Origin of the sequence: Sphingopyxis sp. UBA6723 (assembly GCF_002454115.1) — a bacterium.
In the GTDB taxonomy this organism is placed as follows: Bacteria; Pseudomonadota; Alphaproteobacteria; order Sphingomonadales; family Sphingomonadaceae; genus Sphingopyxis.
The window spans coordinates 440,491-496,824 of record NZ_DKIH01000009.1 but is presented as its reverse complement, the minus strand read 5'-3'; the positions used below and the strand labels follow the sequence as shown (position 1 = coordinate 496,824).

Here is a 56,334-nt window from a genome sequence, read left to right as displayed (position 1 = left end):
AGCGCGCACGGTGTTTTCGCGAAATGGTTTCGAGATCAGGAAGGTCGGCTCGACACGTCCCCCGGTCAGCAGTCGTTCGGGAAAGGCGGTGATGAAGATCGCCGGCACCGGCGCGATCGCCAAAATGTCCTGCACCGCATCGATCCCCGACGATCCGTCGGCGAGCTGAATGTCGGCGAGCACCAGCCCCGCGTCGGTCGCCTCGAACGCGGCGACGGCATCTTCGTGCGTGGTCGCTACCCCGGCTACGGTGTGGCCGAGATCGCGGACGATCTGTTCGAGTTCCATGGCGATCAGCGGCTCGTCCTCGATAATCAGCACCGACGTGCGCGATTCGCGGTCGAGTTCGCCGACCGCTTCGGCGAGCAGTGTCTCCACCGTGGCTTGATCGGTGCCGGTGATGACCCCGGCTTCGGCAACCGAAAATCCTTCCAGCGCGGTCAGCAGCAGAATCTGGCGGCCCAACGGCGTGATCTGCGCCAGCCGCCGGTTGGCGGCACGGACGAAGGGGTCTTCGCCATCGTCATCGCCTTCGCCGTCGTCGATATAGGCGCTTTCCCAGATGCGGTGAAAATTGCGGTAGAGGTCGATGCGGGTGCCGTTACCGGCGCTGAATTCATCGGGCGCGGCGACGATGACTTCGAGCGTCGTGTGGACGAAATTGTCGCCATGCTGCTGGCTGCCGGTCAGCGCGCGCGCGTAACGGCGCAGATATGGCAAATGTCCGCGAAGCTCTTCACCCAATGGCATTCTATACCTCCCGCTTTGACCCGTCATACGCGTCCCGATTGGTGACGGTTCCGCAAAATAGACTCAAAAATGCACGACGAACCGCTGCAACTTGTGATCGTGCGGTGCGTAGAGTCAGCCGGGACGCCTTCGGTCCACCGGTAAGTCAGTGGAATTGCGCCGCTTTCTGGTTCCGGTGGGAAACAGACTTTTTTAGGGACCATATTCATGGCAGAGCGGCCCACAGGACCAGGAGGACGTGAGGGGCATCAGTTGGCGGACGGAGGTTATGCGAGTCCGGAGCAGGCAGAGCGCCTGCGCCTTGATACGCTTCGCGAATATCGGATCATGGATACCGGCCCGGAAGAAGCGTTCGACCGGGTGACCAAGATGGTTGCCGACCTGTATGATGCGCCGATCGCGCTGGTGTCGCTGGTCGACGACTGCCGCCAGTGGTTCAAATCCTCCTACGGCCTCGACGCCCCTGAAACGCCGCGCGACATCAGTTTCTGCCAATATGTGATTGCCGAGGATAAACCGGTGGTCATCGTCGATGTGCTGGGCGACGAACGGTTCCGCAACAACCCGCTGGTCACCGGCGATCCGTTCATCCGTTTTTACGCGGGCGTGCCGCTGCGGGCGTATAACGGGACCATATTGGGAACGTTGTGCCTGATCGATCGCAAAGAGCGGCCCTTGCTGGATGACCGCGAATTGGCGCGCCTGGAGGATTTTGCCGCGATCATCATGGCCGAAGCTGACCTGCGGCGCATCGTTGCCGAACGCGACGACGCGCGCCAGACGCTCGAGCGTGCGCTCGATTTTTCGGGCATCGCCACATGGCGCTACGACGCGCGAACCGGATCGATCAACTGGGGTGGCGCCGCCGCCGAACTGTGGGGCGCCGACGTCGATACCGCGCTGGCCGATATCGATGGATTTTACGAGCGGCTGCTTCCCGACGACCGCGAGATGGTACGCGGCGTGCTCGGCGGATCGGTTGAGAACGGCACCCATTATGCGACCGAATATCGCATCCAGCATCCCGAGCGCGGCGTGCGCTGGATCGCGGTGCGCGCCGATTGGGATGTCAACACGACCGACGCGATCCTGACCGGGATCAGTATCGACATCACCGAGCAGAAAAGTCGGCAGGAAAACGCCAATCTGTTGATGCGCGAACTGCACCACCGGATGCGCAACCTGTTCGCGACGGTCAGCGCGATCATCTCGCTCACCCGCCACGCGGCAACCGATGTCGACGATTATGTCGAGCGGATAACGGGACGGCTCGATGCGTTGAACCGGGCGCAGAATGTGCTGCTTGGCGCCAATTTTATGACTGGGTCGATGCATGCGCTGCTGCGCGAGGTCGAGGCCGCTTTTCCGCGCATCCGCTGGTCGGGGCCGGATCTTCTACTTCCGGAGAACGCCTTGGTCGCGATGGCATTGGTGTTCAACGAACTGGCGACCAATGCGGTGAAGCATGGCGCGCTGTCGGGTGCGAGCGGCGACGTGGATATTAAATGGACCCAGGATCCCGAAGGTCAGGATTCGCGGATGTTCCGGCTGACCTGGACGGAAACGGGCAATCATGGCCCGATCGGACCGCCCGAAAAGACCAGCTTTGGCACATTATTGATGGAGCGCAGCGTCCGCAACAATCTGGGCGGGACGATCGAGCGGCGCTGGGAGCCGACCGGGCTGGTGCTCGATATCACGCTCCCGGCACGGTGGCGCGACGCCTGACCGCGGCGACGTGATTTGTTCGTGCTATGTTCCTGTGCTATGCAGGAGAAATGGCCGAAAAACAGATTCTTGAAAAGCTCAGCATATTGGCCGATGCGGCCAAATATGACGCCTCCTGTGCCTCTTCGGGGACGATCAAACGCGATTCGACGGGCACCAAAGGCATTGGCTCGACCGAGGGCATGGGCATCTGCCACAGCTATGCGCCCGACGGGCGCTGCATTTCGCTGCTCAAGATCCTGCTGACCAATTTCTGCATCTATGATTGTCGATTCTGCATCAACCGGGCGTCGAGCAATGTGCCGCGGGCGCGGTTCAATCCGCAGGAGGTTGTCCGGCTGACGCTCGATTTTTACAAGCGCAATTATATCGAGGGGCTGTTCCTGTCGTCGGGGATCATCCGCTCCGAAGATTATACAATGGAGCAGCTGGTCGAGGTCGCGCGCATCCTGCGCGAGGAGCATCGGTTCGGGGGTTATATCCACCTCAAGACCATTGCTGGGGCAGCGCCCGAGCTGATCGCGCGCGCTGGGCTCTACGCCGACCGATTGTCGACCAATGTCGAACTGCCGACCGAGGCGGGTTTGCAGAGCTTTGCGCCGGAGAAGAAGCCCGAAACGATCCGCAAAACAATGGCGTCGGTGCGCGTCGGCGCCGACGATGCGATCGAGGCGGCCAAAGGACGGCTGCTTAAAAGGGCCAAGCCGCCGCGCTTTGCGCCCGCGGGACAATCGACCCAGATGATCGTCGGCGCCGATGCGTCGCGCGACGATGATATTCTTGCCACCGCTACCAATTTATATTCGGGTTACCGCCTGCGCCGCGTCTATTATTCGGCGTATAGCCCCATCCCCGACGCGAGCAGCGATCTCCCACCGGTGCGTCCGCCGTTGATGCGGGAGCATCGCTTGTATCAGGCCGACTGGCTGCTGCGCTTTTACGGATTTGAGCGCGCCGAAATCATGGAGGGGGCGAAGGCGGGGATGCTCGATCTGAGCATCGATCCCAAGCTGGCCTGGGCGCTGATGCGGCGCGATATCTTCCCGGTCGACATCAACCGCGCCCCGCGCGAGCTGCTGCTGCGCGTGCCGGGGCTGGGAACACGCGCGGTTGACCGGATTGTGGCGGTGCGGCGAACTGGCAAGCTGCGAATTGGTGATCTGGCAAAGCTGACCGCATCGGTGAAGAAAGTCCTGCCGTTCATCGTCACCCCCGACTGGCGACCGGGGTCGCTGACCGACAGCGCCACCCTGCGCGCGCGCTTTGCGCCGCCCGCGGAGCAATTGTCGTTGGCGCTATGAGGGAGGTTGTGCTCGCCCGTCCCGGCGACTTTGCCGAATGGCGCGACGCGGCCCGCGCCTTGCTGGCCGATGGCGTGCGGCCCGAGGATGTGAGCTGGCGCGGCGCCGACGAGGGTGCGTCGCTGTTCAGTGACGATGCGCCGCTCGCATCGGGAGCTGCGATATCGCTGCCGCGCGAATTGCTTGCGATGGCCGACCGGGCGATCTGTCACCGCGATGCCAGTGTACCCGCACGGCTGTACCGCATCGTTTGGCGCGCGTTGCGCGACCGGCAGCTGCTGGCGCGGCGCACCGACCCGGATATCGACTGGCTCAGCAAGACCGACAAGGCGATCCGCCGCGACATTCACAAGATGCACGCCTTTGTGCGCTTCCGCCGATTGGGGGAGGAAGCGGGGCGCGAGCGGTTTGCGGCCTGGTTCGAACCCGACCACCATATTCTTCGGCTGACCGCGCCCTTCTTTCAGCGCCGTTTTTACGGCATGGACTGGGCGATCGTCACCCCCGACGCGCGGGCGATCTGGCACGACGAGAAGCTGACTTATCGAGCGGGTGGGACAAAAGACGAGGTACCCGACAGCGATGTCGTCGAGGAACAGTGGCGCACCTACTATGGCGCGATCTTCAACCCCGCCCGCGTCAAGATCGACGCGATGCGCGCCGAAATGCCCAAGAAATATTGGAAGAACCTGCCCGAGGCGCAGGATATTGCGCCGCTGCTCGCGGGCGCCGCGGCACGGGTGGAACGGATGCGCGAGACCGCCGTTTCGCTTGCGAACCCGCAAACCGACAAATGGCGAACCCGCGTGCCTGAAGCTCTGGCCCTGACCGACGACATCGACACGCTGGATGAGCTCGCCCGCGCGGTGCATGGCTGTACGCGCTGCCCGCTGCACTGCCACGCGACGCAGGCGGTGGTCGGCGAAGGCCCGGCGGCGGCGCGCATCATGCTGGTCGGCGAGCAGCCCGGCGACCGGGAAGATCTGGAAGGACGGCCCTTTGTCGGCCCCGCGGGACAGGTGCTCAACGAGGCGCTGGAGGAAGCCGGTCTCGATCGACAGCGATTGTTCCTGACCAACGCGGTCAAGCATTTCAAATTCGAGCCGCGCGGCAAGCGGCGGCTGCATCAGAACCCGACGGCGGGCGAAATCGACATCTGCCGCTGGTGGCTCGACAAGGAACGCGCGCTGGTCCAGCCCAACCTGATTGTGACCCTTGGCGGCAGCGCGCTGCGCGGGGTGACGGGCAAAAGCATGAGCATCGCGTCGATCCGCGGCGCGGTGCATGAACTTGGCAGAGGTACGAAGCTGATCGCGACGATTCATCCCTCGTTCTTGTTGCGCCTGCCCGACCGGGCGCGCGCCGCCGAGGAGCGCGCGGCGTTCGTTGCCGATCTGGCGCGCGTTCGCGAACTGGCCGCCTGATGGCCAAGCCAAAGCCTTGGCTCGAACCGCACCCGCACGGGCTCTATGTGAAGCCCGCCGACCTGTGGATCGATCCGTCGCGCCCCGTCGAACGCGCTGCGGTCACCCATGGCCACGCCGACCATGCGCGCAGCGGCCATGGCGCGGTGTTCGCAACCCCCGAAACGCTGGCGATCATGGCGCTGCGTTATGGCGTCGATGTCGAGGCGAGCCGTAATCAGGCGTTTCCCTATGGCGACGGGTTCGAGCGCGGCGGGGTGCGCTTCAGCTTTCATCCCGCGGGGCATGTGCTGGGCAGTGCGCAGATTTTGATGGAATATGCGGGCGAACGGATCGTCATCACCGGCGATTACAAGCGCCGGCCCGACCCGACCTGCGCGCCCTTCGAAGTCGTGCCGTGCGACATCTTCATCACCGAGGCGACCTTTGGCCTGCCGGTGTTCCGCCACCCTCCAACCTCCGACGAGATCGGCAAGCTGATCGGCGCGGTGCGCGCCGAGCCCGATCGCTGCGTGCTCGTCGGTGCCTATGCGCTGGGCAAGGCGCAGCGGGTGATGGCGGAGCTGCGCGCCGCCGGATGGGATGCGCCGATCTACATCCACGGTGCGATGGAAAAAATGTGCGCGCTCTATGCGGCGCATGGCGTCGATCTGGGCGAGCTGCGCTTGGTGAGCGAGACCGACAAGGCCGCAATGGCGGGGCAGATCATCGTCGCGCCGCCCTCGGCGCTCAACGATCGCTGGTCGCGGCGATTGCCCGATCCGGTGACGGCGATGGCGTCGGGGTGGATGCGCGTGCGCCAGCGCGCGCGGCAGCGGATGGTTGAACTGCCGCTGGTGATTTCGGACCATGCCGATTGGGACGAGCTGACGACGACGATTTCGCAGGTGAACCCCAAGGAGACGTGGATCACGCATGGCAGCGAGGATGGCCTGCTGCGCTGGTGCGAATTGCATCAGCGGACAGCGCGCGCACTGCATCTGGTCGGCCGCGATCTGGAGGAAGAGGTGTGAAGGCCTTCGCCGCGCTGATCGACCGGCTGATCTATACGCGTTCGCGCAACAGCAAACTGGCGCTCATCGCCGATTACCTCAAGCACACCCCCGACCCCGATCGTGGCTGGGCGATCGCGGCGCTGACCGAGAGCCTCGATTTTTCGGCGGTGAAATCGGCGATGGTGCGGACCTTGCTGGCGACGCGGGTCGATGAGGAATTGTTCCGGCTGTCGCGGCACTTCGTTGGCGATACGGCCGAGACCGCGGCGCTGCTGTGGCCCGACGCACCGGGCGCACAAGCAGACCTGACGGTGGCGGCCGCGGTCGACACCCTGTCCACCGCCACCCGCGCCACCGCCCCCGCGATCCTCGCGTCGCTCCTCGACCGCCTTGACGCCGATGGCCGCTATGCCCTGCTTAAGCTCGCGCTCGGCGGCATGCGCGTCGGCGTGTCGGCGCGGCTCGCGAAACAGGCGTTCGCGCAGGCGTTCGACGTGCCCGTCGACGATGTCGAGGAGCTGTGGCACGCGATCGCGCCGCCCTATGCGCCGCTGTTCGCATGGGGCGAGGGCAGGGCGGAGCGGCCCGACCTCAAGGACGTCGCCTTCTTCCGCCCCTTCATGCTCGCGCATCCGCTGGAAGAGGCGACCGTCGATCTCGCCGATTTTGCCGCCGAGTGGAAATGGGACGGCATCCGCGTCCAGATCGTCCATGTGGGCGGACAGACGCGCATCTACAGCCGCGGCGGCGAGGAGATCAGTGCTGCGTTTCCCGAACTGGTCGCGGCGTTCGATCAGGATGCGGTGATCGACGGCGAATTGCTGGTGCGCGGCGATGCGCAGGGCGGCGAGGCGGCGAGCTTCAACGCGCTGCAACAACGGCTCGGGCGCAAGACAGTGTCGAAGAAAATGCTCGCCGAATCCCCGGCGTTCGTGCGCGTTTACGATCTGCTCGCGGTCGACGGCAACGACCTGCGCCCGCTGCCGTGGACCGAGCGGCGGCGGCAGTTGGAAGCCTTCGTACCGCGCCTTGCCGACAGCCATTTCGACCTGTCGCAGGTGATCGACGCGGACGATTTCGACGATCTCGCCACGCGCCGCGCGGGTGCGCGCGATGCCGCGATCGAGGGCGTGATGTTGAAACGCCGCGATGCGCCTTATGTGGCCGGGCGCCGCGCCGGCCTCTGGTATAAATGGAAACGCGACCCGCTCACCGCCGATTGCGTGATGATGTACGCCCAGCGCGGCAACGGGCGCCGCGCGAGTTTCTATTCGGATTATACCTTCGGTTGCTGGAGCGAGGATGGGGAGCTGCTGCCGGTCGGCAAAGCCTATTCGGGGTTCACCGACGAGGAGCTGAAATGGCTCGACAAGTTCGTCCGCGACAACACCCTTAATCGCTTTGGCCCGGTGCGTGAGGTGGAAAAGTCGCTGGTGCTAGAGGTCGCCTTCGATTCGATCCACAGCAGCAAGCGCCACAAGTCAGGCCTCGCCATGCGCTTCCCGCGCATCTCGCGAATCCGCCGCGACAAGCCCGCCGACGAGGCGGATCGGATAGCGACGTTGCTGGCGATGGTGACGTGAAATGAGCCCCTCCCCTTCAGGGGAGGGGTTGGGGTGGGGTCTGTCGGCGTGGCGCAAAGCCGATGGACCCCACCCGCTGCGACTACGCCAGCAAGCTGGCAAGTCTCGCTGCCCTCCCCTGAAGGGGAGGGCTTGAATGAAGAAAAATTCCCCGCCCAAACCTTGCAACCCCACCCGCCGATACCGAGTTTAAGCCCTAATCCCCTCTGATAAACATAATGGAGACTGCCATGACCATCGCCCATCCGCCCCTGCCATACGCTCAGGACGCGCTGGAACCGCATATTTCGGCCGACACGCTGGCGACGCACCATGGCAAGCATCACAAGGCCTATGTCGACAAGGTCAATGCGGCGATCACCGGCACCGAACTCGCCGACAAGCCGCTCGAAGAAATCGTCCACCATGCCGAGGGCGCGGGCAATAAAGGGCTATTCAACAACGCCGCCCAGTCGTGGAACCACGCCTTTTACTGGGAAAGTCTGAGCCCGGACAAGACCGCGCCCGAGGGCGACTTGCTCGCCGCGATCGAGCGCGATTTCGGGTCTCTCGATGATCTGAAAAAGAAGCTCAAGGAAACCGCGGTCAATCATTTCGCATCGGGCTGGGCCTGGCTCGTCTCGCGCGACGGCACGCTGTCGGTCACCGACACGCATGATGCCGGGACCGAGCTTACCCTCGGGATCAAGCCGCTGGTCGTCATCGATGTGTGGGAACATGCCTATTATATCGACCGCAAGAATCTGCGTCCCGCCTATGTCGACGCAGTGGTCGATGAGCTGCTCAACTGGGACTTTGCGGCCGAGAATTTCGCGCGCGATACGACCTGGACCTATCCCGCGTAAGGCTATGTTCCTCCCTGTGGCGAAGCCATGGGGAGGGGGACCGCTTGCGAAGCAAGTGGTGGAGGGGCCGCGACGTTGCGCCAAAGCCCTCCGTCAGCGCTTCGCGCTGCCACCTCCCCATCGCTGCGCGACAGGGAGGATTTCCCAGAGCCGTAGCGAAATTTGAACGGGTATCTATCGTCACGACGGCGCCGCCCCTATAGCGCCGCCATGACCATCAGCCTCTTCGAACTCTTCAAAATCGGTGTCGGCCCCTCTAGCTCGCACACCGTTGGCCCGATGGTCGCGGCCCGCCGTTTCACCGTCTGGCTTGACGAGCAAAATCTCTTCGATCGGACGGTACATGTCGAAGCCGATCTCTACGGCTCGCTCGCGCTGACCGGCAAGGGGCACGCCGCCGACACTGCAATCATTGCAGGTCTGGCGGGCGAGATTCCCGCGAGCACCAGCCTCGCCGCGATCAAGGCGCATTGGGACCGCGCGACCAGCGAAGGCTTCCTCTACCTGCTGGGCCGCCAGCGCGTTCGCTTCCAGCCCGCCCGTGACCTGCATTTCCAGATGCGCCAGCGCCAGCCGTTCCACAGCAATGCAGTCAGCTTTAATGCGCGCGACGCCGACGGCGAAATCCTTGCCAAGCGGATGTATTTTTCGATCGGCGGCGGCTTCGTCGTCGACGAGGACGAGGCGGGACGCAACAGCCGCGGAGCGGAGGACGAGGTCGAACTGCCCTTCGCTTTCACCTCGGGCGCCGACCTGCTCAGCATGGGCGCCGCGTCGGGCAAGAGCTTTGCCGAGATGATGCTCGAAAACGAACTCGTCCACCGCCCGCTGGCCGAGGTCGAGGCGGGGCTCGACGCAATCGCAAGCGCGATGGACGCCTCGATCGATGCGGGCTGCTCAAGCACCGGGATCCTGCCCGGCGGGCTGAAGGTCAAGCGCCGCGCACCGCAGATCGCCGCCGACATCCGCAACCGCCACGAACAGAATCTGACCGACCCGCTCGCGATGATGGATTGGATCAACCTGTGGGCGATGGCGGTGAACGAGGAGAACGCCGCGGGCGGCAAGGTCGTCACTGCGCCGACCAACGGTGCTGCGGGGATCATCCCCGCGGTTATCCGCTTCTACCGCCGCGGCTATCGCGGCGACGACGCGGGGGTCCGCACCTTCCTGCTCGCCGCGGGCGCGGTCGGCGCGCTCTACAAACGCAACGCCAGCATCTCGGGCGCCGAGGTCGGGTGCCAGGGCGAGGTCGGCGTCGCCTGTTCGATGGCGGCGGCGGGGCTGACCGCCGCGCTCGGCGGGACGAACGCACAGGTCGAAAATGCCGCCGAGATCGGCATGGAGCATAACCTCGGGCTCACCTGCGACCCGATCGGCGGGCTGGTGCAAATCCCGTGCATCGAGCGCAACGCGATGGGATCGATCAAGGCAATCGACGCGAGCCGCATCGCGATGATCGGCGACGGCACGCATGTGGTGAGCCTCGACACGGTAATCGCGACGATGCTGCAGACGGGGCGCGATATGCGCGACAAGTATAAGGAAACATCGAAGGGCGGGCTGGCGGTTAGCGTGGTGGAGTGTTGATAGCCCCGTTTCCTCCATCGTCACCCCGGACTTGATCCGGGGTCCATTGCGGCGACGAAATCATGGACCCCGGATCAAGTCCGGGGTGACGAAAGTGGGGGGCTGCAAATAGCGCTTTCCTACATTATTTCGCTGTGCCAGCCTATGGTCCGGCTCTTTGACCTCGTCGATGTTCACGCCTTTGCTTAAAGCGACAAAGGAGACAGTTTTGCGCTGTGCGTCCGTATCTTTTGTCTCCTTAAGGACCGACGCCCGAGCTGCTAAAGCCACAAAGGGCACAAATTCGATGCGCGCATGCGGGGCTTTTGTGGCTTTAGGGCGAAGCACCGAGCCAATCCTCCCTGTGGCGAAGCCGTGGGGGAGTCGCAGACGGCGAACAGCGCCAGCGGGACCGCTCATCGCAGATGAGTGGTGGAGGGGCGGCGACGGCAGCGCCAAAGCCCCTCCGTCAGCGCTTCGCGCTGCCACCTCCCCACGGCTTCGCCGCAGGGAGGATCGGGAGGCATCTTGCATTGCCGCCCCATTTGCCTGATTGGGAGCGCCGAGAAGGAGACCCGCCATGAAAACCCGTGCCGCCGTTGCGTTCGAAGCGAAGAAGCCGCTCGAAATCGTCGAACTCGACCTCGAAGGCCCGAAGGCGGGCGAGGTGCTGGTCGAGATCATGGCGACGGGCATCTGCCACACCGACGCCTACACGCTCGACGGTTTCGACAGCGAGGGCATCTTCCCGAGCGTGCTTGGCCATGAGGGCGCGGGCATTGTGCGCGAGGTTGGCGCGGGCGTCACCAGCGTCGTTCCCGGCGACCATGTGATCCCGCTCTACACCCCCGAATGCCGCCAGTGCAAAAGCTGCCTCAGCGGCAAGACCAACCTCTGCACCGCGATCCGCGCGACGCAGGGCAAGGGGCTGATGCCCGACGGCACGACGCGGTTCAGCTACAAGGGTCAGCCGATCTTCCATTATATGGGCTGCTCGACTTTCTCGAACTTCACCGTGCTGCCCGAGATTGCGGTCGCAAAGATCCGCGAAGACGCGCCGTTCCAGTCGAGCTGCTACATTGGCTGCGGCGTGACCACCGGGGTCGGCGCAGTGATCAACACCGCGAAGGTCCAGGTCGGCGACAATGTCGTGGTGTTCGGGCTGGGCGGTATCGGGCTCAACGTGATCCAGGGCGCACGCCTCGCGGGGGCGAAGCAGATCATCGGCGTCGACATCAACGCAACCCGAGAGGAATGGGGCCGCAAGTTCGGCATGACCGACTTCCTCAACACCCGGGGCATGAGCCGCGAAGACACGGTCGCCGCGATCGTCCAGCTGACCGACGGCGGCGCCGATTATACCTTCGATGCCACGGGCAATACCGAAGTGATGCGCACCGCATTGGAAGCCTGCCACCGCGGCTGGGGCACCTCGATCATCATCGGCGTCGCCGAGGCGGGCAAGGAAATCGCGACGCGCCCGTTCCAGCTCGTCACCGGGCGCAACTGGCGCGGCACCGCGTTCGGCGGCGCCAAGGGGCGCACCGATGTGCCGAAGATCGTCGACATGTATATGACCGGCAAGATCGAGATCGATCCGATGATCACCCACGTCATGGGGCTCGAGGAGATCAACAAGGGGTTCGATTTGATGCATGCGGGCGAGAGCATTCGCAGCGTGGTGGTTTACTGAGGACGTTGCTCCCTTCTCCCATTGGGAGAAGGTTATGGAGCCTTACCGGCTGTGCCGGTTAGGCGGAGTTGGATGAGGGGTTGAGGTCCATCGACCGGGCCGAACCCCTCACCACTGCGACTAGGCAGCAAGCTGCCAAGTCTCGTTGCCTCTCCCGATGGGAGAGGCCGTCAGAGAGCCCTGTTGGGGTGGGAGGAAACATTTGACCGGACCTTATGTCCTGACCTTCAGCTGCGTCGATGCGGTCGGCATCGTCGCCGCGGTGACCGGGCTGCTCGCGGAGCGCGACGGCTTCATCCTCGACAGCCAGCAATATGCCGACCTTGGTTCGGGGCGTTTCTTCATGCGTGTCGCCTTTCGCGGCGCCGGGCCGCGCTTCCCCGAGGGGCTGGCGGGCGTACAGGCGGCGTTCGTGCCGATCGTCGAGCGTTTCGCGATGGACGCGCGGATCAGCGACAGCGCCGCCAAACCGCGCTTTGTCATCGCGGTGTCGCAGGGCAGCCATTGCCTCAATGACCTGCTCCACCGCTGGTCGACCGGCAATCTCGCGATCGATATCGTCGCGGTGGTTTCGAACCACGAGCATCAGCGGCGGCTGAGCGAATGGCATGGGGTGCCGTTCCACCATTTCCCGGTCAGCGACGCCAATCGCGCCGAACAGGAAGCGCGCATCCTTGATCTGATGGCGCGCAGCGGCGCCGACTATCTGGTGCTGGCGCGCTATATGCAGGTGTTGTCGCAGGATATGTCGGGGAAACTCGCGGGGCGCTGCATCAATATCCACCACAGCTTCCTGCCCGGGTTCAAGGGCGCCAAACCCTATCACCGCGCGCAGGAGCGCGGGGTCAAGCTGATCGGCGCGACGGCGCATTTCGTGACCAGCGACCTCGACGAAGGCCCGATCATCGAACAGGCGGTCGAGCGTGTCGATCACCGCGACAGCGTCGAGGATCTGATCCGCATCGGCCGCGACGTCGAGGCGCAGGTGCTGGCGAAAGCGGTGCGCTGGGTCGCCGAACAACGCGTGCTGATCGACGGCCGCAAGACGGTGGTTTTCCGCTGACAAGGCTGGCACAAGATCGGTATCGATTCGCAACGAAAAAAGGAGAGAGCGATGTACAGTCACAATATGGTCGGCACGAACGACGTGGCCAAAGCCAAGACATTCTATGATGCGACCTTCCAGGCGATTGGCGGCAAGCCGGGGATTCAGGACGACAAGGGCCGCCTGATCTATATGCACAATGGCGGCCTGTTCCTGGTGACGCCGCCCATCAACGGGGAACCGGCGACGGCCGGCAATGGCTGCACGATCGGCTTTGCGATGGAGGACGAGGCGCAGGCGAAGGCATGGCACGACGCCGGCGTTGCCGCGGGCGGCACCAGCATCGAAGACCCGCCGGGCATCCGCGAAGGCGGCTTTGGCCAGCTGTACCTCGCCTATCTGCGCGACCCCGACGGCAACAAGCTGTGTGCGCTGAAACGCCTGTAATCGGCCGATAGATTGATGCGCGGCGAAGCGGGATTGCGGGCGGACTTAGGTGCGCTTGGAATCCCCTTCACCGAACATGAGCATGACGCAGTGTTCACCGTGGCCGAGAGCAATGCGGTACATGCCGCGATGCCGGGCGCGCACACCAAGAACCTGTTCCTGAAGGACAAGGGCGGGGCCTTTTGGCTGGTCACCGTGCCGTCCGATGCGCGAGTCGATCTGAAGCGCCTGCCCGGCGCGATCGGGTGCAAGCCTATCAGCTTTGCCAAGGCCGCCGACATGGAGCGCCTGCTCGGCATCACGCCGGGGTCGGTCACCCCGCTTGCCGCGATCAATGCCGCGCCGGGGAGCATCACCGTGGTGCTCGACGCGGCGCTGGCCGACGCCGACCCCGTGGGCGTCCACCCGCTGCGCAACACCGCAACGCTGGCGCTGGCGGGCGCCGCGATACTGGACCTGCTGCGCCATTGGGGGCATGACCCCTTGGTCGCCCCCATTCCCGTTCAGGAACCCGCATGACCCTTGAGACTCTCTCCACCGTTCGCAGCCATGGCGGCACGCAAGGCGTGTACAAGCATGCGAGCACGACCACTGGCACCGACATGACCTTTGCCGTCTTCGTGCCCGACCATGATCCCGGCGCGAAGCTGCCGGTGCTGTGGTATCTGTCGGGGCTGACCTGCACCCACGCCAATGTGATGGAAAAGGGCGAATATCGCGCTGCCTGCGCCGAGCATGGCGTGATCTTCATCGCGCCCGATACCTCGCCGCGCGGTGAGGGGGTTCCCGACGATCCCGACGGCGCGTGGGATTTCGGGCTGGGTGCCGGTTTCTACGTCGACGCGACCGAGGAGCCGTGGGCGAAAAACTACCGGATGCGTTCCTATATCGAGGACGAGCTGCCCTCGCTGGTCCTGCGCAATTTCCCCAGCGCCGACCTGACGCGGCAGGGCATCACCGGCCATTCGATGGGCGGGCATGGCGCGCTGACGATCGGCCTGCGCAATCAGGATCGTTTCCGCTCCGTGTCGGCCTTTTCGCCGATCGTCGCGCCGACGCAATGTCCGTGGGGCGAAAAGGCGTTTGGCAACTATCTCGGCGCCGACCGCGAGGAGTGGCAGGCGTACGACGCCTGTGCGCTGCTCGATCAGGGGCTGCGCGTCCCAGACCTGCTCGTCGATCAGGGCGACGCCGACAATTTCCTGACCGAGCAATTGAAGACCGAGCTGCTGGTCGCGGCGAGCGAACGCAACGGGCAGAAGGCCGAGATCCGGATGCAGCCGGGATATGACCACAGCTATTATTTCATCTCGACCTTTCTGGCCGAGCATGTCGCTTGGCATGCGGAGCGGTTGAGAACCTGACCCGCCATTTATTTCCGTTCGTGTCGAGCGAAGTCGAGACACCCCTAGGTCGTGCTCTGACAATGGGCATCTCGACTTCGCTCGATGCGAACGGAAGTTTAGCTGTGTTCCGGGATTAACAGGCTGGAGCCCGTCGTCCGTCCGGCCTGCAAATCCGCATGCGCCCGCGCCGCATCCTGCAACGCATAGCGCTGGCCAACCATAATCTTCACCGCGCCGCTCTCGATCATCTCGAACACGCGTTCGGCACCCACGGCACGCTCGCCAGCGTGGAGATAATAGTCGAACAGCGTCGGGCGGGTCACGAACTGCGAGCCATGCTGAGCGAGCACGCCCAGATTGACGCCGGTCACCGGGCCACCGGCATTGCCATAGCTGACGATCAGCCCGCGCCGCGCGGTCGCTTTCAGCGAGACGTCCCATGTCGCCATGCCGATGCCATCAAAGGTCACGGGAACGCCCTGCCCATCGGTGATTTCGCGGACATGCGCGGCGACATCGTCGCTCTTGTACATCAGCACATGGTCGGCACCCGCTTCGCGCGCGGCATGGGCCTTGGCTTCGGTACTGACGGTGCCGATAACGGTCGCCCCGATCGCCTTCAGCCACTGGACGAGGATCAGTCCGACCCCGCCCGCGGCGGCGTGGACGAGCACGGGCCAGCCTGCTTCGACTTTTGCACAGCGCTCGACGAGCATTTCGACCGTGCACGCTTTCAGCAGCGCGGCGGCGGCGGTTTCGTCGTCGATGGTAGCGGGCAGTTTGAAAAGCGACGCTGCGCTAACCAGCCGCGCGCTGGCATAGGCGGTGCGTTCGGGGCCGAAGGTCGCGGCGCGGTCGCCGGGCTGGAAGCCGTGGACACCTTCGCCGACGGCGATGACCTCACCGGCGGATTCGACGCCAAGGCCGCTGGGGAGCGGAATTGGATAGGTGCCGTCGCGGTGATAGGTGTCGAGATAGTTCAGCCCGACCGCGGTTTGCCGCAGCAGCACCTGCCCGGGGCCGGGTTCGCCCAGCGTGACGTCGCGCCAGTCGATGACCTCGGGTCCGCCCTGGCTTTCGATAAAGGCTTGGGTTGCTTGCATGCGCGCGCTCCTGCTGTCCGGTCCATCTGGTGGGCTGGTCAGGGGAGTGCAAGGGCAAGTCGTTCACCAACACCGTCATTGCGAGGAGCCGGAGGCGACGCGGCAATCCAGAGTAGGCGTAAACCGCTCTGGATTGCTTCCCCCGGCTTTCGCCGGGGTCGCAATGATGGCGTTTTAGGTGATCGTCCGTCGGTTACTTCGACGGACGGCGCGGGCTGCGCTGGCCGAAGGGCTTGGGCTTGTAACGATCGGTGGGCTTGCCGCCGGGGCCGCCGGGGCCACGCGGACGATCGCCAAAGCTGCGGTCGCCGCCGGGCGCGCGGCCGAGCGTGCTGCGCGGGGCGCCGTCGCGCGGGCCGCTATGGCCGCCCGAATGCCCGCCCTTATCGCGGCGCGGCGGATAGGTCGGGCCGTCGGGTGCCGGGGTGATCGCCACACCGCTGTCGTCCTCGCCATCTTCATTGGCGCTGCGGATCACCGCCTCGGCAAAGCGATCGGCGATGGCGCGCGGGATGTTGAACATCGTTTCCTTGGGACCGATGCGGATCGCGCCGATCTCGTTCTTGCTGACATGGCCGCGGCGGCAGAGCAAAGGCAGGATCCAGCGCGGATCGGCGTTTTGATGACGGCCGATGTTGAGGCGGAACCAGACGCTGTCCTCAAACCCTTCGCGCTGGTCGCCACCGGCGCCGCGTTCCGGGCGCTCGAAGCGTTCGCCGCGCTCGGGGCGACCGGCGGTGTCGCGGCCGCGCGGGCCGTTGTCGATCAGATCCTCGGGCGGTGGCATCAGCGCGCGGTGCGCCTGGACGAGCGAAGCGGCGATGTCCTCGGGGGTGCGCTCGGCCATCAGGCGTTGCGCGAGTTCGATATCCTCAGGCTCATGCTCGACCGGGGTGAGCAACTTTTCCATCAGCCGTTCCTGATCGCGCTTACGCACGTCGGCGGCGGTCGGGGCGTCCATCCATTCGGCCTCGATCCGCGCGCCGCGCAACATGCCGTCGACACGGCGGCGGCGCGGGTAGGGGACGATGATGACCGCGGTCCCCTTTTTGCCCGCGCGGCCGGTGCGGCCCGAACGGTGCTGGAGGGCTTCGGCGTCGCGGGGAATTTCGACGTGGACGACCAGGCTGAGCGTCGGCAGATCGATACCGCGCGCGGCGACGTCGGTTGCGACGCACACCTTGGCGCGGCGATCGCGCAGCGCTTGCAGCGCGGCGTTGCGTTCATTCTGGCTATGCTCGCCCGACAGCGCGACCGCAGCGAAACCGCGTTCGACGAGGCTGGCGTGGAGACGGCGGACATTGTCGCGTGTGGCGCAGAACAGCATCGCGGTTTCGGCGTCGTGGAGGCGGAGCAGGTTGACCACCGCGCCTTCGATATCGGCCGGGGCGACGGTCACCGCCTGATAGGCGATGTCGCCATGGCCGCGATCCTGACCCACGGTCGAAATGCGAAGCGCGTTCGTTTGATAGCGCTTGGCGAGCTGGACGATCGGATTGGGAATGGTGGCCGAGAAGAGCAACGTGCGGCGCGTGGTCGGCGTGGCGTCGAGGATTTCCTCGAGATCGTCGCGGAAGCCCATGTCGAGCATTTCGTCGGCTTCGTCGAGGACCGCGACGCGGAGTGCTGACAGGTCGAGCGCGCCGCGTTCGAGGTGATCGCGCAGGCGCCCCGGGGTGCCGACGACGATCTGAACGCCCTGGCCGAGGGCGCGGCGTTCCTTGCTGGCGTCCATGCCGCCGACACAGGTTGCGATGCGCGCGCCGGCCTTGGCGTAAAGCCAGCTGAGTTCGCGGCTGACCTGCAGCGCGAGTTCGCGGGTCGGGGCGATGATCAGCGCGAGCGGCGAGGTGGCGAAGGGCAGGCGGCCATCCTCAATGAGCTCGTCGCCCATCGCGAGGCCGAAGGCGACAGTCTTGCCCGACCCGGTCTGGGCGGAGACGAGCAGGTCGCGGCCCTTGGCCTGATCTTCGCTGACTTGCGACTGCACGGGGGTGAGCGCTTCATAGCCGCGCGCGGTAAGCGCGTCCGAAAGGACGGGGGAAAGATTTTCGAAAGTCATTATTATCTCAATAGCATAGGCGGTCACCGGTGCGGTGACGGGCCGATAGAAGGGGCTCAATGGGCTTAAATCACCTGTCCGGCAGCGTGTCCGCTTGCCCAGGCCCATTGAAAATTATAGCCGCCTAACCACCCAGTGACATCTACGGCCTCGCCGACCGCATAGAGGTTTGCAACGGTTTTGGCCACCATTGTTTGCGACGACAGGCTGGCGGTCGAAATTCCGCCCACCGTGACCTCGGCTTTGGCGAAGCCTTCGGTGCCGTTGGGGCGAAAATCCCAGCGCGCAAGACGCGATTCGGCATCGGCGAGTTTGCGGTCGGTTTGCGCCGCAAGCTCGCCGGGGAGTGCCAAGCGTTCGGCGAGGGTTTCGGCGAGGCGGTCGGGGAGCATCGCACCGAGCGCGGCGCGGACGGTCGTGCGCGGACGGGTACGCTTGGTTTCGAGCAGCCAGTCGTTGGGCGCGTCGGGCAGGAAATCGATCGTCACCGGCTCGCCGTGGCGCCAATAGCTGCTGACTTGCAGAATCGCCGGACCCGAGAGACCGCGATGCGTGAAGAGCGCCGCCTCGCGAAACGCCGCCTTGCCCGCGCGCGCCTCGACGGGGGCGGCGATTCCCGACAAGGTGCGGAACAACACGTCGTCGCCGCCCAAAGTCAGCGGCACGAGCGCAGGGCGGGGCTCGACGACCTTGAGGCCGAACTGCCGGGCGAGATCGTAAGCGAAACCGGTCGCGCCCATCTGCGGGATCGACGGGCCGCCCGTGGCGATCACTAGCGCCGGGGCGCTGAAATTCTGGTCGCCGAAGCGGACGGTGAACTTGCCGTCGGCGTGGGTGACGTCGCTGACCGGCTGCCCGGTGCGGACGTCGACCCCGCCCTTGGCGCACTCCTCCAGCAGCATCGCGACGATCTGTTTCGCCGACCCGTCGCAGAATAGCTGGCCCAGCGTCTTTTCATGATAGGCGATGCCATAGCGATCGACGAGCGCGATGAAGTCGGCGGGGGTGTAGCGCGCCAGCGCCGATTTGGCGAAATGCGGGTTCGCCGAGATAAAGCGGTCGGGCGCGGTGTTCACATTGGTGAAGTTGCAGCGCCCGCCGCCCGAGATCAGGATTTTCTTGCCCACCTGGTCGGCATGGTCGAGCAACAGCACCCGGCGGCCGCGCTGCCCCGCAACCGCGGCACACATCAACCCGGCCGCGCCGGCACCCAGCACGATGGCATCAAATTCGGTTGTGGACATGGCGGCTCAGTGCAGCTTCGCGATCGGCAAGCTATCGGCCTTGGCGCGCGCCTTGACCGATTCCTCGCTGCGCGTGAGCGCCTTCGCGATCGATTTCAGCGGCATGCCTTTTTTCGCCAGCGTGTGCAGCTTGTCGATTTCCGCCGGTGTCCAAGGCTGTTTGTGGCGTTCGAACTTGTCTTTCATGCCTGCGTCTCCGGATCGGTTGTGACGGCGACAATTTCGATCGCATCTTCGCGGTCCTGATATTCCATGCGCTCGCCCGCTTCGCCGCCCATCAGCGCGCGGGCGAGCGGGGCCGAAAAGGCGACGCATCCCAGCGCCGGATCTGCCTCGTCGCCGCCGACGATCGTGATCGTCTTTTCGGCGTTGTTGAGGCGATAGGTCACGCGGCTGCCGATGCCGACGCTGCCATCGGCAGACGGCGCCTGCACGTCGGCGGTCGATTGGCGGGTGTGGAAATAGCGGAGGCGGCGTTGCAGCTTCTTCCGCACCTCTTCATCCGCCGTTTGCGCGATGTCGGCTTCCAGCCGCGCGACGTCTTCGCCGAGCAGCCGCAGCCCGCGCGGGGTCACCCAGTTCGGGCCGACCGCGATGGGCAGCTCGAATTCGGGCTCTTTATGATCGTCGTCGCTTTCGCGGCGAAACGCTACGCTCATGGTCTGGCTTTCGGGTCGAAATCGCAAAAGCCGACCCTGCGCGCCGAAGGTGGCGACAAAATGGCGCGCCATATTGCGATGCGTAACCTTCGGGTGCGCACGACCGAAACTCCTATCGATGCCATCCCCCGCATCAATCATTTTCAAAGGGAGTATCCATCATGTCGAACAGCCTGAAATTGTCACTCGCCGCCTCCGCCGTTCTCGCCATGGCCGCCGGTGCGGTCGCCGTGCCCGCCGTTGCCGCCGATGGCGCCAAGGAACGCTGCTATGGCGTGTCGCTGAAGGGCAAGAATGACTGCGCCGCCGGTCCCGGCACCAGCTGCGCCGGAACCTCGACCGTCGATTACCAGGGCAATGCGTGGAAATATGTGACCAAGGGCAGCTGCGAAAAGATGGGCGGCGCGCTGGCGGAACGCAAGGGCAACGCAAAGCCGGTCGCCAAGAAGAGCTGAGGCAAGTGCCCCCCCGCCCGCCCCATGGCTTGCCGCGCCGCGCCGGTTTCGGGTTGAAGCCCGAACATTACACCGACGTGCTGGCGGCGGTGGAGCGGGCCGCTCCGCCCGCCTGGGCCGAAGTACATCCCCAAAATTACTTCGGCGCAGGCGGGCCTCCGCATCGCTGGCTGACCGCCATTGCGGCGTATATGCCGCTCAGTTTCCATTCGGTCGGACTGTCGATCGGGTCCGCGGCCGGGGTAGATCGCGGCGAACTGGCGTCGCTGGCGCAGCTATGCGACCGATATGAGCCGGCGATGGTTTCCGATCACCTCAGCTGGAGCAACGGCCCCGGCGACAAATTCCCCGACCTGCTGCCCATCCCGTACAGCCATGCTGCACTGGATCATTTCGTCCGCGAAGTCGGGCGGGTGCAGGATCAGTTGCAGCGGGCGATATTGATCGAAAATCCGTCGCGGTACCTGGCGTATATCGGCGATGATTGGGACGAAGTCGAATTCCTGCACGAACTATGCAATCGCAGCGGTTGCGGGCTGCTGCTTGATATCAACAATATCGAGGTGTCGGCGTTCAACCTTGGCCGCGATGCGGCGTCGTGGCTTGCCGCGTTCGACCCGGCGCTGGTCGGCGAGGTGCATGTCGCGGGTCACAGCCGCAAGGCCGACGATATGGGCGGCACGATCGCGATTGATGACCATGGATCGCCAGTGCGCGACAGTTGCTGGGATTTGCTCGCGGCTTTTCTGCGCCGCTCCGGGCCGAAGCCGATACTGGTTGAATGGGACAGCGACGTTCCCGATTTTGCGACCCTGACGGCCGAAGTGGCCAAGGCTGACGCGCTGCTCGCGCGCGCGCCGGTCGATGCGTGAGGCGCAGGCGGCGATCGCCGCGGCGCTGCTCCGCGGCCCCGACCATCTGCTAGCCGGACTGTTGGCGGGCGACCACGCCGCAGTGCTGCGCGGACTTCGCGTCCATGCCAACACGATCTCGCACGCGCGCCTTGTCGCGCTCGAAGACACATTTCCGCGGACGCGCGATTATCTGGGTGAAGGTGAGTTCAATCGGCTGTCGCGCGCCTTCCTTGACGTTGGCGGCGCGCAAGGCCGGTCGGTGGCGCAGATTGGCGCAGGCTTTCCAGACTGGGTGGCCGACCCGCTCGCCGCGGACCTGGCGCGCTTCGAATGGGCGTGGCTGGAAAGCTATCACGCCGCCGATGCTCCGGCGCTGGCGCTTGCCGACCTGGCTGAACTGGACGAGGCAGCGCTGCTGGCCCGCGTTGTGCGCTGTCACCCGGCCATGCGCGTCGTCACGCTGTCCAGTGCCGCCGCACCGCTCGTCGATCCTGGCTTTGCGCGCGGCGTCCAGGCGCTGCTGGTCACCCGACCGGATTCCGAAGTGCGATTGCTGGCTGTCGATGGTGCCGATGTCGCGGCGCTCTCCATGGCGACCGAAAAGGCGCCGCTCAGTAACCTCATGGCGCATCTCGCCGAACTGCATCCCTACGGTGGCGGTGCTGTTGCGGCGCTCATTGCCGCTGGCGCGTTCGAGAGGATTTGAAAGATGAAGCGGATCGTTGCACTTCATGATCGCGGGGTGGCCATTGTGGCGGGTCATATACCCGAGGCGATTGCGCTCTTGCTGCTGCGTGTGGCGCTCGCCGGCGTGTTCTGGCGCTCCGGCCAGACCAAGGTTGTTGAGGGCAGCATTCTGCAAATCGACCCGATTCAATATGATCTGTTCGCATCCGAATTTTCAGGCCTACCGCTCGATCCCGCAATTGCGGTGCCGCTGACGACCTATGCCGAGCATCTGTTTCCGATCCTGCTGCTCGTGGGCCTCGCGACGCGGCTGTCAGCGGCCGCGTTGCTGGTGATGACGCTGGTGATCCAGATCTTTGTGTTTCCCGACGCGTGGTGGCCCGTCCACTCACTTTGGGCCGCCATCGCGGCGATCCTCATTGTGCGCTGCGGCGGGCTGTTCTCGCTCGACGCGATCCTTGCTAGGCTGCGGCGCAAATGAGCATCGACGAACCCTCGCTGGCGCGATTGATGGTCGCGTCGCAGCGCGGCGACCGTGCCGCATATCGTGCGCTGCTGAATGACAGTCGCCAGTGGCTGGCGCGCTATTTCGCCCGCCGCATCGCGCCGCATCACATTGACGATCTGGTGCAGGAAACATTGGTGTCAATGCATCGCAAGCTGGCGACGTGGGACGACGGCCGACCTTTCCTGCCGTGGCTGGCTGCCATCGCGCGCTATCGCTGGATCGACATGTTGCGCCGTCAGCGCGACGAGGTCGAACTGGGCGAGGGCGACGCGGCGGTCGGGGCTGAGGACGAGGTGGTCCACGCCCGCCTCAGCCTCGACCGCATGCTGCTGCTGCTGCCGACCGGGCAGGCGCAGGCAATCACGTTGGTCAAGATCGAGGGCGCCTCGATCGCCGAAGCCTCGCAGATCTGCGGACAGAGCGAGTCGCTGGTGAAAGTGAATATCCATCGCGGGCTGAAGAAGCTGGCGCAGTTGATTGAAAGCGAATGAGATGACGAACGGATCGATTGACAATCTGATCGAGGATTTGGCGGGCGAGCTCAAACCTGTGCGCCCGCGCCGCCTGATGCGCGGATCGCTGTGGGTGGCGGGTGGCTGGCTCGTCGGCGCCGCGGCGTTGTTGTGGCTCGCTGGGCCGCGACACGACCTGGCCGACGGCGCGATGATGCCGCCGCTGCCGCTGCTTGCCTTCTGGCTGATCGTCGCATTGGGTTTTGCCGCGGCATGGAGCGCGTTGCGGATGGGATTGCCCGGTGTTGGCCGCGATTATAGCGGCTGGCGCTGGGCCGGTCTGGCGGCACTCGCGCTGCCCTTTTCGGCCGTGGTGATGGCGTTGAGCGACAGTCATGCGGCGATGGATGCGGCACACCCCGAAAACGGCATGCACTGTCTTGCACAGGGTGTGTTCGCGGGGCTGGGTGTGGGCGCCGCGCTATTCGCCTGGCTCAAGGGGGGGGCGCCGACGTCGCCGACGCGCGCGGGCTGGGTGATCGGTATCGCGGCGGGCGCTGCGGGCGCAACGATCGTCGCGCTGCACTGCGCGTCGAACGACATGATTCATCTCGCGCTCTGGCACGGCTTGGCGGTCGCGCTGTCGGGCGTCATCGGCCGGGCGCTGTTGGCGCCGTTGCTGCGCTGGTAAGAGTGCCGTAGGGGCGCTGGACAAGATATCTCCTTTGTGTATTATATTGATAACACACAAAGGAGATAGGCGATGCGTAACTGGACGATGGCGGTGCTGCCGCTGGCTTTGGCGATGGCGGTCACCGGATGTGGCGGTGCCGACCGCACGGACGGCGACCAGCCGCGCAAAAGTGAGACGGCAGGATCCGCCGACGCCGGGCCGGTCGCGACGAAAAGCTATGCGCTCACCGGCTTCACCGAAATCAAGGTCGCTGGCCCCGACGACGTGACCATTCGCCAGGGCGACGCCTTTTCGATCAACGCGAAGGGGCCGCAGGCGGTGCTCGACCGGCTGGAGATCGAGGTCGACGGCCCCACGCTATCGATCGGGCGCAAACGCGAAGGTTTCAGCATTTCGAGTCGCGACGACGATGATGTTGAGATTACCATCACGATGCCGCGCCTCACCGGGGTGCGGCTGACCGGGTCGGGATCAATCGACGCCGACAGCATCGACGGCGAAGCGGTCGAGGCGTTGGTCACGGGCTCAGGCGACCTCAAAATTGCAAAGCTCACCGGCAAGCGGGCCGATATCAGCGTATCCGGATCGGGCGATATCGAGATTGACGGCGGGACGGTCGGCGCCGGCGAATATAGCGTGACCGGATCGGGCGACATCGATGCCGACGGGCTCGTCGCCCAGACGCTCGAGGTGTCGATCACCGGATCGGGCAATGTCGAGGCGCAGGCGACCGGCAAGGCGGATGTCAACATTCTGGGATCGGGCGATGTGACCTTGGGCGGCGGCGCCGCCTGTTCGTCGCGCCAGCTGGGATCGGGATCAGTCACCTGCAAATAAGGCAGTGCTGGTGCCGCCCGCCTGGACCGGGTAAGGCGGCACCATGACCTTTGCCCTCCGAAGCGCCGCGCTCGCGGTCGTCGCCCTGTTTGCTGCCGCTCCAGTTGCGGCCGCCGAAAAGCGCTTTGGGCTGACAAGCTTCGATGCGATCGAGATCAATGCCGACTATATCGTCGAAGTGACGACGCGCGCGCCGGTCGGCGCGGTCGCGATCGGGCCGCAGGACGCGCTCGACCGCCTAAGCGTCGAGGCGCGTGACGGGCGATTGGTCATCGGGCAGCGCCAGTTTGCGGGCGATACGGATCGCCGGGCGCCGCGCGGTGCGGTGACAATCCGCATCAACGCGGCGAACCTGCGTTCGGCAACGATGGGCGGCGCAGGGTCGATGCGGATCGACCAGATGAAGGGAACGCGCGTGACCGTCGGCCTGCGCGGCCCTGGCACGCTGTCGGTGGGGGCGATTGCCACCGATCGGCTGTCGGTCGCGATGATCGGCAACGGCACGATGACGCTGGGCGGTGCCGCGAAACAGGCGCAGATGACCGTGTCGGGCGCCGGGATGTTCGATGCCGGGGCGCTGAAGGTGGACATGCTGACCTTCGATGGCGAAGGCGCGGGCGATCACAGGCTGCAGGCGGTTAAGACCGCCGCGGTGACCGCGCGCGGCGTCGGCAAGACGGTCGTGCTCGGCAAACCCGTTTGCACGGTGCGCAATGTCGGCGCGGGGTCGGTGCAATGCGGGACGGCTAAGCGGTAATTTGGTCCGCTGTCAGATTTCCGTTCGTGTCGAGCGCAGTCGAGACACCCATCATTGTAGCGCCCACTCGACGGGTGTTTCGACTTCGCTCGACACGAACGGATTATAACGGACTATAAGACCGTTAGCGGATCAATGCCCCGCCGTGCCCAGCCCGTCGATCTTCTTCGACTGACGCATGATCAGTCCCGGGAACCAGCGTGCGAGGCGCGACAGGCGCTTGGCCATCTTGCCGACCGTCACATGCACCTTGTCGCCGTGAACCGCCGCCCACGCCGCCTCGGCGACGCGTTCGACCGGCACGATCTCGAACCCGCTTTGCGACAGGCGTTCGCGCGCCGGTGCGTTGCTATCGGCGCTGACCTGATCGAGCAGCGGCGTGTCGATGAACCCCGGCATCAGCGAACGGACCTTGATGCCATGTTTGGCAAATTCGATTTCAAGCGCCTCGGTCAATCCGCGCACCGCAAACTTCGTCGCCGAATAGATGGCGAGCCCCGCCACCCCATAAAAGCCCGAGGCCGACCCGGTGTTGAGGATCGTCGATCCCGGCGTCGCGCGCAGCAGCGGCAGCGCGGCATAGATGCCATTGACGACGCCGCCGAAATTGATCGCGATCAGCCGGTCGGCCTCCTCGGGCGGCATGTCGGCGAACTGGCCGCCGGTGCCGATTCCGGCGTTATTGAACAGCACGTCGAGCCGCCCGCCGCTTTCGGTGGCAAAGGCATCGAGCGCCGCGGCCCACTGATCGCGGTCGCGCACATCCATCACATGGCGCGACGAGGCGCCGTCGGGCAGCAGTGATGCGGTTTCGTCGATGCCGCTGCGGTTGACGTCGGCGATGCCGACCAACCAGCCCTGTCCGGCAAAATGGCGCGCCACTGCGCGGCCGATGCCCGATCCCCCCCCGGTGATGAAAATCGCCTTTCGAGCCATCCCGCCCCTCCTGACATTGTTGTTAATTGAACTTGATGCGAAGTTGACGTTTGCGTCAAGCGGCAATCACGGCGTCGCAAGGCGGTGTGCTGGCAGGGCCAACGCCCTGACCAACGCGGCGGCGCAGCCCCCTAGACGCCGCCCCACTTTCACCCTATGTTCAGGGAACGGGGCGCAATATCTTATGTTCCGACGATAACAGGGGCGATTCTTGCGGTTATTGCTGACCCTATTGGCATTACTGACCGGTCTGGCGACGGCCGACCGGGCTGTTGCCGCGCCTGCCGTTCCGGCGGCGATGGGGGCGCTTGTCCTGCTGGCCGAAACCGCGGGTCAGGCCGAGGTTAGCGATAGCGAACGCCGTCCGACCGCGACCACACCAACCCGGCGTTCGAGCGGTGGCAGCGACCGCAAACCGCGCAAAGCCCCGCCGCCGCATCTGCCCGGCCTGCTCATCGGCAGTGACCGCGCGCTCGAATAGAGCCGCGCTTTAGCGTCCTGATTGTCAGGCGCCGCCCCGTTTTGGGGTCTTGAAAACCTTGCGGCCCGCGGGTCGCCTCTTCATTCATATCCCAAGGAATCCTAGATGTTTTCTGGCCTCGCCAAGAGCCTGTTCGGCTCGTCCAACGACCGTTATGTCGCCTCGATCCGCAAGATCGTCGACAAGATCAACGCCTTTGAACCCACGATGCAGGCGTATGATGACGCGACGCTTCAGGCGCAGACGCCGAAATTCCGCGCCCGCCTCGACGCCGGCGAAACGCTCGACGACATCCTGCCCGAAGCCTTTGCGACGGTGCGCGAAGCTGCGGTTCGCACGCTGGGGATGCGCCATTTCGACGTGCAGATGATCGGCGGCATCGTCATGCACCGCGGCGAGATTGCCGAAATGGGCACGGGTGAAGGCAAGACTTTGGTCGCGACGCTTGCCGCCTATCTCAACGCGCTGGAGGGCAAGGGCGTCCATGTCGTGACCGTCAACGACTATCTCGCCCGCCGCGACGCCGAATGGATGGGGCAGGTCTATGGCTTCCTGGGGCTGACGACCGGGATCATCGTCCCCAACCTCAACGAAATGCAGCGCCGCGACGCCTATGCCAGCGACATCACCTATGCGACGAACAACGAGCTGGGGTTCGATTATCTGCGCGACAATATGAAGTTCGACCGCCAGCAGATGGTCCATCGCACCTTCAATTTCGCGATCGTCGATGAGGTCGATTCGATCTTGATCGACGAAGCGCGCACCCCGCTGATCATCTCCGGCCCGACCGACGACAAATCCGAGCTGTATATCCGCGTCAATGAGGTCGTGCTGCAGCTGACCGACGAGGATTATGAAAAGGACGAAAAATCAAAATCGATCAGCCTGACCGAGGATGGCACCGAGCATGTCGAGCGGCTGCTGGAGGCCGCAGGGCTGCTCCAGGGAAGCAACCTTTACGACATCGAGAACACCCAGGTCGTCCATCACGTCAATCAGGCGTTGAAGGCGATCCAGATGTTCCGCATCGACACCGACTATATCGTCAAGGACGGCAAGGTCGTGATCATCGACGAATTCACCGGCCGCATGATGGACGGACGCCGCTGGTCCGACGGCCTGCACCAGGCGGTCGAGGCGAAGGAAGGCGTGCAGATCGAGCCGGAGAACCAGACCCTCGCGTCGATCACCTTCCAGAATTATTTCCGCATGTATCCCAAGCTGTCGGGCATGACCGGCACTGCGGCGACCGAGGCCGCCGAATTTTTTGACATCTACAAGATGAATGTCGTCAACATCCCGACCAACCGCCCGATCGCGCGCATCGACGATGAGGATGAATTCTACAAGAATATCACCGACAAATTCGGCGCCATCGCCAAGACGATCCGCGAGGCGAACGAGCGCGGTCAGCCGGTGCTGGTCGGCACGGTGTCGATCGAAAAGTCCGAGCTGCTGTCGTCCTATCTGGAAAAGGAAGGCGTCGCGCACAGCGTCCTCAATGCGCGTTTCCACGAGAGCGAGGCGCATATCGTTGCGCAGGCCGGACGCACCGGCGCGGTGACCATCGCGACCAACATGGCGGGCCGCGGCACCGACATCAAATTGGGCGGTAACGAAGAATTCCGCATCGATGACGAGCTGAAGGACATGCCCGAAGGCCCCGAGCGCGAAGCCGCGATCGCGCGCATCCATGCCGAAGTCGCTGCTGAACGCGAAGCGGTAAAGGCCGCGGGCGGGCTGTTCGTGCTCGCGACCGAGCGGCACGAAAGCCGCCGTATCGACAACCAGCTGCGCGGTCGTTCGGGGCGTCAGGGCGATCCGGGCCTGTCGAAATTCTACCTCTGCCTTGACGACGATCTGCTGCGCATTTTTGGTCCCGACACCTTGTTCTCCAAGATGATGAACAAGAATCTGGAGGATGGCGAAGCGATCGGGTCGAAATGGCTATCGAAAGCGATCGAGACCGCACAGAAAAAGGTCGAAGCGCGCAATTACGACATCCGCAAACAGGTCGTCGAATATGACAACGTCATGAACGACCAGCGCAAGGTGATCTACGAACAGCGCGGGGACATCATCGATAGCGAAACCGTCGACGATGTGATGACCGCGATGCGCGCCGAAACGGTCAACGCGATCGTCGCCGACGCCTGCCCGCCGGGAAGTTATCCTGAACAGTGGGACATCGAAGGGATGAAGGAGCGCGTCGCCAATATCCTCGACCTTCATCCGCCGATCGACGACTGGATGCAGGAAGACGCGGTCGAGCCTGAAATGTTCGAGGAACGCCTTCAGGCGATGGCCGATGCGGTCGCAGCCGAAAAGGCGGCGCTTGTCGATCCCAACACATGGCGTGGCATCGAAAAGTCGGTGCTGCTCCAGACGCTCGACCATCAATGGAAAGAGCATCTGGCGACGCTCGATGCGCTGCGCCAGGTGGTGTTCCTGCGCGCCTATGCGCAGAAGCAGCCGATCAACGAATATAAGCAGGAAGCCTTTGCGCTGTTCGAACGCATGTTGTCGAACATCCGCGAGGATGTAACCCGCACCGTGGCGCGCATCGACCTGCGCTTTGAAGAACCCGAGCCGATGCCGCTGCCTGATCTTCCCGATTTCCTGACGACGCATATCGATCCTTTCACGGGTGAGGACAATAGCGCGGACATTGACAGCGGCGGTCTGGGCGTGATCGCGAACACGCTGCCGCCGATGCAGATCCCGCGGCCCGATATGCCAGAGGGCGAGAATCCCTATGCGTCGTTGGAAATCAGCCGCAACGCGCCGTGCCCCTGCGGTTCGGGCCGCAAGTACAAGCATTGCCACGGCCAGATTTGACGCCGATCTGACGCGATGACCGGGCTGGCCGCGCTCTTTGGCCTGACCGCGCTGCTCTATGCCGCGGTCGGTTTCGGCGGCGGATCGACCTACACCGCCTTGCTGCTGCTGGGCGGCGTCGCGGTCGGGCTTGTTCCGGTGATCAGCCTGGCGTGCAATATCATCGTTGTCAGCGGCGGCACGATCCGCTTTGCGCGCGCGGGAGTGATGCCGTGGGCGAAGGCGCTGCCGCTGGTCGCCGTCGCGGCGCCGCTGGCCTTTCTTGGCGGCCTGACGCCGGTGAAGCAGGGGGTACTTGTTGTCCTGCTTGGCCTGTCCTTGCTTGCCTCGGCGGTCGCGCTGCTGATCCAGCCGCAGACGACCAAGCCCGTGCAGGTGTCGCCCAATTTTCTGCTGCCGATTGCGGCGGCGCTTGGCTTTCTCGCGGGCGTCGTCGGCATCGGCGGCGGCATCTTTCTCGCCCCGATCCTCCACCTGATCCGCTGGGCCGAAGCGCGGTCGGTCGCCGCGACCGCGAGCCTGTTCATCCTCGTCAACAGCCTGTTCGGACTGACCGGCCAGCTGCTGAAAGGCAAGGGCAGCGAGATGATCGGCGCGGTCGCCAGCCATTGGCCGCTGCTGGTTGCGGTGCTGATCGGCGGTGCTATCGGGACTCAGCTGGCGGTGAAGAGCGGACCCGCGGCGCTGATCCGGCGGCTCACCGCCTTGCTTGTCGGTTTCGTCGCACTCCGCCTGTTGTCTGGTTTATAACGCTTTTTTGGGCGCTTGCCTTCCCGTGCGGCGGTGCTAGCATCGCGTGTATAAGCTTGGCGGCCATGTAGCTGACGAGCGACGCAGCAGCTGGAACAGGATGCGCCGCGCAGGTCGAAGACATCGGGCGCGCGGCATGGGTTGGCACGTTGCGTGGAAAGGGCAGGCGCATTTCCTTTTTTGATGAAATGAACAGCCAGGAGGGCGAAACCCGATCGCCCTATCGAGAGTATTGCGGGTGGTTCGAGGCCGAGGATGTGGCGCGCATCCAGCACAAGGCGGTGCAGGCCGAGGCGCTGTTCCGCACCACCGGGATCACCTTTAACGTCTATGGCGCGGTCGATGGCGACGAGCGGCTGATCCCGTTCGACGTCGTGCCGCGCATTATCTCCGCCAGCGAATGGCGCCGCCTGTCGCGCGGCATCGAACAGCGCGTCCGCGCGCTCAACGCCTTTCTGTACGACATCTATCATCGGCAAGAAATTTTGCGCGCGGGCCGGGTGCCGACCGATCTGATCGCTGGCAACGCCGCGTTCCTGCCGATGATGATGGGGCTCGACCCGCCAGGGGGCATCTATACCCACATCAGCGGCACCGACATCGTGCGCACCGGCGCCAATGAATTTTATGTGCTCGAGGATAATGCGCGCACCCCGTCGGGGGTGTCGTACATGCTCGAAAACCGCGAAACGATGCTCCAGATGTTTCCCGAGTTGTTCGCGAAAGTGCCGGTGCGCGAGGTCAGCGACTATCCGATTAACCTGCTGAAATCGCTCGCCGCCTGCGCGCCGCCCGCCTGCGGCGGGACGCCGACCGTCGCGGTGCTGACTCCCGGCATCCACAACAGCGCCTATTATGAACATAGCTATCTGGCCGACCATATGGGCGCCGAACTGGTCGAGGGGCACGACCTGCGCGTCGTCGACGGGCGCGTCGCGATGCGCACGACGCAGGGTTATAAGGCGATCGACGTCCTCTACCGCCGGGTTGATGATGATTTCCTCGATCCGCTGAACTTCCGGCCCGACTCGATGCTGGGCGTGCCGGGCATCTGGGACGTCTATCGCGCGGGTGGCATCACGATTGCCAATGCACCGGGGACCGGCATCGCCGACGACAAGGCGTTGTACAGCTACATGCCCGACATCATCGAATTTTATACCGGCGAAAAGGCGCTGCTGCCCAATGTACCGACTTGGCGCTGTTCGGAGCCCGAGCATCTGCGCGAGGTGCTCGACCGCCTGCCCGAGCTGGTGGTCAAGGAAGTCCATGGATCGGGCGGATACGGGATGCTCGTCGGCCCCGCCGCAAGCAAGAAGGAGCTGGCGGCGTTTCGTGCCAAGCTGGAAGCGAACCCGGGCAATTATATCGCGCAGCCGACGCTGTCGCTGTCGACGGTGCCGATCTTCACCAAGAAGGGACTGGCGCCGCGCCATGTCGATCTGCGGCCGTTCGTGCTGATGTCGCCGCAGGGGATCACGATCACCCCTGGCGGGCTGACCCGCGTTGCGATGACGCGGGGATCGCTGGTGGTGAATTCGAGCCAGGGCGGCGGGACCAAAGATACCTGGGTATTGGAAGACTGATGCTGGGCAAGACCGCAGGCAGCCTCTTCTGGATGGCGCGCTATCTTGAGCGTAGCGAAAACAACGCCCGCCTTATCGACGCGGGGTTTCGCATCGCGCTCACCCGTTCGCAGACCGCGGCTGCCGAATGGAAATCGGTTCTGGTGACTGCAGGGGTCAATCAGGCGTTTCAGGCGGCGCATGGCGACTATAGCTCGGCGCGGGTGATCGATTTCCTGCTCCGCGACCCCGCCAATCCGTCGAGCATCCTGTCGGTGATCCGGCAGGCGCGCGACAATGCGCGCACCGCGCGCACCGCGTTGACGCGCGAGACATGGGAAGCGGTCAACACCAGCTGGATGACGCTGGTCGCACTGCTCAAGCGGCAGGTCCGCGAGGACGATCTGCCAGACGTGTTGACGACGATCCGCCAGCAGAGCGCGCAGGTCCGCGGCGCGCTGAACGGCACGATGCTGCGCAATGACGGCTATCATTTTGCGCTGCTCGGCACCTATCTGGAGCGTGCCGACAACACGGCGCGTATTCTCGACGTCAAATACTATTTGTTGCTGCCTTCGGTCGCGCACATCGGCACCTCGATCGACAATGTGCAGTGGGAAACGATCCTGCGATCGGTGTCGGCGCACCGCGCCTATCGCTGGCTTTACGGGGCAGAAATCAGTGCGCTGAAGATCGCCGAGTTTCTGATCCTCTATCGCCAGATGCCGCGCAGCCTGGCTTTTTGCAGCGAGCGGATGGAAAACCATCTCACCCAGCTGCAACGCCATTATGGTGAAGAAACCGAAGCGCGTCGGCTGGCCCATGCGCTGAACTATGACAAACTCAACGCCCCGATCCAGTCGATCTTCGACGGCGGGCTCCACCAATATGTGACCGGCTTCCTGCGCGATACTGCCAACCTCGCGCGGCAGGTCGAGCGCGATTATCGGTTTGTCGAATGAAACTTCGTGTCGAACATATCACCCGCTATCAATATGATGCGCCGGTCAAATATGCGCTGCAGCAGCTCAAGCTGACGCCCAAGGACCGGCCGGGGCAGCAGCATATCGTCGACTGGGCAATCGACATCGACGGCGGCGCGCAACAGCTGCATTATACCGATCATCACGGCAACGGCGTCGATCTGATTGCGATCGATGGCGGAGTGACCGAGCTGACGATCCGTTGCCATGGCACGGTGGAACTGGAGACATGGGATGGGGTGATCGGGGCGCACCGCGGCGCCATGCCGCTGTGGACCTTTCTGCGGCCGACCCCGCTGACGCGCGCGGGGCGGCAAGTGCGCGCGCTGACCGCGCAGCTGGGCCGCGATCACGCCAATGACATCGAGCGCGCCCATGCGCTGTCGGCATTGATCATCGACCGGCTGGCGTACCGGATCGGCTTTACCGATGCGGAGACCACCGCCGAACAGGCGCTCGGCAGCGAGGGCGGAGTGTGCCAGGATCACGCCCATATCTTCATCGCCGCGATGCGCCATCTGGGGCACCCCGCGCGCTATGTGTCGGGCTATCTGATGATGAACGACCGGACGCAGCAGGATGCAACGCACGCGTGGGCGGAGGCGCATTTCGATCATATCGGCTGGATTGGGTTCGACGTCAGCAACGGCCATTCGCCCGACCAGCGCTACATCCGCGTCGCGACAGGGCTCGATTACCGCGATGCCGCGCCCGTTCGCGGCATGCGCTATGGTGCGGCGCAAGAAAATCTGGTTGTTCAATTGCAGGTCCAGCAATAAGCGGACTGCGGGGACAGGGAACGATCCGGGGCGGGGTACGGGATTCGATGACTTATTGCGTGGGAATGCGGCTCAACAAGGGGCTGGTGTTCATGTCGGACACCCGCACCAATGCGGGCGTCGACGACATTGCGCAGGTGCGCAAGATGCGCAGCTGGCATGTCCCGGGCGAGCGCGTGATCACGTTGATGTCGGCGGGCAATCTGGCGACGACGCAGGCGGTGGTCAGCCTGCTCGACGAACGGACGAAAGCGCCGGAAGACCGTCACCCGTCGATCCTCGAAGCGCCGTCAATGTTCCAGATCGCGACGATCGTCGGGGAAACGCTGCGTCAGATCGTGATGCGCCATAACGCCGAGGGACCGGCGGCGGCATCTCCCTTTCGCGCCTCGCTAATCATTGGCGGGCAGATCAAGGGTGCCGAACCGCGGTTGTTCCTGATCTATCCCGAGGGCAATTTTATCGAAGCGGGTGAGGACAATCCGTTCTTTCAGATCGGTGAAACCAAATATGGCCGCCCGATCATCGTGCGGTCCTATGATCCAGCGATGTCGTTCGAGGATGCGGTAAAACTGCTCTGCGTGTCATTCGACTCGACGATCCGCGCCAACGCCGGGGTCGATTTGCCGATCGACCTCAAGATTCACGAGCGCGACGATTATACGACGGTGCGCGAGCGGCGCTTCGAGCGCGGCGATCCCTATTTCGACAGCGTTGCCAACGGCTGGGCCGAAGCGCTGGGGATCGCGCTGGCCGAGCTTCCCGACTTTCATTTCTGATCGCCTTCGGCCACCGTCGCCCGATGCCATACCGGGAGGGATTGCCATGATGCGCTGGATTGACGCCGCGCTTGTTTTGACGGCCACGCCAGCGGCCGCGGACGAGGCGCGCTTCGACAAGGCGCTGGACGATTTTCGTGCGGTGCATCGCGCCGAAATGCGCAAGGCGAATATCGCGGGCAGCAGCTTCTACGTTGTCCGCGACGGGCAGACCGTCGCTGCCAATCATCTGGGCGAGCAGGATGTCGAGGCGAACGTCCCGGTGGATGCCCGGACGATCTATCATTGGGCATCGGTGACCAAGACGATGACCGGCATCGCGATCATGCAGTTGCGCGACCGCGGGCTGCTGTCGCTCGACGACCCGATCGTCAAATATGTCCCCGAGCTCGCGGCGGTGCATAATCCCTATAGCGACACCGGCGCGATCACGCTGCGCCAGTTGATGAGCCACAGCGCGGGCTTTCGGAGCGGAACATGGCCGTGGCGCGATCATGACTGGCAGCCGTTCGAGCCCGCCGACTGGTCGCAGCTGGCGGCGATGCTGCCCTACACCGCGGTCGAGTTTAAGTCGGGCAGCCGGTTCGGCTATTCCAACCCCGGCATCGTCTATCTGGGACAGGTGATCGAGCGGCTGTCGGGCGAGGATTATGAAGTCTATATCGACAAAAATATCCTGAAGCCGCTGGCCATGCACTACAGCTATTTCGACCGCACGCCGCCGCACCTGCTGCCGCATCGCTCGCACAGCTATTTTGTCCGCGAGGGAAAGCGGGTCGCGGCGCCCTTCGATGTCGATACCGGGGTGACGGTGTCGAACGGCGGGCTCAACGCGCCGATGCCCGACATGGCAAAATATCTCGCGTTCCTGCTCGGCGATTCGGCGCGTGCGGCCGACTATGATCGGGTGTTGAAGCGCTCGTCGCTCGAGGAAATGTGGGCACCGCAAATCGCGACGGGCGAGGACTTCACGCAGGGCCGCATGGCGACGACGACGCAGAGCGGGCTGTCCTTCTTCATCGATCGCAGCGCCGCGGTGCGGTTCGTCGGGCACAATGGCGACCAGAACGGCTTTCGCGCCTATCTGAGCTTTTGTCCCGATCAGAGGGTCGGGAGCCTGCTGGCGTTCAATACCGAAACCCGTAGCGTGCAGAACAGCGCGGCCAATCGCGATACGGCGGAATCGCGGATTGCGCTCGCGACTGATCGCTTGTGCGAGGCGCTGGCGGAATAGCCGTTAATCGTCGCCCCGCGAAGGCGGGCGCCGCAATCGGCCTTACCCTGCCTCGCTGCGTAAACCGACAGCGGCCCCCGCCTTCGCGGGGGCGACAATTCTTAGCGGTTCTTCCGTCCCTCGATCAGCCCATCGACCAAACTCGGATCGGCCAGCGTCGACGTATCGCCCAGCGATCCGAAGTCATTCTCCGCAATCTTGCGCAAAATCCGCCGCATGATCTTGCCGCTACGTGTTTTCGGCAAGCCGGGCGTCAGATGGATATGGTCGGGCGTCGCGATCGGGCCGATTTCCTTGCGGACTTGCTGCCTGAGCGCTGCGGCCACTTCGTCGGTCGGCTCAACCCCGGCGTTGAGCGTCACATAGGCGTAGATGCCCTGACCCTTGATGTCATGCGGGAAGCCGACGACCGCGGCCTCGGCGACCAGGTCGTGCAGCACGAGCGCGCTTTCGACCTCGGCGGTGCCCATGCGGTGGCCCGACACGTTGATGACATCGTCGACCCGCCCGGTGATCCGCCAATAACCGTCGGCATCGCGGCGGCAGCCATCGCCGGTGAAGTATTTGCCTTTGTAGGTTGAAAAATAGGTTTCGGCGAAACGGCCGTGATCGCCGTAGATCGTCCGCGCCTGCCCGGGCCAGCTGTGCGTGATGCACAGATTGCCTTCGGCCGCGCCGCCGGTCTGTTCGCAGACGAGCGTCTTGCCCTCGGCATCGACCAGTTCCGGGCGGATGCCGAAGAACGGCTTGCCTGCGCTCCCCGGTTGCATCGCATGCGCGCCGGGCAGGGTGGTGATCATGATCCCGCCGGTCTCGGTCTGCCACCAGGTGTCGATGACGGGGACGCGGCCCTTGCCGACGAGTTGGCTGTACCAGCGCCACGCCTCGGGATTGATCGGCTCGCCGACGCTGCCGAGCAGGCGGATCGAGCTGAGGTCGTGGCGCGTCACATAGTCGTCGCCCTCGCGCATCAGCGCGCGGATCGCGGTCGGCGCGGTGTAGAGGATGTTGACCTTGTGCTTGTCGACGACCTGCCAGAAGCGGTCATGGTCGGGATGATTGGGTACGCCCTCGAACATTAAAGTCGTCGCGCCGTTCTGGAGCGGGCCGTAAACGACATAGCTGTGGCCGGTGACCCAGCCGATGTCGGCGGTGCACCAGAAAATCTCGCCGGGACGATAATCGAAGCCATAGTAGAAGGTGCTGGCGGTCCAGACACTATAGCCGCCGACGGTATGGAGCACGCCCTTGGGCTTGCCGGTCGATCCCGAGGTGTAGAGGATGAACAGCGGATCCTCGGCGTTCATCGGCTCGCACGGGCAGGTGTCGCCGACATCGGCGGAGAGCGCGTCGTACCAATGGTCGCGGCCTTCCTTCATGCTCACGTCGCCGCCGGTGTGGGCGATGACGAGCACGGCTTTGACGTCGACGCGTTCGAGCGCCTTGTCGACATTGGCCTTTAGCGGAACCACCTTGCCGCCGCGCAACCCTTCATCGGCGCAGATCACCCAGTCGCTGGCGCAATCCTCGATCCGGCCATGGATCGCTTCGGGCGAGAAGCCGCCGAAGACGACGCTGTGCACCGCGCCGATCCGCGCGCAGGCGAGCATCGCGATCGCGCCTTCGGGGATCATCGGCATATAGATTGTGACGCGGTCGCCCTTTTGGACGCCCATCTTTTTCAGCGTATTGGCGAAGCGGATGACGTCGACGAGCAGCGCCGCATAGCTGATCGTGCGCGTCTCGCCGTCGGGGGCGTCGGGTTCGAAAATGATCGCGGTGCGGTCGCCAAGGCCTGCCGCGACGTGGCGATCGACGGCATTATGGCACAGGTTGAGGACGCCATCCTCATACCATTTGATCGACACCGGATCGTAGGACCAGTTGGCGATCCTATTGGGCGTGGTGATCCAATCGACGCGCTTTGCCTGTCCGGCCCAGAAACCGTCGGGGTCATCGACGCTCTGCCGGTAAAGCCGGTCGTAATCGGCGGCGGTGCAATGCGTATTCGCGGCAGCGTCGGCGGGAACGGGGACGAGGGGTTCGGAGGGGGGTAGGTCGGACACGGCTGCTTCTCCCGCTTTCGATTTGACTCGCTTGCTGGCTGCGATAACCCGCACGTTACAAGTTGCAAGGCGTGATGGCGCCGACAAAGGGGCGGACTATGGTTCAACTGGGCCAATCGACGGGTGATCTGCTGGACCGGCTGGGGGTTTCCCGCGCGTTGTGGACCGACGGGTCGATGCCAGCGGTGACGCCGCTTACCGGCGAACAGCTTGGCATGGTCCAGATCGTCGATGCCGCGGCAATCGACGAGCGGCTCGATCGGGCGAGCGCCGCGTTCCGCAGCTGGCGTCATGTTCCCGCCCCGCGCCGCGGCGAACTGGTACGGCTGTGGGGCGAAGAATTGCGTGCGGCGAAGGACGATCTGGCCCGGCTGGTGACGATCGAGGCGGGCAAGATCCCGGCCGAGAGCGCGGGCGAGGTGCAGGAGATGATCGACATCTGCGACTTCGCGGTCGGGCTGTCGCGCCAGCTGTACGGGCTGACGATCGCAACCGAACGGCCGGGGCATCGGATGATGGAGGTCTGGCACCCGCTGGGCGTTGTCGGCGTCATTTCGGCGTTCAACTTCCCGGTCGCGGTGTGGGCATGGAACGCGTCGCTGGCGCTGGTGTGCGGCAACAGCGTGGTTTGGAAGCCATCGGAAAAAACGCCGCTTACCGCCCTCGCAACACAGGCGATTTTCGAGCGCGCGGTCGCACGCTTCGGCGATGCGCCCGAAGGGCTATCGCAACTGATGATTGGCGGGCGCGAAGCGGGCCAGGCGCTGATCGACGACAAGCGCGTCGTGCTGGTGTCGGCGACGGGATCGACGCGCATGGGGCGCGCGGTGGCGCCGCGGCTAGCCGAGCGTTTCGCGCGCGCGATCCTGGAGCTCGGCGGGAACAATGGTGTGATCGTTGCGCCTTCGGCTGACCTCGACCTTGCGCTGCGCGGCGTGGCTTTCGGGGCGATGGGGACCGCGGGGCAGCGCTGCACGACCACGCGGCGGTTGTTCCTGCACGACAGTATCTACGACGGCTTCGTGGCCCGGTTGAAGGCCGCCTATGCCAGCGTCCGCGTCGGCAATCCGCTGGAGGGCGCGGTGTTGGTCGGGCCGCTGATCGATCGCGCGGCCTATGAGACGATGCAGGAGGCTCTGGTTGCGGCAAAGGCGGTCGGCGGCGTCGTACAGGGCGGCGAACGCGTCGGTGACGGCGCGAGCTTCTATGTGCGTCCCGCGCTGGTCGAAATGCCGGGGCAGGTCGGGCCGGTGCTCGAAGAGACCTTTGCGCCGATCCTCTATGTCATGCGCTATTATGATCTGGACGCGGTGATCGAGCTTCACAACGACGTCGCCGCAGGGCTCTCGTCGGCGATTTTCACCACCGATGTGCGCGAGGCCGAGCGGTTTTTGGCGGCAAGCGACTGCGGCATCGCGAACGTCAATCTGGGGACGAGCGGCGCCGAGATTGGTGGGGCGTTTGGCGGCGAAAAGGAGACCGGTGGCGGGCGCGAAAGCGGGTCGGACAGCTGGCGCCAATATATGCGGCGTGCGACCAACACGATCAACTATTCGGATGCGCTGCCGCTGGCGCAGGGGGTGAGTTTCGAACTTTGATGGCGAGCGGCCACTCAAAACCCCGTTCGTGTCGAGCGAAGTCGAGACACCGTGAAGCCGTACACGACCGATGGGCATCTCGACTTCGCTCGATGCGAACGGAACAGGGAGGGTGGCGTCAATCCGCCCGCCAGCCGAAGCCTTCTTCGAGCGCAACCACTTGGCCCGCTGTACCAACCGGCTCCTGCGCCCCGTCCGTCAGAAACCCCAACATCGCCGCATCGCTCACATCGACATGCGCCAGCGTGCGCTTGTCCTCTGGTGTCCGCGCGACAACCACGCCCGCTTTTGGCGCCCCGTCGCGGCCATAAAAGACCGTGTAGCTCTCGATCGTCGCCGATCCGGCATAACCTTCGACCAGTTCAGGAACAGGTCCGCGCTTCGCTTCGGCCTCAGCCTGATAGTCGAAATCTTGTGGGAAGCTCGCCGCAGCGATCGGCTCGCTGCCCAGCACGATGCAATGATTGTCGGTCGCGAACCCGCCGTTGGCGAACAGGAAGCCATAGCGACCCTCGGCGCGCAACCGCTCCACGATCGAGACAATCGCATGGCTCATGTAATTCGCGATCGGGCCGCCGCCGAAGGTCAGCCCGCCGAACACCGTTGCGGGGCGATCGAGCGGCCAGCCGAGGATGCGCCGCGCCATCTTCGGCACGCACGGAAAGCAGCTGTAGAGTTCGACATGATCGAAATCCTGCGCCGTCATGCCGTTGAGCGCGAGGGTGCGGGTGATCGACGTTTCCATGCTGACACTGCCGTCGTAGCGGTCGCGTTGGAGGATGCTGGCGGGTTCCTTGGCCGCGGCGCCCATGCCGACGTAGATCAGGCGGTCTTCGGGGATACCGCGCCGCCGCGCTTCGGCAAGGCTGGCGACGATGAAGCCCGCGCCCTGATTGACCGACGAGTTGGCGACCATGAGCTTGGAATAGGGAAAGGCGATCGGGCGGTTGCGCTCATCGACGCGGAGGATGTCGGCGGGTGAGGCGGGCTTGCGGATCCATGCCCCGTCGTTCGCGGCGGCAACTTCGGAAAAACGCGACCAGATTTCGGCGCTTTCGGCCTGCGCGTCGGACAGGCTCTGGCCCCATGCGGCGCGGGTGGCATTTTCATAGAGCGGATAGACATCGACAGGGGCGGCGAGGCCGTGCAGCTGTGCGTAATTGGGCTCGCGCCGGGTCGCGACCTTGCGGATCGCGTTATAGCTTTTGTCCTCGCCGCTCGCGGCCTTGGCGGCGCGCCCGGCGGCAGTCCGCAATGCCTCGGCGCCGACGATCGTGGCGAGCTTGACCTCGCCCGCGCCGATGCGGTTCGCAGCCTCGTTGAGCAGGCGCACCGGGGTGTCGCCGTGCGGCGCGGCGGACTGATAATTGATCGCGGGCATCGCCCCGATCGCGGCGGCAAGGGGTTCGCACAGCTTGCCGAGGTGGTGAAAGCTGATCTGATCGACGATCGCGAGGCTGTCGAGGTCGGCCAGCGAGACGCCTGCATCGTCCGCTGCGAGCTTCAGCGCCGCAACCATCAGCCCGAGCGAATCCAGCCCGTCGTCGGGATCGGTGGGTCGATCATTCACCTGTCCGACCCCGATGATGACGGGGATGCGTTCGGGATCAATCATCGCCATCACTAGCGCGCTTTCCATTCGGGCTTGCGCTTCTCGGCAAAGGCGCGCGGGCCCTCGCGCGCATCCTCGCTGCGCATCAACGCGCTGCGTTCGATCGTGTTGTGCTCCCAATAAGGGGCGTCCGCAGCAATCCGCCCATCCTGGATGCCAAGTGCGACGCGTTTCGACGCCTGCACCGACAGGGGCGCGTTGGCGGCGATCTTCTCAGCGAGCGCGATCGCGGTGGGCATCAGCTCGGGGAGCGGCACGACATGGTTGACCAGCCCGAACTCGGCGGCGCGCGCGGCGGGGATCGGATCGCCGGTCAGCATATATTCCATCGCCAGTTTGCGCGGCAGCTGCTGCGCCAATCGGAAAGCGCCGCCTGCCGCGGCGAACAGCCCGACCTTGACCTCGGGCAGCCCGAATTGCGCATGGTCGGCAGCGATGATGATGTCACTCATCAGCGCGATCTCGCAACCGCCACCAAAGGCAAACCCGTTGACTGCGGCGATGATCGGTTTCGAAATCGGGTGGGATACCATGCCGGCGAAACCCCATGCTTGCTGCGCCGGATCGTCGGGATAGAGGCTTTCGCCGCGCGACAAGGCGACGAGGTCGGCGCCGGCGCAGAAGCTCTTGTCGCCCGCACCGGTGATGATGACGGCGCGGATTTCGGGGTCGTTTTCGGCGGTTTCGAGCGCAGTGCCGATGCCGATGTGAACCGCGGCGTTGACCGCGTTACGCGCTTCAGGCCGGTTGATCGTGACGATCAGGATGTGGCCCTGGCGTGTCGTAAGGATCGTGGTGTCGGTCATCGCGAATCTCTCCCTTTCGGGCGAGTATCGCGGTTGGTTGACGTTTACGTCAACTGTAAAGGGCGGAGAAACAATCGTCGCCCCCGCGAAGGCGGGGGCCGCTGTCGGTTTAGTCCTGCATAGCTGCGTAAACCGCTAGCGGCCCCCGCCTTCGCGGGGGCGACGGTTTATCAGATCGACTGCCCAGTCTTTGCCCAGTCGGCGAGGAATCCTTCGATGCCCTTTTCGGTCAGGATATGCTTGAACAGCCCCTTGATGACCGACGGCGGTGCGGTCATCACATCGGCTCCGATCTTCGCAGCTTCGAGAACATGGATGCCATGGCGGACGCTGGCGACCAGGATTTGCGTCGCATAGCCATAATTGTCGTAGATCAGCCGGATGTCGGAAATGAGCTGCATCCCGTCGAAACCATTGTCGTCGTGACGGCCGACGAAGGGCGAAACGAAGGTCGCGCCCGCCTTCGCCGCGAGCAGTGCCTGCGCGGCAGAGAAGCAGAGCGTCACATTGACCATCGTGCCGTCGCTGGTCAGCGCCTTGCACGTTTTCAGTCCGTCGATTGTCAGCGGCACCTTGATGCAGACATTGTCGGCGATGCGGCGGAGGATTTCGGCCTCCTTCATCATTGTGTCATGGTCGAGTGCGACGACTTCGGCCGACACGGGGCCGGTCGTCAGCGCGCAGATTTCGCGGGTCACTTCCTTGAAATCGCGGCCCGACTTGGCGATCAGCGACGGGTTGGTCGTGACCCCGTCGAGGAGGCCGGTTGCGGCGAGTTCCTGAATGTCGGCGATTTCGGCGGTGTCGGCGAAGAATTTCATGGGACGGGCTTTCTGTGGGAAGGGCGATTCGGATTGGTTTTCGCCCTAGAGCAACGGCAGGGAAAACTGAACCGTCCTGTCCCACTTTCGTCATGCCGGATTTGATCCGGCATCCATCGCAGCGGCGCCGCATGGACCCCGGATCAAAGTCCGGGGTGACGAGAATGGAGAAGGGGCTGGCGGTGACGGAAAAGGGCTAGCGTTCCATCTTTGTTCCGATTATGCGCGAACGCATGGCCAAAGCGAAACGCCAATATGTCTGCCAGAATTGCGGCTCCGCCACTTATCGCTGGCAAGGGCAGTGCGCCGATTGCGGAGAATGGAACACGCTCGTCGAAGAGGCCGGCGAAACTGTCTTTTCGGCCAAGCACGACCTGAGCAAAGGCGGGCGGACGATCGCGCTCGAAACGCTGAATGCCGAAAGCAAGATGCCCGAGCGGATGCTCTGCGGGATTGCCGAGTTCGACCGCGCGCTGGGCGGCGGTTTCGTCGCTGGATCGGCGACGTTGATCGGCGGCGATCCGGGGATCGGCAAGTCGACGCTGTTGTTGCAGGCGGCGGGACGGCTGGCGCAGGCGGGCAAGTCGGTCGTCTACATCAGCGGCGAGGAGGCGGCAGCGCAGGTGCGGCTGCGCGCGCAGCGTCTGGGACTCGGCAATGCGCCGGTCGCGCTCGCCAGCGCGACGTCGGTGCGCGACATATTGGCGACGCTCGACCGGCAGACCGCCGATTTCGTCGTGATCGATTCGATCCAGACGATGCACAGCGACCTGATCGACAGCGCGCCAGGGACGGTGAGCCAGGTTCGCGCGAGCGCGCAGGAGCTGATCCGCTATGCCAAGGACAGCGACGCCGCGATCGTGCTGGTTGGCCATGTCACCAAGGACGGGACGATCGCGGGTCCGCGAGTGCTGGAGCATATGGTCGACACGGTGCTGGCGTTCGAAGGCGAGCGCAGCCACCAATATCGCATCCTGCGCGCGGTGAAGAACCGCTTTGGCGGCACCGACGAAATCGGGGTGTTTGCGATGGGCGAGGAGGGGCTGGGCGAGGTTTCGAACCCGTCGAGCCTGTTCCTGACCGACCGCAGCCGCGACGTGCCGGGATCAGTGGTGTTTCCCGCGTTGGAGGGTACCCGACCGGTGCTGGTCGAGGTGCAGGCGCTGACCGTGCGACTGGCAAGCGGGGCGACGCCGCGCCGCGCCGTCGTTGGCTGGGACAGCGGGCGGTTGGCGATGGTGCTCGCGGTGCTCGAAGCGCGCTGCGGGCTGCAAATGGGCGCGGCAGAGGTCTACCTCAACATTGCGGGCGGTTACCGACTGACCGATCCCGCCGCCGATCTTGCGGTCGCCGCGGCGCTGATTTCGGCGTTCAGCGAACGGCCGGTGCCCGCCGATGCGATTGTGTTCGGCGAACTGTCGCTGTCGGGCGAGGTGCGGCAGGTGTCGCACGACGGATTGCGACTGCGCGAAGCGGCTAAGCTGGGTTTTTCGCGCGGCTGGGGGCCGAAGGGAATGAAGCCGGTTGGCGGAATTTCGGTGACCGGTTTCGAACGGCTCGGCGAACTCGTTGACCTGATGCTCGGTCGCGACTAGCCCCGGCGGAATGGGAAGTCTGACAGCTCTGGATATCCTCGTGCTGACGCTCGTTGGCGGCAGCGCGGTGCTCGGTTTTTCGCGCGGCCTGGTGCAGGAAGTGACGACATTGCTCGCGTGGATCCTCGCGATTGCGGCGGTTCGTTTCTTTCACCCTGTCGTCACCGACCTGTTGACCGGCTGGGTCGGCAGCGATGGCGGTGCCGCGATGCTGGCGTTTGTGCTGCTGTTCGGCGGCGTCTTCGCTTTTGCCAAATGGGGATCGCGCGCGATGGGACAGCGCAGCCGCGCGTCGCTGGTTGGCGGTTTCGACCGGGGGCTGGGCGCCGGCTTCGGTGCGGTAAAGGGGTTGCTGATCGCCGCGCTGGGGTTCATGGTCGTGACGCTGCTATACGACATTGGCTACGGCAATGCCCAACGTCCGACGTGGATGACCGACAGCCGCACCTATCCCGCGCTCAATGCGACGAGCCAGGCGATGAGCAAAGTGATCGCCGAACGCCGCGCGCAGGCGCGTGAAGCAAAAGTCGAGGTCCCGACACCATGAGTGCTCCGCTTTACAATCGCGATATCCTGGCGCTGGCGGTGGCGACGTCAGAACATCTGCCCAATCCGGACGCGCGTTATCACGCCGCGGCGCGCGCGCCGCTGTGCGGCAGTCGCATCCTCCTCGATCTCGATGCCAACGATGCAGGACAGGTGACCGGCATCGGTATGCATGTCGAGGCATGTGCGCTGGGGCAGGCGGCGGCAACGTTGCTGGCGCGTCACGTCAAGGGGCGCAGCCGCGAAGAGATTCGCGGCGCGCGCGATGCAATTGCCAGTTGGTTTGGCGGTATTGGCGATGTTCCCGACTGGCCGGGGTTCGGGCTGCTCGCCCCGGCGCGCGATTATCCTGCGCGGCAGGGCGCGATCCTCCTGCCGTTCGACGCCGCAATCCTGGCGCTCGAAAAGCAGAGCGCCCGGGTATGATTCTGCTCGGCCTCAGCGTGGCAGCGACCGAGGTCGCTGCTGAAAAGGTGACGGACACCGCGCTGTTCGAGGGGGCGATCCTGCTCGGTGTGGCGACGCTGTTCGTGCTGCTGTTCCGCCGACTCGGGCTGGGTGCGGTGCTGGGCTATCTCGTCGCGGGCTCGTTGGTCGGTCCCTATGGCCTGGGCTTGGTCGGCGGCGGCGAATCGAAGCTCGCTTTTGCCGAGATCGGCATTGCGTTTCTGCTGTTCCTCGTCGGGCTCGAACTGCATCCGCGGCGCTTGTGGGACATGCGCCGGGCGATTTTCGGGTTGGGGCTGGCACAGGTGGTGATCACCGGCCTGATCCTTACGGGCTTGATCATGATGACGCTCGGCTTCAGCTGGCAGGCGGCGCTTGCCTTGGGGCTGCCGCTCGCATTGTCCTCGACCGCGCAGGTGTTGCCCGGCCTCAAAAGTTCGGGGCGGATCAACTCGCCCTTTGGCGAAAAGGCCTTTTCGATCCTGCTGTTCCAGGATCTGGCGATCGTACCGATGATTACGATCATCGCGGTGCTGTCGCGCGCTCCCGCCAGCCCCGACGCGCCGCCGGGGTGGCAGATGGCGCTCTATACCGTCGCGGCTATCATCGTCCTCGTCCTCGCCGGGCGCTTTGTCGTGAACCCGTTGCTGCGCATCATCGGCCGTTATGGCGAGCGCGAACTGTTCGTGGTTGTCGGGCTGCTGGTCGTCATCGCCAGCGCCGCCTTCATGCACAGCCTGCACCTGTCGACAGCCTTGGGGGCATTCATCGCCGGGGTGATGCTCGCCGATTCGCCGTATCGGCACGAGATCGAGGCCGATGTCGAACCCTTCCGCCTGGTGCTGCTCGGGCTGTTTTTCCTCGCGGTCGGTATGGTGCTCGACCTCAACGTCATTCGCGAAGACCCGCTCCGCGTCGTGGCACTGGCCGCCGGGCTGGTCGCGGTGAAGGTGGCGGTGCTGACCGTTCTTGTACGTCTGTTCGGCAAGCCATGGAGCGTCGCACTCGGGCTTGGCCTGTTGCTCAGCCAGGGCGGCGAATTCGGCTTTCTGCTGTTCACCCAGGCCACCGAGGCGCAGCTGATCGCGCCCGAGGCGGCGAGCCTGTTCAGCGCGGTCGTGACGTTATCGATGATTTCGACCCCGTTCCTGATGCTGTTCGCGCGCAATCTGGAATTTGCGCCCGAAAGCATCAAAGCCGATCTCGACGATCCCGAACACGCGCCACGCGGGTCGGCCATTGTCGTCGGCTACGGGCGGTTCGGACAGATTGTGACGCAGATGCTGAACGCGGTCGATTGTTCGGTAACGCTAATCGACAAGAAGCCGAGCCAGATCGAGACGTCGGGGCGTTTCAATACCAAAGTTTATTACGGCGACGGGCTGAAGGTCGATGTGCTGCGCCGCGCCGATGCCGATGATGCACGGCTGATCATTTTCTGCACCGACGACCGCAGTTTTGACGCAGCAGTGCTGGCCCCGATCATCAAAGCCTTCCCGAACGCCAAGATCCTGACGCGGGTGTTCGACCGCCGTCAGTTGATGGCGATCGACGGCGCCGGGGTCGATGGCGCGGTGCGCGAAACCTTTGAAAGCTCGATCGCGCTGGGTCTGCTGGCGCTGAAGCAGATCGACGTCGATGATGATGAAATTGCCGATGTCGAACAGGCCTTGCGTCATCTCGATTCCGAACGCTTGCATGCACAGATCAGCGAGGGCGATCTGACCGCGGGGATGGACCACCGGTTCGTCGCCGGCGGCGGAAGGCAGGCGGCAAGTGTGCTCGAAACGCTGCGCGAACGGCGGCAGGCGGCGAAATTGGCAAGGGAAGAGGCGGAGGCGGCGGGGTAAGTTTCTGTGTCTGCCTAGCTTTACCCAAACTCTGTTCGCCCTGAGCTTGTCGAAGGGCCGTTCTTTCTTTTCAGCACTGGAAAGCAAAGAAGGACGGTGCTTCGACAAGCTCAGCACAAGCGGAGTTTGGGTGATCCGTAAAATCTAGCGGGGCTGGACGTCCAGAAACGCCGCGACCATGTCCAACCCGAATTCATCGGTGACAAAGCTCCGACCAATGCCGCGGGTCAGGATCAGCGGCAATTTGCCGCCGCGCACCTTCTTGTCATGCGCCATATGACCCGCCAGCGTTGCGCCGTCCGCCGCCACCCCAGCACTTGCCAGATCGTGCGGCAGACCAACCGCGGCAAGATGCGCAGCGACGCGGTCGGCATCGGCGGCCGAACACAGGCCTTGCGCAGCTGAAAAGCGATGCGCCAGCACCATGCCCGCGGCGACCGCTTCGCCATGCAGCAGTTTGTCCGAATACCCGGTTTCGGCTTCGAGCGCGTGGCCAAAGCTGTGACCCAGGTTAAGCAGCGCGCGGATGTCCTGCGTCTCGCGCTCGTCGGCGGCGACAATCCGCGCCTTGGCAGCGACGCTATGCGCGATGGCTTGCGCGCGCGCGGCGCTGTCGCCCCCCAGCAGCGCCGCGCCATTCGCTTCGCACCAGCCAAAAAAGTCGGCATCGTCGATCAGGCCATATTTGACCACCTCGGCATAGCCCGCGGCGAGATCGCGGCGCGGCAGCGTTGCGAGCGTCGCGGGGTCGATCACGACCAGTGCGGGCTGGTGAAAGGCACCGATCATATTCTTGCCCGCGGCGACGTTGATCGCGGTCTTGCCGCCGACGCTGCTGTCGACTTGTGCGAGCAGGGTGGTCGGTACCTGGATGAAGTGACAGCCGCGCTTCACGATGCTGCACGCGAAGCCGACGAGATCGCCGATGACGCCGCCGCCAAGCGCGATGACATGATCGCTGCGCTCGACGCCTTCGCCGATCAGCCATTCGGTCAACCTTGCCAACCCGGCCCAGCTTTTCGTTGCCTCGCCGGGTTCGAGGACGAAGGAGGAGAAGGAGATATTCTCCATTGCCAGCGCGGTGCCGAGTGGGATCAGATAATGGTCAGCGACATGCGCGTCGGTGACGATCATCGTCCGCGGGCGTTTGAGCAGCGGCGCCACATGTGTTCCGATCGACCGGATCAGCCCATCGCCGATCAGGATCGGATAACTGCGGTTGCCGAGTTCGACGGTCAGTTGTTCCATTGCGGGTCTTTCCACTCTGACAAGGCCTCCATGATCGCGCGTACCGTGTGATCATGTGGCGTGCTTGCCGAACCGATGCGCAGATGGGCTTCGGCATAGATCGGGTTTCGCACCGCCGCCAGTTCGCGAAGCACTTCGCGCGGGTCGCGGTTCTTGAGCAGCGGTCGATGGCTGCGGCGACCGACGCGCTCGACCAATGTCTCGATGTCGGCGTCGAGCCAGATGCACAGACTGTCACGCAGGATCAGCGCGCGTGTTTCGTCGTTGATAAAGGCACCGCCGCCAGTCGCCAGCACCATCGGTTTGCCGGCCAGCAGCCGCGCGATCACCCGCCGCTCGCCATCGCGGAAATGCGCCTCGCCGAACCGTTCGAAAATATCGGCGATGGTCATGTCGGCGGCGCGCTCAATCTCGTCGTCGGCGTCGGCAAACCGCATCCCCAATCGCTGGGCCAAGCGGCGGCCAACGGTCGATTTTCCCGACCCCATCAACCCGACCAGCACGATCGACCGGTCGCGGATCGACGCGGGAATGGCAGAAGCCGGGCTTTTCGGGTTTCGCGACATGGTGGGCGCGGCTATACCGTTCGAGACGCGCGGAACAACGGTTTTCGCCGATAAATGCAGGTCCGGCTGTCCGGGCGCGAAGGATTGAGGTGGACGTGGCCGACAAGATTGCCGAAAGCGTGGCGTGATGACTAAAAAACCGCTGATGCTGACCTTGGCCTTGTCGGGTACCGCGCTTGCCGCCGCGCTGGTGCTGCCCGCGCTCGCGCAGGAATCGCTGCTGCCCGAAGGTTTTGGCAATCCTCCCGACACGCCGGCACCGCGTCCGACGCCGACCCCATCGCAAGCACCTACGCCAACATCGACCCCGAAAAACGGTGCGACCCCGCCGCCGGTCACCTCGACGGTAAGCGCCACCGACACGGCCGGAACGCCCGGCGAGGCTTCCGATGAGGAGGGCGAGGATGGCGAAGAGGTCGCGCCTGGCACGCTGAAATATGATCTTCCGCCCGGCGCGCGGCGTTTGCTGACGCGGATCGGACCATTGACCCCCGAAACCGGGGGGCTCGCACCCGATGCCTTTGGTGTGCGCGGTCAATATGCCGCGGCGATCATGCGGCGGACCAACGGCCAGCTTGCGTCGCGCTGGGGTCAGATCCTGCTGCGGCGGTCACTGGTATCGGCGATCGATACCCCCGGCACGATCAACGGCGCCGACCTGGCCGCCGACCGCGCGTCGCTTCTGCTCCGGATGGGCGAATCGATCGCGGCGCGCTGGATCGTTCAGGCGGTCGACTATGACCGGGCCAGCCCGCGCCTGGTGGCGGCGGCGCAGCAGACTTATCTGGCCAACGCCGATCCGGCGGGCATGTGTCCCTATGTTCCAGCTGGTCTGGCCCATGGCGACGAGCAGGCCTGGCGGCTGGCGGCGGCGATTTGTTCGGGCTTGTCGGGCGAGGCCGGCCCGGCAGGTTGGGCGATCGGCCGGGTGCGGTCGAGTGGCAAGATTGCCAACTTCGACATCCTGCTCGCGGAGCGGGTGCTCGGCGCCACCGGCAGCGGGCGGCGATCGACCACGATCGAATGGGATAATGTCGACCGGCTGACGAGCTGGCGGTTCGGCATGGCGACTGCCACGGCGGTGCCGGTCCCCGAACCGCTGCGCACGTCGATCCCTGCCCATATGAAGGGCTGGACCGTCCTCGCGCCGATGACCGACATGGCAAATCGGGTTGCCGCGGCGCCCGAGGCGGCGGCGCGCGGCGTGCTATCGAGCGAAGCCTATGTGTCCTTGCTGAGCGCGGCGGCGGGCGAGGAAGAACCTTCGGAGGCGCTGGCGGCGCAGACCGACCAGCTCCGCGCCGCCTTTGGCGCCGCGAATGGCGCCGACCGCTACGCGGCAATGCAAGGGCTGTGGAGTGCTGGGACGGCACCGCTGCAAAGCTACGCGGCGATGGTCGCGACCGCGCGTGCCGCCGCAGCATTGCCGGTGAGCACCGATGTCGGCAGCGATCCGTGGCAATTGCTGGGATCGATGCTGGCAGGCGGCTATGACGCCAACGCCATCGCTTGGGTGCCGACCGTGACCGTCGGAAGCCACGCTTGGGGCGTGCTGGCGGTCGGTTCACCGCGACCCCTAAACGGCACCACCGCTGGCGCCGTCGGGCAGTTTTCGAGCGATGACGACAGCGCCGATTATCTGCGCTCGAAATTCCTGCTCGCCGGGCTGGCCGGGCTCGGGCGGATCGAGACGGGCGCTGCAGCGTCGGCGGCGAGCGACCTCGGCGTCGATCTGGGCAAGCAGACGCGCTGGTCGCGCGCAATCATGGCCGCCGCAGAGCGGCGTGAACCCGGGATGGTGGCGTTGCTGGCCGCGACAGGGATGCAAGGCGAATGGTCGAAAGTGCCGCCCTATCATCTCTATTACATCGTCCGGGCGCTACGCGAGGTGGGACTGGCGTCCGAAGCGCGGATGATCGCCGCCGAAGCGCTGGTGCGTGTCTGAACCTGACCGTTTGATGGCGCAGTCAGACGATGTCTGACGGGGCAGCGATCGACCGCTTCCTGGAAATGATGGCGGCGGAGCGAGGCGCCTCGCGCAACACGCTGGCTGCCTATCGCCGCGATCTGGAGCAGGCGGCATTATGGGTCAAAGGCCCGCTCGCCGATGCGAATGTCGCGGTGCTGCGCCAATTGATGGCTGACTATCAATCACTTGCGGCAAGCAGTGCGGCGCGCAAGCTGTCCGCGCTGCGTCAGTTCTTCGCCTTTCTGCTCGACGAAGGCGACCGCGCCGACAATCCTGCGCTCGATATTGCACGGCCAACGACGCGGCGCCCGCTGCCGCGCATCCTGACGCACGATCATGTCGGGCGGCTGTTTGCACAGGCCGAAGAGGACGCCGCGGGTGAAGCGCCAGCCGCGGCGGCGGTGCGGATGCTGTTGCTGCTCGAACTTCTTTATGGATCGGGACTGCGCGCGAGTGAACTGGTAGCACTGCCGCGGCGGGCGATTGCCGGCGAGCGCGAATATCTGATCGTGCGGGGAAAGGGAGACAAAGAGCGGTTGGTGCCGCTGTCGGATCGCGCCCGCGGGGCGCTCGACCGCTGGCTGCCGCTCATCGCCGACGGTTCGCTTTGGCTGTTTCCGTCGGGCAAGAGCCACGTCTCGCGCGTCCGGCTGTTCCAGATGCTGCGCGATCTCGCGGGCCGCGCGGGGATCGATCCGACCGCGGTCAGCCCGCATGTGCTGCGCCACGCTTTTGCCACCCATCTGCTCGAAGGCGGGGCGGACCTGCGGGCATTGCAGTTGATGCTGGGCCACGCGGACATCGCGACGACCGAAATCTATACCCATGTCGACAGCCGCCGCCTCGTCGAGCTGGTCAACCAGCGCCATCCGTTGGCGCAGATGCGCGATCATATTGCCGACGTTGACCTCGGGTCACCTTCGTCCTAGCGCTCTCCGCCATGACAGCCTTTCTGGACTTCGAAAAACAGGTCGCCGCGCTCGATCGGCAAATTGCTGAATTGCGCGAGATGCGGGACGACCCCACGCTCAACATCGACAATGACATTGCGCGGCTGGAGGACAAGTCCTCGAAATTGCTGCGTGATATCTATGCGAAGCTGACGCCGTGGCAAAAGACGCAGGTTGCGCGCCACCCCGACCGCCCGCATTTCAAACATTATGTCGCCGAAATGTTCGACGACTGGATGCCGCTGGCGGGCGACCGCAATTTCGGCGACGATCAGGCGATTCTGGGCGGCCTCGCGCGCTTTCGCGGGCGCCGCGTGATGGTCATCGGCCATGAAAAGGGCGACGATATTCCGTCGCGCATGAAGCATAATTTCGGGATGGCCAAGCCGGAGGGCTATCGCAAGGCGATCCGCTTGATGCAACTCGCCGACCGTTTTGGCCTGCCGGTGGTAACGCTGGTTGACACCTCGGGCGCGTTTCCGGGCATCCAGGCCGAAGAACGGGGCCAAGCCGAAGCGATCGCTCGCTCGACCGAACAATGCCTCGCGCTCGGCGTTCCGATGGTTGCGGCGATCGTTGGGGAAGGCGGGTCAGGCGGCGCAATCGCGCTCGCCGCCGCGAACCGTGTGCTGATGTTTGAACATGCCGTTTATTCGGTGATTTCGCCCGAAGGCTGCGCGTCGATTCTGTGGCGCACGTCGGATAAGGCCGCCGATGCCGCGGCGGCGATGAAGATGTCGGCGCAGGATCTGCTGGGGCTGAAGATCATCGATCGCATCGTTTCCGAACCCGTCGGCGGCGCCCACCGTGATCCCGACGCTGCGATTGCCGCGCTCGGCGATGCGATCGCACAGGAACTGGACAGCCTGTCGGGCTTGCCGCGCGACACGATCCTGGCGGCGCGCGAGGAAAAATTCCTGGCCATGGGGCGCGCCTGACCGACGTCGCAGCGGAACCCGATTGCCGCGATTTGCGTTCACTGTCCATAATGGGGCCGCGGCGCGGGTACTGCCGTTCAGGTGCGGTTTGCGTCGCGGTCAATAAGGGATATCCCGGAACGACGAACAGCAAGGGGAGGCGCATCGATGACCCGGACAAAAAGAATGAATGATATGGCAATCAAGCTGGCGGCGTCGGTTGCATTGGGCAGCCTTGCTGTGACCGGCGTCGCCGATGCGCAGCTGAAAGCGATCAAGACCGCGACCAGCATCTCCCCGTCCGAACGGAAGCAGGGCGATGACGCGCACCCGCAGCTGATGGCGGAATTTGGCGGCGCGTATAGCGGCCCGCAGACGGCCTATGTTGTCCGCGTCGGACAGAATATCGCTCTGCAATCGGGGCTGTCGAACGCGCGCAGTGATTTTACCGTCACCTTGCTCAATTCACCGGTGAACAACGCGTTCGCGATTCCCGGCGGCTATGTCTATGTCACCCGGCAGCTGATGGCGCTGATGAACGATGAGGCCGAACTGGCCGGGGTGCTGGGGCATGAGGTTGGCCATGTTGCGGCACAGCACAGCAAAAAACGCCAGTCGGCGGCGACGCGGAACCAGATCCTCGGGGTACTCGGCGCCGTACTCGGCGGCGCGATCGGCGATAGCGGCGGCGTGCTCGGCGGGCTCGGCGGTCTCCTCCAGAACAATGCGATGCAGGTCGCGCAAATGGCGACACTGGGCTTTTCGCGCAGCCAGGAATTACAAGCCGACCAGCTCGGCGTTCAGTATCTGCGCAGCGCAGGCTATGATCCGCTGGCGCTATCGACGATGCTGGCGAGCCTTGCCAACCAGACCAACCTCGACGCCCGATTGTCGGGCGGCGATGCGCGTTCGCTGCCCGCGTGGGCGAGCACCCACCCAGACCCCGCCTCGCGCGTCCGCAATGCCCAGACCCTGGCGAGCCGCGTCGGCGGCACCGGGGGGACGCGCAATGCCGATGCGTTTTTGGCTGCGGTCGACAATGTGCTGTATGGCGACGACCCCGCGCAGGGGGTGGTCGAGGGTAACGAGTTCCTGCACCCCGACCTGCGGCTACGGTTCGCGGTGCCGCGCGGATATGGTATGCAAAACGGGACGACCGCAGTGACGATCAGCGGCAATGGTGGGCAGGGGCAGTTCACGACCGGGCCGTATAACGGCGACATGAACACGTATTTGGCCGCGGCGTTCAAATCGGTGGCGGGCAACACTGCGATCAGCCCAAGCTCGGTCCAGCGCACAACGGTCAATGGCATTCCCGCCTATTATTCGACCGCGCGCGTCGCCAGCCAGTCGGGCCAGGTTGATGTGACCGTTTTTGCCTATGAATTCTCGCGTAGCAGTGCGTTCCACTTTGTCACGTTGACCAAAGCGGGCGGGACCGGTGTGTTCAATTCGATGTTCAATAGCGTCCGGCGCTTGAATGCGGCCGAAGCGGCGGCGATCAGACCGCGGCGGATCGATGTGGTGACCGTGGGCCGCGGCGATACGATGGCCACTCTGTCGCGGCGCATGGCATATACAAATTATCAGGCGGAGCGGTTTCAGGTGCTCAACCGCTTGACCCCGTCGAGCCGGTTGACGCCGGGGCAGAAGGTGAAAATCGTTGTTTATGCGGGCCGTTAGCCCAACAAAAAAGGGCGGCCGTTACGACCGCCCTTTCTTTTTTTCTCCGACCGGATAACCGGGCGGCGGTGCCGATTAGCTCTTTTTCAGACCGTTATCGACCTTCTGGAAGGTGCTGGTAACGCTGTTGCCAACCGCGCCCATGGCGGTGATGCCGGCGACGGCGATCAGAGCGGCGATCAGGCCGTATTCAATGGCGGTTGCGGCCTTGGTATCGCGAACGAACTTTTTGATGAACTTCATGACTGGTCTCCTGATATCACTTACCCTGTTGACGGTCTGGTCTGGGTCAACACTGGCTGGTTTACGGCGAATAGGTTTTGAAAATCTTAATGGCGGAACCAGGATAGATTGTCCGCCAGGTCCCATAATCGGACAGTGGATCACATGACATTCGTCGCCGATGTCGAAACGGTGTCCCACATATTCATCGTAGAATTGCCGACTTCGGTAATTGTGCTGACCGCGGCAAGAAAGACGAGGGCCAGTATCAGCCCATATTCGACGGCTGTGGCGGCCCTGGTCGACCGCATCAGCCTGTAAAGATTGCGCATTGTTCCACCCCTGACTGAAGTGTAGTTCCCGAGGATGCCGATGTTCGCACAGGAAGGTTAACAATTTGTCCGCGCCTAGCCCCGGAAAACTGCCAAAAACCGGCCTTTTTGTGGTCGCCGCCGCACTGGTCGACCGTGACGGGCGCTTGCTGGTCCAGCAGCGTCCGGAAGGGTTGTCGATGGCGGGATTATGGGAGTTTCCGGGCGGCAAGGTCGATCCTGGCGAAACGCCCGAGCAGGCGCTGGTCCGCGAACTGGCCGAGGAATTGGGCATCGACGTCGAGCAGGCGTGCCTGGCCCCCGCCTGTTTCGCCAGCGACATGCTGGGCGACCGGCATTTGTTGCTGCTGCTCTATGTGTGCCGCAAATGGCATGGCACGCCGGTGGCGCAGCACGCCAGCGCGCTTCGCTGGGTGCGCCCGGTCGAACTCCATAGCCTTGACATGCCACCCGCCGATAAGCCGCTGATCGGCCTGCTGGAGGCGTTGATCTAGCTTTTTGGTTTCAACGCTGCGGCGAGCGACGTTTGCCCGCTGCCTCGCCGTGCTGGTTGCGGCTGGTCCGGATGCGGCGCCCAGCCGCTGAAATGGACGATGCGCAGGCTTTCGGCAATGCGACCGTCCGGATCCGCCTGCGCGGCAAAGGCGTTCGCGATCTGTGCTACTTCGGCGCGGGTCAGCGGCGGCGGGGCAGGGTACAGGCGGCTTGCCAGCCCCGCCGCGCGCAGATCACGGACCAGCGCCAGCCAGTCGCCATAGCGCACTGTCAGTGCTTCGACATCGACCACAGGCAGGGTAAAGCCCACCCGTTGGAGCAGATTGCCCATCGCCGCGAGGTCGATCTGCGGGTGCAGTCGCGCGATCGGGCGCACGCCATCGGTCATCACCGCACGCCGCAACCGTGGCAGGCTGCCGTCGCCGAGAAAAGCGCCGAGCAGCAACCCGTCAGGCGCCAGTAACGCGTGCAGGCGCACAAGCGCGCCCGGTACATCGTTGACACTGTCGAGACCACCGGGCCAGACGATCAGGTCGAAGCTGGCAAAGGGCAGATCGATCGCATCGGCTTCGGCAACCAGTGCGCCGCTGGCGACGGCCAGCCGCGGACCAGCCTCAATGATCGTCAGTTCGGTGCTGACACCCCGCAAATGGTCGGCCAGCGCCTGATCATGCGCGCCGATGAGCAGGATGCGCGCGAAATCGCGTTTCACCATCGCCAGCCGGTCGCGCAGCGTTTCGGCGATGATCGGGGCGAGGAAATTGGCCGACGCAGGCAGGCGCGCGAGCCGGTCGCGCTGGGCGCGGTGGCGAGCGGCAGAAAAAAGTGGGCGTTGCGGCGGCGACATGCCGTGCTTGTGCCGCCCCGGACGATGCGGCACAAGTCGGAGATGGCAACGGCGACGGGGGAAGTCGAAAATACGGGCGCGACGGCGGCGGCATGGCTCCGCGGCTTGCGGATATTGGCGCGCGCGGTCGCTGATTATGCGTTGCCGCCGCGCTGCCCCGGTTGCGGCGTCATCGTGGGCGAGGACCGGCAATTCTGTCTGACGTGCTGGACATCGCTTGATTTTCTCGACGGCCCGGCCTGTTCGCACTGCTCGATCCCGCTGCCGACGGCGCTGCCGGGCGGGTCGATAGCATGTGGCGCCTGCCTTGCCAGTCCGCCGCCGTTCGAAGGCGCGCCAGCAGCGGTTGCCTATGGTTCGGTCGCGCGCACTGTGGCG

General features: G+C 64.5%; 55 protein-coding genes (2 of these 55 cut by a window edge). 39 read left to right on the top strand and 16 right to left on the bottom strand.

Translation table 11 applies throughout. The features are described 5' to 3' along the window. Nucleotides 1–750: the 5' portion of a response regulator gene (locus B4F07_RS08420; protein ID WP_293698714.1), read on the bottom strand. The gene continues 45 nt to the left of window position 1, outside the view; the window shows 750 of its 795 coding nt (coding positions 1–750); the start codon lies at nucleotides 748–750; its stop codon lies beyond the left edge, outside the window. A 327-nt stretch (nucleotides 751–1,077) separates the two neighbouring features. Here B4F07_RS08420 and B4F07_RS08415 point away from each other — a divergent pair, with 327 nt between their 5' ends. The 12 genes from B4F07_RS08415 to fghA all read left to right on the top strand — a co-directional run bounded on the left by B4F07_RS08415 (nucleotide 1,078) and on the right by fghA (nucleotide 14,744). Next, nucleotides 1,078–2,478 carry a sensor histidine kinase gene (locus B4F07_RS08415; RefSeq protein WP_293698711.1) on the top strand — a complete coding sequence of 467 codons (1,401 nt, stop codon included), beginning with the start codon at nucleotides 1,078–1,080 and terminating at the stop codon, nucleotides 2,476–2,478. Between the two features lie 50 nt (nucleotides 2,479–2,528). Further along, the gene (locus B4F07_RS08410) at nucleotides 2,529–3,779 is read left to right on the top strand and encodes a putative DNA modification/repair radical SAM protein (RefSeq protein WP_293698708.1); all 1,251 of its coding nucleotides are present in this window, start codon (nucleotides 2,529–2,531) and stop codon (nucleotides 3,777–3,779) included. Nucleotides 3,780–3,787: 8 nt separating this feature from the next. After that, nucleotides 3,788–5,203 carry a UdgX family uracil-DNA binding protein gene (locus B4F07_RS08405; RefSeq protein ID WP_349681319.1) on the top strand — a complete coding sequence of 472 codons (1,416 nt, stop codon included), beginning with the start codon at nucleotides 3,788–3,790 and terminating at the stop codon, nucleotides 5,201–5,203. Then, on the top strand, nucleotides 5,203–6,216 hold the full coding sequence (locus B4F07_RS08400) for a ligase-associated DNA damage response exonuclease (protein WP_293698703.1): 1,014 nt from the start codon (nucleotides 5,203–5,205) through the stop codon (nucleotides 6,214–6,216). The genes B4F07_RS08405 and B4F07_RS08400 overlap by 1 nt, the downstream gene beginning before the upstream one ends. Further along, nucleotides 6,213–7,781, top strand: a complete 1,569-nt coding sequence (locus tag B4F07_RS08395; RefSeq protein WP_293698700.1) for a cisplatin damage response ATP-dependent DNA ligase — start codon at nucleotides 6,213–6,215, stop codon at nucleotides 7,779–7,781. Before B4F07_RS08400 ends, B4F07_RS08395 begins: the two co-directional genes overlap by 4 nt. 230 nt (nucleotides 7,782–8,011) lie before the next feature. After that, nucleotides 8,012–8,626 carry a superoxide dismutase gene (locus tag B4F07_RS08390; protein WP_293698697.1) on the top strand — a complete coding sequence of 205 codons (615 nt, stop codon included), beginning with the start codon at nucleotides 8,012–8,014 and terminating at the stop codon, nucleotides 8,624–8,626. Nucleotides 8,627–8,836: 210 nt separating this feature from the next. After that, entirely contained in the window at nucleotides 8,837–10,216 is a 1,380-nt protein-coding gene (locus tag B4F07_RS08385; protein WP_293698694.1) for an L-serine ammonia-lyase, read from the top strand. Between the two features lie 559 nt (nucleotides 10,217–10,775). Further along, nucleotides 10,776–11,888, top strand: a complete 1,113-nt coding sequence (locus tag B4F07_RS08380; RefSeq protein ID WP_293698691.1) for an S-(hydroxymethyl)glutathione dehydrogenase/class III alcohol dehydrogenase — start codon at nucleotides 10,776–10,778, stop codon at nucleotides 11,886–11,888. A gap of 202 nt (nucleotides 11,889–12,090) precedes the next feature. After that, nucleotides 12,091–12,951: a formyltetrahydrofolate deformylase gene (gene purU / locus B4F07_RS08375; protein WP_293698689.1), complete on the top strand. Its 861-nt coding sequence runs from the start codon at nucleotides 12,091–12,093 to the stop codon at nucleotides 12,949–12,951. Between the two features lie 51 nt (nucleotides 12,952–13,002). Further along, nucleotides 13,003–13,380 (top strand): VOC family protein, encoded by a 378-nt coding sequence (locus tag B4F07_RS08370; RefSeq protein WP_293698686.1) that lies wholly within the window; start codon nucleotides 13,003–13,005, stop codon nucleotides 13,378–13,380. Between the two features lie 15 nt (nucleotides 13,381–13,395). Then, entirely contained in the window at nucleotides 13,396–13,899 is a 504-nt protein-coding gene (locus B4F07_RS08365; RefSeq protein WP_293698683.1) for a prolyl-tRNA synthetase associated domain-containing protein, read from the top strand. Next, nucleotides 13,896–14,744, top strand: coding sequence for an S-formylglutathione hydrolase (gene fghA / locus B4F07_RS08360; protein ID WP_293698680.1), 849 nt, complete (start codon nucleotides 13,896–13,898; stop codon nucleotides 14,742–14,744). The genes B4F07_RS08365 and fghA overlap by 4 nt, the downstream gene beginning before the upstream one ends. A 98-nt stretch (nucleotides 14,745–14,842) precedes the next feature. Here fghA and B4F07_RS08355 read toward each other — a convergent pair whose 3' ends face one another. The 5 genes from B4F07_RS08355 to B4F07_RS08335 all read right to left on the bottom strand — a co-directional run bounded on the left by B4F07_RS08355 (nucleotide 14,843) and on the right by B4F07_RS08335 (nucleotide 19,794). After that, nucleotides 14,843–15,829 carry a quinone oxidoreductase family protein gene (locus B4F07_RS08355; protein WP_293698678.1) on the bottom strand — a complete coding sequence of 329 codons (987 nt, stop codon included), beginning with the start codon at nucleotides 15,827–15,829 and terminating at the stop codon, nucleotides 14,843–14,845. 193 nt (nucleotides 15,830–16,022) lie between these two features. Next, complete coding sequence (locus B4F07_RS08350; RefSeq protein ID WP_293698675.1) at nucleotides 16,023–17,891, bottom strand: DEAD/DEAH box helicase; 1,869 nt, start codon at nucleotides 17,889–17,891, stop codon at nucleotides 16,023–16,025. A gap of 65 nt (nucleotides 17,892–17,956) precedes the next feature. Then, entirely contained in the window at nucleotides 17,957–19,135 is a 1,179-nt protein-coding gene (locus tag B4F07_RS08345; protein ID WP_293698672.1) for an NAD(P)/FAD-dependent oxidoreductase, read from the bottom strand. A 6-nt stretch (nucleotides 19,136–19,141) separates the two neighbouring features. After that, nucleotides 19,142–19,321: a hypothetical protein gene (locus B4F07_RS08340; RefSeq protein ID WP_056368868.1), complete on the bottom strand. Its 180-nt coding sequence runs from the start codon at nucleotides 19,319–19,321 to the stop codon at nucleotides 19,142–19,144. After that, on the bottom strand, nucleotides 19,318–19,794 hold the full coding sequence (locus tag B4F07_RS08335) for a GreA/GreB family elongation factor (RefSeq protein ID WP_293698657.1): 477 nt from the start codon (nucleotides 19,792–19,794) through the stop codon (nucleotides 19,318–19,320). Before B4F07_RS08335 ends, B4F07_RS08340 begins: the two co-directional genes overlap by 4 nt. Nucleotides 19,795–19,955: 161 nt before the next feature. On the opposite strand from B4F07_RS08335, the gene B4F07_RS08330 reads away from it, so the two are divergent. The 8 genes from B4F07_RS08330 (at nucleotide 19,956) to B4F07_RS08295 (ending at nucleotide 25,038) form a co-directional block, all read left to right on the top strand. After that, nucleotides 19,956–20,249: a DUF2282 domain-containing protein gene (locus B4F07_RS08330; RefSeq protein WP_293698654.1), complete on the top strand. Its 294-nt coding sequence runs from the start codon at nucleotides 19,956–19,958 to the stop codon at nucleotides 20,247–20,249. A 5-nt stretch (nucleotides 20,250–20,254) separates the two neighbouring features. Further along, complete coding sequence (locus B4F07_RS08325; RefSeq protein WP_293698651.1) at nucleotides 20,255–21,121, top strand: DUF692 domain-containing protein; 867 nt, start codon at nucleotides 20,255–20,257, stop codon at nucleotides 21,119–21,121. Next, a complete protein-coding gene (locus B4F07_RS08320; protein WP_293698648.1) occupies nucleotides 21,114–21,809 on the top strand; it encodes a putative DNA-binding domain-containing protein in 696 nt (231 codons plus the stop codon). The genes B4F07_RS08325 and B4F07_RS08320 overlap by 8 nt, the downstream gene beginning before the upstream one ends. Before the next feature lie 3 nt (nucleotides 21,810–21,812). Next, the gene (locus B4F07_RS08315) at nucleotides 21,813–22,271 is read left to right on the top strand and encodes a DoxX family protein (RefSeq protein ID WP_293698646.1); all 459 of its coding nucleotides are present in this window, start codon (nucleotides 21,813–21,815) and stop codon (nucleotides 22,269–22,271) included. Next, the gene (locus tag B4F07_RS08310; RefSeq protein ID WP_293698644.1) at nucleotides 22,268–22,789 is read left to right on the top strand and encodes a sigma-70 family RNA polymerase sigma factor; all 522 of its coding nucleotides are present in this window, start codon (nucleotides 22,268–22,270) and stop codon (nucleotides 22,787–22,789) included. Before B4F07_RS08315 ends, B4F07_RS08310 begins: the two co-directional genes overlap by 4 nt. Nucleotide 22,790: 1 nt before the next feature. Next, nucleotides 22,791–23,441: a DUF1109 domain-containing protein gene (locus B4F07_RS08305; protein ID WP_293698641.1), complete on the top strand. Its 651-nt coding sequence runs from the start codon at nucleotides 22,791–22,793 to the stop codon at nucleotides 23,439–23,441. Nucleotides 23,442–23,513: 72 nt separating this feature from the next. Further along, nucleotides 23,514–24,281, top strand: coding sequence for a head GIN domain-containing protein (locus tag B4F07_RS08300; RefSeq protein ID WP_293698638.1), 768 nt, complete (start codon nucleotides 23,514–23,516; stop codon nucleotides 24,279–24,281). 43 nt (nucleotides 24,282–24,324) lie between these two features. Then, entirely contained in the window at nucleotides 24,325–25,038 is a 714-nt protein-coding gene (locus B4F07_RS08295) for a head GIN domain-containing protein (protein WP_293698635.1), read from the top strand. Nucleotides 25,039–25,170: 132 nt separating this feature from the next. Here the strand turns inward: B4F07_RS08295 and B4F07_RS08290 are convergent, their stop codons facing one another. Further along, a complete protein-coding gene (locus tag B4F07_RS08290; protein ID WP_293698632.1) occupies nucleotides 25,171–25,974 on the bottom strand; it encodes an SDR family oxidoreductase in 804 nt (267 codons plus the stop codon). A 211-nt stretch (nucleotides 25,975–26,185) separates the two neighbouring features. Here B4F07_RS08290 and B4F07_RS08285 point away from each other — a divergent pair, with 211 nt between their 5' ends. From B4F07_RS08285 to B4F07_RS08250, 8 genes are all read left to right on the top strand, one after another. Next, entirely contained in the window at nucleotides 26,186–26,455 is a 270-nt protein-coding gene (locus B4F07_RS08285) for a hypothetical protein (RefSeq protein WP_293698629.1), read from the top strand. Between the two features lie 105 nt (nucleotides 26,456–26,560). Next, a complete protein-coding gene (secA, locus tag B4F07_RS08280; RefSeq protein WP_293698626.1) occupies nucleotides 26,561–29,296 on the top strand; it encodes a preprotein translocase subunit SecA in 2,736 nt (911 codons plus the stop codon). A gap of 15 nt (nucleotides 29,297–29,311) precedes the next feature. Beyond that, nucleotides 29,312–30,046: a sulfite exporter TauE/SafE family protein gene (locus B4F07_RS08275; protein ID WP_293698624.1), complete on the top strand. Its 735-nt coding sequence runs from the start codon at nucleotides 29,312–29,314 to the stop codon at nucleotides 30,044–30,046. Between the two features lie 188 nt (nucleotides 30,047–30,234). Next, entirely contained in the window at nucleotides 30,235–31,632 is a 1,398-nt protein-coding gene (locus B4F07_RS08270) for a circularly permuted type 2 ATP-grasp protein (RefSeq protein WP_293698622.1), read from the top strand. Beyond that, nucleotides 31,632–32,573 carry an alpha-E domain-containing protein gene (locus tag B4F07_RS08265; RefSeq protein ID WP_293698619.1) on the top strand — a complete coding sequence of 314 codons (942 nt, stop codon included), beginning with the start codon at nucleotides 31,632–31,634 and terminating at the stop codon, nucleotides 32,571–32,573. Before B4F07_RS08270 ends, B4F07_RS08265 begins: the two co-directional genes overlap by 1 nt. Continuing rightward, entirely contained in the window at nucleotides 32,570–33,373 is an 804-nt protein-coding gene (locus B4F07_RS08260) for a transglutaminase family protein (RefSeq protein WP_293698616.1), read from the top strand. The genes B4F07_RS08265 and B4F07_RS08260 overlap by 4 nt, the downstream gene beginning before the upstream one ends. Before the next feature lie 47 nt (nucleotides 33,374–33,420). Beyond that, the gene (locus tag B4F07_RS08255; protein WP_088440401.1) at nucleotides 33,421–34,152 is read left to right on the top strand and encodes a peptidase; all 732 of its coding nucleotides are present in this window, start codon (nucleotides 33,421–33,423) and stop codon (nucleotides 34,150–34,152) included. Nucleotides 34,153–34,198: 46 nt separating this feature from the next. Beyond that, nucleotides 34,199–35,386: a serine hydrolase domain-containing protein gene (locus tag B4F07_RS08250; protein WP_293698608.1), complete on the top strand. Its 1,188-nt coding sequence runs from the start codon at nucleotides 34,199–34,201 to the stop codon at nucleotides 35,384–35,386. 101 nt (nucleotides 35,387–35,487) lie between these two features. On the opposite strand, the gene acs is transcribed toward B4F07_RS08250, so the two are convergent. After that, nucleotides 35,488–37,452 carry an acetate--CoA ligase gene (gene acs / locus B4F07_RS08245; RefSeq protein ID WP_293698605.1) on the bottom strand — a complete coding sequence of 655 codons (1,965 nt, stop codon included), beginning with the start codon at nucleotides 37,450–37,452 and terminating at the stop codon, nucleotides 35,488–35,490. Nucleotides 37,453–37,550: 98 nt separating this feature from the next. Here acs and B4F07_RS08240 point away from each other — a divergent pair, with 98 nt between their 5' ends. Beyond that, nucleotides 37,551–39,050 (top strand): aldehyde dehydrogenase family protein, encoded by a 1,500-nt coding sequence (locus B4F07_RS08240; protein ID WP_293698603.1) that lies wholly within the window; start codon nucleotides 37,551–37,553, stop codon nucleotides 39,048–39,050. A gap of 118 nt (nucleotides 39,051–39,168) precedes the next feature. Here B4F07_RS08240 and B4F07_RS08235 read toward each other — a convergent pair whose 3' ends face one another. The 3 genes from B4F07_RS08235 to fsa form a co-directional block, all read right to left on the bottom strand. Then, nucleotides 39,169–40,689 carry an acetyl-CoA acetyltransferase gene (locus tag B4F07_RS08235; protein ID WP_293698600.1) on the bottom strand — a complete coding sequence of 507 codons (1,521 nt, stop codon included), beginning with the start codon at nucleotides 40,687–40,689 and terminating at the stop codon, nucleotides 39,169–39,171. Further along, nucleotides 40,674–41,468, bottom strand: coding sequence for an enoyl-CoA hydratase-related protein (locus B4F07_RS08230; RefSeq protein ID WP_293698598.1), 795 nt, complete (start codon nucleotides 41,466–41,468; stop codon nucleotides 40,674–40,676). The genes B4F07_RS08235 and B4F07_RS08230 overlap by 16 nt, the downstream gene beginning before the upstream one ends. Before the next feature lie 170 nt (nucleotides 41,469–41,638). After that, nucleotides 41,639–42,289, bottom strand: a complete 651-nt coding sequence (fsa, locus tag B4F07_RS08225) for a fructose-6-phosphate aldolase (protein ID WP_293698595.1) — start codon at nucleotides 42,287–42,289, stop codon at nucleotides 41,639–41,641. 233 nt (nucleotides 42,290–42,522) lie between these two features. On the opposite strand from fsa, the gene radA reads away from it, so the two are divergent. The 4 genes from radA to B4F07_RS08205 are packed head-to-tail and all read left to right on the top strand — an operon-like array spanning nucleotide 42,523 to nucleotide 46,727. Next, complete coding sequence (gene radA, locus B4F07_RS08220; protein WP_293698592.1) at nucleotides 42,523–43,884, top strand: DNA repair protein RadA; 1,362 nt, start codon at nucleotides 42,523–42,525, stop codon at nucleotides 43,882–43,884. Nucleotides 43,885–43,894: 10 nt separating this feature from the next. Next, nucleotides 43,895–44,431: a CvpA family protein gene (locus tag B4F07_RS08215; RefSeq protein ID WP_293698590.1), complete on the top strand. Its 537-nt coding sequence runs from the start codon at nucleotides 43,895–43,897 to the stop codon at nucleotides 44,429–44,431. Beyond that, the gene (locus B4F07_RS08210; RefSeq protein ID WP_293698587.1) at nucleotides 44,428–44,856 is read left to right on the top strand and encodes an iron-sulfur cluster assembly scaffold protein; all 429 of its coding nucleotides are present in this window, start codon (nucleotides 44,428–44,430) and stop codon (nucleotides 44,854–44,856) included. Before B4F07_RS08215 ends, B4F07_RS08210 begins: the two co-directional genes overlap by 4 nt. Continuing rightward, entirely contained in the window at nucleotides 44,853–46,727 is a 1,875-nt protein-coding gene (locus B4F07_RS08205; protein WP_293698585.1) for a cation:proton antiporter, read from the top strand. The genes B4F07_RS08210 and B4F07_RS08205 overlap by 4 nt, the downstream gene beginning before the upstream one ends. Before the next feature lie 144 nt (nucleotides 46,728–46,871). Here the strand turns inward: B4F07_RS08205 and aroB are convergent, their stop codons facing one another. Next, nucleotides 46,872–47,975 carry a 3-dehydroquinate synthase gene (aroB, locus tag B4F07_RS08200; protein ID WP_293698583.1) on the bottom strand — a complete coding sequence of 368 codons (1,104 nt, stop codon included), beginning with the start codon at nucleotides 47,973–47,975 and terminating at the stop codon, nucleotides 46,872–46,874. Continuing rightward, nucleotides 47,963–48,541, bottom strand: a complete 579-nt coding sequence (locus B4F07_RS08195; RefSeq protein WP_293698580.1) for a shikimate kinase — start codon at nucleotides 48,539–48,541, stop codon at nucleotides 47,963–47,965. The genes aroB and B4F07_RS08195 overlap by 13 nt, the downstream gene beginning before the upstream one ends. Nucleotides 48,542–48,668: 127 nt before the next feature. On the opposite strand from B4F07_RS08195, the gene B4F07_RS08190 reads away from it, so the two are divergent. From B4F07_RS08190 to B4F07_RS08175, 4 genes are all read left to right on the top strand, one after another. Beyond that, on the top strand, nucleotides 48,669–50,486 hold the full coding sequence (locus tag B4F07_RS08190) for a hypothetical protein (protein WP_293698577.1): 1,818 nt from the start codon (nucleotides 48,669–48,671) through the stop codon (nucleotides 50,484–50,486). Between the two features lie 29 nt (nucleotides 50,487–50,515). Beyond that, complete coding sequence (locus B4F07_RS08185) at nucleotides 50,516–51,439, top strand: tyrosine recombinase (RefSeq protein WP_293698574.1); 924 nt, start codon at nucleotides 50,516–50,518, stop codon at nucleotides 51,437–51,439. An 11-nt stretch (nucleotides 51,440–51,450) separates the two neighbouring features. Next, entirely contained in the window at nucleotides 51,451–52,398 is a 948-nt protein-coding gene (locus B4F07_RS08180; protein ID WP_293698571.1) for an acetyl-CoA carboxylase carboxyltransferase subunit alpha, read from the top strand. A 165-nt stretch (nucleotides 52,399–52,563) separates the two neighbouring features. Beyond that, nucleotides 52,564–54,060, top strand: a complete 1,497-nt coding sequence (locus B4F07_RS08175) for a M48 family metalloprotease (RefSeq protein ID WP_414711681.1) — start codon at nucleotides 52,564–52,566, stop codon at nucleotides 54,058–54,060. A 75-nt stretch (nucleotides 54,061–54,135) separates the two neighbouring features. Here B4F07_RS08175 and B4F07_RS08170 read toward each other — a convergent pair whose 3' ends face one another. Both B4F07_RS08170 and B4F07_RS08165 read right to left on the bottom strand, forming a co-directional pair. Continuing rightward, nucleotides 54,136–54,303 (bottom strand): Flp family type IVb pilin, encoded by a 168-nt coding sequence (locus B4F07_RS08170; RefSeq protein ID WP_293698566.1) that lies wholly within the window; start codon nucleotides 54,301–54,303, stop codon nucleotides 54,136–54,138. A gap of 140 nt (nucleotides 54,304–54,443) precedes the next feature. Beyond that, nucleotides 54,444–54,593 carry a Flp family type IVb pilin gene (locus B4F07_RS08165; protein WP_293704710.1) on the bottom strand — a complete coding sequence of 50 codons (150 nt, stop codon included), beginning with the start codon at nucleotides 54,591–54,593 and terminating at the stop codon, nucleotides 54,444–54,446. Nucleotides 54,594–54,724: 131 nt separating this feature from the next. Between B4F07_RS08165 and B4F07_RS08160 the strand changes: the two genes are divergently transcribed. Next, a complete protein-coding gene (locus B4F07_RS08160) occupies nucleotides 54,725–55,108 on the top strand; it encodes a (deoxy)nucleoside triphosphate pyrophosphohydrolase (RefSeq protein WP_414711753.1) in 384 nt (127 codons plus the stop codon). On the opposite strand, the gene B4F07_RS08155 is transcribed toward B4F07_RS08160, so the two are convergent. Further along, the gene (locus B4F07_RS08155) at nucleotides 55,105–55,989 is read right to left on the bottom strand and encodes a methyltransferase domain-containing protein (RefSeq protein WP_293698558.1); all 885 of its coding nucleotides are present in this window, start codon (nucleotides 55,987–55,989) and stop codon (nucleotides 55,105–55,107) included. The genes B4F07_RS08160 and B4F07_RS08155 overlap by 4 nt on opposite strands. Between B4F07_RS08155 and B4F07_RS08150 the strand changes: the two genes are divergently transcribed. Next, nucleotides 55,981–56,334, top strand: the beginning of a protein-coding gene (locus tag B4F07_RS08150; RefSeq protein WP_293704708.1) for a ComF family protein. 528 nt of this gene lie beyond the right edge of the window; 354 of the gene's 882 nt are visible here — the first part of the coding sequence; it begins with the start codon at nucleotides 55,981–55,983; its stop codon lies off the right edge, out of view. The genes B4F07_RS08155 and B4F07_RS08150 overlap by 9 nt on opposite strands.

Bases quoted from the DNA above. Each gene is read 5' to 3' on its own strand.
- aroB (WP_293698583.1), bottom strand. From the start codon at position 47,975: ATGGAACAACTGACCGTCGAACTCGGCAACCGCAGTTATCCGATCCTG.
- B4F07_RS08320 (WP_293698648.1), top strand. From the start codon at position 21,114: ATGCGTGAGGCGCAGGCGGCGATCGCCGCGGCGCTGCTCCGCGGCCCC.
- B4F07_RS08170 (WP_293698566.1), bottom strand. From the start codon at position 54,303: ATGAAGTTCATCAAAAAGTTCGTTCGCGATACCAAGGCCGCAACCGCC.
- B4F07_RS08230 (WP_293698598.1), bottom strand. From the start codon at position 41,468: ATGACCGACACCACGATCCTTACGACACGCCAGGGCCACATCCTGATC.
- B4F07_RS08265 (WP_293698619.1), top strand. From the start codon at position 31,632: ATGCTGGGCAAGACCGCAGGCAGCCTCTTCTGGATGGCGCGCTATCTT.
- B4F07_RS08380 (WP_293698691.1), top strand. From the start codon at position 10,776: ATGAAAACCCGTGCCGCCGTTGCGTTCGAAGCGAAGAAGCCGCTCGAA.
- B4F07_RS08400 (WP_293698703.1), top strand. From the start codon at position 5,203: ATGGCCAAGCCAAAGCCTTGGCTCGAACCGCACCCGCACGGGCTCTAT.
- B4F07_RS08310 (WP_293698644.1), top strand. From the start codon at position 22,268: ATGAGCATCGACGAACCCTCGCTGGCGCGATTGATGGTCGCGTCGCAG.
- B4F07_RS08330 (WP_293698654.1), top strand. From the start codon at position 19,956: ATGTCGAACAGCCTGAAATTGTCACTCGCCGCCTCCGCCGTTCTCGCC.
- B4F07_RS08345 (WP_293698672.1), bottom strand. From the start codon at position 19,135: ATGTCCACAACCGAATTTGATGCCATCGTGCTGGGTGCCGGCGCGGCC.
- B4F07_RS08165 (WP_293704710.1), bottom strand. From the start codon at position 54,593: ATGCGGTCGACCAGGGCCGCCACAGCCGTCGAATATGGGCTGATACTG.
- B4F07_RS08365 (WP_293698683.1), top strand. From the start codon at position 13,396: ATGCGCGGCGAAGCGGGATTGCGGGCGGACTTAGGTGCGCTTGGAATC.
- B4F07_RS08185 (WP_293698574.1), top strand. From the start codon at position 50,516: ATGTCTGACGGGGCAGCGATCGACCGCTTCCTGGAAATGATGGCGGCG.
- fghA (WP_293698680.1), top strand. From the start codon at position 13,896: ATGACCCTTGAGACTCTCTCCACCGTTCGCAGCCATGGCGGCACGCAA.
- B4F07_RS08290 (WP_293698632.1), bottom strand. From the start codon at position 25,974: ATGGCTCGAAAGGCGATTTTCATCACCGGGGGGGGATCGGGCATCGGC.
- B4F07_RS08340 (WP_056368868.1), bottom strand. From the start codon at position 19,321: ATGAAAGACAAGTTCGAACGCCACAAACAGCCTTGGACACCGGCGGAA.
- B4F07_RS08190 (WP_293698577.1), top strand. From the start codon at position 48,669: ATGACTAAAAAACCGCTGATGCTGACCTTGGCCTTGTCGGGTACCGCG.
- B4F07_RS08295 (WP_293698635.1), top strand. From the start codon at position 24,325: ATGACCTTTGCCCTCCGAAGCGCCGCGCTCGCGGTCGTCGCCCTGTTT.
- B4F07_RS08250 (WP_293698608.1), top strand. From the start codon at position 34,199: ATGATGCGCTGGATTGACGCCGCGCTTGTTTTGACGGCCACGCCAGCG.
- B4F07_RS08240 (WP_293698603.1), top strand. From the start codon at position 37,551: ATGGTTCAACTGGGCCAATCGACGGGTGATCTGCTGGACCGGCTGGGG.
- B4F07_RS08370 (WP_293698686.1), top strand. From the start codon at position 13,003: ATGTACAGTCACAATATGGTCGGCACGAACGACGTGGCCAAAGCCAAG.
- B4F07_RS08260 (WP_293698616.1), top strand. From the start codon at position 32,570: ATGAAACTTCGTGTCGAACATATCACCCGCTATCAATATGATGCGCCG.
- B4F07_RS08195 (WP_293698580.1), bottom strand. From the start codon at position 48,541: ATGTCGCGAAACCCGAAAAGCCCGGCTTCTGCCATTCCCGCGTCGATC.
- B4F07_RS08270 (WP_293698622.1), top strand. From the start codon at position 30,235: ATGAACAGCCAGGAGGGCGAAACCCGATCGCCCTATCGAGAGTATTGC.
- B4F07_RS08255 (WP_088440401.1), top strand. From the start codon at position 33,421: ATGACTTATTGCGTGGGAATGCGGCTCAACAAGGGGCTGGTGTTCATG.
- B4F07_RS08355 (WP_293698678.1), bottom strand. From the start codon at position 15,829: ATGCAAGCAACCCAAGCCTTTATCGAAAGCCAGGGCGGACCCGAGGTC.
- B4F07_RS08390 (WP_293698697.1), top strand. From the start codon at position 8,012: ATGACCATCGCCCATCCGCCCCTGCCATACGCTCAGGACGCGCTGGAA.
- B4F07_RS08350 (WP_293698675.1), bottom strand. From the start codon at position 17,891: ATGACTTTCGAAAATCTTTCCCCCGTCCTTTCGGACGCGCTTACCGCG.
- B4F07_RS08210 (WP_293698587.1), top strand. From the start codon at position 44,428: ATGAGTGCTCCGCTTTACAATCGCGATATCCTGGCGCTGGCGGTGGCG.
- B4F07_RS08335 (WP_293698657.1), bottom strand. From the start codon at position 19,794: ATGAGCGTAGCGTTTCGCCGCGAAAGCGACGACGATCATAAAGAGCCC.
- B4F07_RS08275 (WP_293698624.1), top strand. From the start codon at position 29,312: ATGACCGGGCTGGCCGCGCTCTTTGGCCTGACCGCGCTGCTCTATGCC.
- B4F07_RS08410 (WP_293698708.1), top strand. From the start codon at position 2,529: ATGGCCGAAAAACAGATTCTTGAAAAGCTCAGCATATTGGCCGATGCG.
- B4F07_RS08415 (WP_293698711.1), top strand. From the start codon at position 1,078: ATGGATACCGGCCCGGAAGAAGCGTTCGACCGGGTGACCAAGATGGTT.
- B4F07_RS08305 (WP_293698641.1), top strand. From the start codon at position 22,791: ATGACGAACGGATCGATTGACAATCTGATCGAGGATTTGGCGGGCGAG.
- B4F07_RS08315 (WP_293698646.1), top strand. From the start codon at position 21,813: ATGAAGCGGATCGTTGCACTTCATGATCGCGGGGTGGCCATTGTGGCG.
- B4F07_RS08385 (WP_293698694.1), top strand. From the start codon at position 8,837: ATGACCATCAGCCTCTTCGAACTCTTCAAAATCGGTGTCGGCCCCTCT.
- radA (WP_293698592.1), top strand. From the start codon at position 42,523: ATGGCCAAAGCGAAACGCCAATATGTCTGCCAGAATTGCGGCTCCGCC.
- B4F07_RS08235 (WP_293698600.1), bottom strand. From the start codon at position 40,689: ATGGAAAGCGCGCTAGTGATGGCGATGATTGATCCCGAACGCATCCCC.
- B4F07_RS08180 (WP_293698571.1), top strand. From the start codon at position 51,451: ATGACAGCCTTTCTGGACTTCGAAAAACAGGTCGCCGCGCTCGATCGG.
- B4F07_RS08205 (WP_293698585.1), top strand. From the start codon at position 44,853: ATGATTCTGCTCGGCCTCAGCGTGGCAGCGACCGAGGTCGCTGCTGAA.
- B4F07_RS08215 (WP_293698590.1), top strand. From the start codon at position 43,895: ATGGGAAGTCTGACAGCTCTGGATATCCTCGTGCTGACGCTCGTTGGC.
- B4F07_RS08300 (WP_293698638.1), top strand. From the start codon at position 23,514: ATGCGTAACTGGACGATGGCGGTGCTGCCGCTGGCTTTGGCGATGGCG.
- secA (WP_293698626.1), top strand. From the start codon at position 26,561: ATGTTTTCTGGCCTCGCCAAGAGCCTGTTCGGCTCGTCCAACGACCGT.
- fsa (WP_293698595.1), bottom strand. From the start codon at position 42,289: ATGAAATTCTTCGCCGACACCGCCGAAATCGCCGACATTCAGGAACTC.
- B4F07_RS08175 (WP_414711681.1), top strand. From the start codon at position 52,564: ATGAATGATATGGCAATCAAGCTGGCGGCGTCGGTTGCATTGGGCAGC.